This is a genomic window from Flavobacterium limi (assembly GCF_010645075.1).
Taxonomy (GTDB): Bacteria; Bacteroidota; Bacteroidia; order Flavobacteriales; family Flavobacteriaceae; genus Flavobacterium; species Flavobacterium limi.
Window position 1 is genome coordinate 173,015 of sequence record NZ_JAADZV010000005.1, and the last position, 57,671, is coordinate 230,685.

General features: G+C 40.3%; 54 protein-coding genes (2 of these 54 running past the window's edge). 18 read left to right on the plus strand and 36 right to left on the minus strand.

Annotation, left to right across the window (positions count from 1 at the left end):
• From GXM16_RS12170 to GXM16_RS12210, 9 genes are all read right to left on the minus strand, one after another.
• Positions 1 to 471, minus strand: partial view of a heavy metal-binding domain-containing protein gene (locus GXM16_RS12170; RefSeq protein WP_163394712.1) — the 5' end (the start) only. 870 nt of this gene lie to the left of the window's left edge; only the first 471 of its 1,341 coding nucleotides appear in the window; it begins with the start codon at positions 469 to 471; its stop codon lies off the left edge, out of view.
• Complete coding sequence (locus GXM16_RS12175; RefSeq protein WP_229684340.1) at positions 449 to 1,699, minus strand: TolC family protein; 1,251 nt, start codon at positions 1,697 to 1,699, stop codon at positions 449 to 451. The genes GXM16_RS12170 and GXM16_RS12175 overlap by 23 nt, the downstream gene beginning before the upstream one ends.
• Positions 1,683 to 3,632, minus strand: coding sequence for an efflux RND transporter permease subunit (locus tag GXM16_RS12180; protein WP_244307520.1), 1,950 nt, complete (start codon positions 3,630 to 3,632; stop codon positions 1,683 to 1,685). The genes GXM16_RS12175 and GXM16_RS12180 overlap by 17 nt, the downstream gene beginning before the upstream one ends.
• Positions 3,604 to 4,914: an efflux RND transporter permease subunit gene (locus GXM16_RS12185; protein ID WP_163394713.1), complete on the minus strand. Its 1,311-nt coding sequence runs from the start codon at positions 4,912 to 4,914 to the stop codon at positions 3,604 to 3,606. Before GXM16_RS12185 ends, GXM16_RS12180 begins: the two co-directional genes overlap by 29 nt.
• Before the next feature lie 4 nt (positions 4,915 to 4,918).
• Entirely contained in the window at positions 4,919 to 5,389 is a 471-nt protein-coding gene (locus GXM16_RS12190; RefSeq protein WP_163394714.1) for a heme-binding domain-containing protein, read from the minus strand.
• Between the two features lies 1 nt (position 5,390).
• Positions 5,391 to 6,080, minus strand: a complete 690-nt coding sequence (locus GXM16_RS12195; RefSeq protein ID WP_163394715.1) for a DUF3347 domain-containing protein — start codon at positions 6,078 to 6,080, stop codon at positions 5,391 to 5,393.
• Between the two features lie 29 nt (positions 6,081 to 6,109).
• Complete coding sequence (locus GXM16_RS12200) at positions 6,110 to 6,964, minus strand: DUF3347 domain-containing protein (RefSeq protein WP_163394716.1); 855 nt, start codon at positions 6,962 to 6,964, stop codon at positions 6,110 to 6,112.
• A 149-nt stretch (positions 6,965 to 7,113) separates the two neighbouring features.
• On the minus strand, positions 7,114 to 7,482 hold the full coding sequence (locus GXM16_RS12205; protein WP_163394717.1) for a hypothetical protein: 369 nt from the start codon (positions 7,480 to 7,482) through the stop codon (positions 7,114 to 7,116).
• Between the two features lie 223 nt (positions 7,483 to 7,705).
• Positions 7,706 to 7,924 (minus strand): hypothetical protein, encoded by a 219-nt coding sequence (locus tag GXM16_RS12210; protein WP_163394718.1) that lies wholly within the window; start codon positions 7,922 to 7,924, stop codon positions 7,706 to 7,708.
• 721 nt (positions 7,925 to 8,645) lie between these two features.
• On the opposite strand from GXM16_RS12210, the gene GXM16_RS12215 reads away from it, so the two are divergent.
• The 7 genes from GXM16_RS12215 to GXM16_RS12245 all read left to right on the plus strand — a co-directional run bounded on the left by GXM16_RS12215 (position 8,646) and on the right by GXM16_RS12245 (position 13,912).
• Positions 8,646 to 9,056, plus strand: coding sequence for a single-stranded DNA-binding protein (locus GXM16_RS12215; RefSeq protein ID WP_163394719.1), 411 nt, complete (start codon positions 8,646 to 8,648; stop codon positions 9,054 to 9,056).
• A gap of 65 nt (positions 9,057 to 9,121) precedes the next feature.
• Entirely contained in the window at positions 9,122 to 10,195 is a 1,074-nt protein-coding gene (locus GXM16_RS12220) for a DUF932 domain-containing protein (RefSeq protein WP_163394720.1), read from the plus strand.
• A 117-nt stretch (positions 10,196 to 10,312) separates the two neighbouring features.
• Positions 10,313 to 10,963, plus strand: a complete 651-nt coding sequence (locus GXM16_RS12225) for a PRTRC system protein E (RefSeq protein ID WP_163394721.1) — start codon at positions 10,313 to 10,315, stop codon at positions 10,961 to 10,963.
• Between the two features lie 17 nt (positions 10,964 to 10,980).
• Positions 10,981 to 11,199: a PRTRC system protein C gene (locus GXM16_RS12230; protein WP_163394722.1), complete on the plus strand. Its 219-nt coding sequence runs from the start codon at positions 10,981 to 10,983 to the stop codon at positions 11,197 to 11,199.
• A gap of 16 nt (positions 11,200 to 11,215) precedes the next feature.
• Positions 11,216 to 12,400, plus strand: a complete 1,185-nt coding sequence (locus GXM16_RS12235; protein WP_163394723.1) for a hypothetical protein — start codon at positions 11,216 to 11,218, stop codon at positions 12,398 to 12,400.
• Positions 12,384 to 13,112 carry a PRTRC system protein B gene (locus GXM16_RS12240; protein WP_163394724.1) on the plus strand — a complete coding sequence of 243 codons (729 nt, stop codon included), beginning with the start codon at positions 12,384 to 12,386 and terminating at the stop codon, positions 13,110 to 13,112. Before GXM16_RS12235 ends, GXM16_RS12240 begins: the two co-directional genes overlap by 17 nt.
• Complete coding sequence (locus GXM16_RS12245) at positions 13,109 to 13,912, plus strand: PRTRC system ThiF family protein (RefSeq protein WP_163394725.1); 804 nt, start codon at positions 13,109 to 13,111, stop codon at positions 13,910 to 13,912. The genes GXM16_RS12240 and GXM16_RS12245 overlap by 4 nt, the downstream gene beginning before the upstream one ends.
• A gap of 267 nt (positions 13,913 to 14,179) precedes the next feature.
• Here GXM16_RS12245 and GXM16_RS12250 read toward each other — a convergent pair whose 3' ends face one another.
• The 16 genes from GXM16_RS12250 to GXM16_RS12325 form a co-directional block, all read right to left on the minus strand.
• Positions 14,180 to 15,484, minus strand: coding sequence for a DUF6602 domain-containing protein (locus GXM16_RS12250; protein WP_163394726.1), 1,305 nt, complete (start codon positions 15,482 to 15,484; stop codon positions 14,180 to 14,182).
• Between the two features lie 149 nt (positions 15,485 to 15,633).
• Positions 15,634 to 16,062: a DUF3872 domain-containing protein gene (locus GXM16_RS12255; RefSeq protein ID WP_163394727.1), complete on the minus strand. Its 429-nt coding sequence runs from the start codon at positions 16,060 to 16,062 to the stop codon at positions 15,634 to 15,636.
• A 10-nt stretch (positions 16,063 to 16,072) separates the two neighbouring features.
• Entirely contained in the window at positions 16,073 to 16,633 is a 561-nt protein-coding gene (locus tag GXM16_RS12260) for a conjugal transfer protein TraO (protein WP_163394728.1), read from the minus strand.
• Positions 16,634 to 16,651: 18 nt separating this feature from the next.
• The gene (traN, locus tag GXM16_RS12265) at positions 16,652 to 17,545 is read right to left on the minus strand and encodes a conjugative transposon protein TraN (RefSeq protein WP_163394729.1); all 894 of its coding nucleotides are present in this window, start codon (positions 17,543 to 17,545) and stop codon (positions 16,652 to 16,654) included.
• A 22-nt stretch (positions 17,546 to 17,567) separates the two neighbouring features.
• Complete coding sequence (gene traM, locus GXM16_RS12270; protein WP_163394730.1) at positions 17,568 to 18,854, minus strand: conjugative transposon protein TraM; 1,287 nt, start codon at positions 18,852 to 18,854, stop codon at positions 17,568 to 17,570.
• A gap of 4 nt (positions 18,855 to 18,858) precedes the next feature.
• Complete coding sequence (locus GXM16_RS12275; RefSeq protein WP_163394731.1) at positions 18,859 to 19,128, minus strand: nitrogen regulatory IIA protein; 270 nt, start codon at positions 19,126 to 19,128, stop codon at positions 18,859 to 18,861.
• Positions 19,129 to 19,147: 19 nt separating this feature from the next.
• Positions 19,148 to 19,576 carry a hypothetical protein gene (locus GXM16_RS12280; RefSeq protein WP_163394732.1) on the minus strand — a complete coding sequence of 143 codons (429 nt, stop codon included), beginning with the start codon at positions 19,574 to 19,576 and terminating at the stop codon, positions 19,148 to 19,150.
• 12 nt (positions 19,577 to 19,588) lie between these two features.
• Positions 19,589 to 20,212 carry a conjugative transposon protein TraK gene (gene traK / locus GXM16_RS12285; protein WP_163394733.1) on the minus strand — a complete coding sequence of 208 codons (624 nt, stop codon included), beginning with the start codon at positions 20,210 to 20,212 and terminating at the stop codon, positions 19,589 to 19,591.
• An 18-nt stretch (positions 20,213 to 20,230) separates the two neighbouring features.
• Positions 20,231 to 21,226, minus strand: a complete 996-nt coding sequence (gene traJ / locus GXM16_RS12290) for a conjugative transposon protein TraJ (protein ID WP_163394734.1) — start codon at positions 21,224 to 21,226, stop codon at positions 20,231 to 20,233.
• 1 nt (position 21,227) lies between these two features.
• Positions 21,228 to 21,860: a DUF4141 domain-containing protein gene (locus tag GXM16_RS12295; RefSeq protein WP_095382658.1), complete on the minus strand. Its 633-nt coding sequence runs from the start codon at positions 21,858 to 21,860 to the stop codon at positions 21,228 to 21,230.
• A gap of 26 nt (positions 21,861 to 21,886) precedes the next feature.
• Entirely contained in the window at positions 21,887 to 24,391 is a 2,505-nt protein-coding gene (locus GXM16_RS12300) for a TraG family conjugative transposon ATPase (RefSeq protein ID WP_163394735.1), read from the minus strand.
• Positions 24,388 to 24,720, minus strand: coding sequence for a DUF4133 domain-containing protein (locus tag GXM16_RS12305; RefSeq protein ID WP_163394736.1), 333 nt, complete (start codon positions 24,718 to 24,720; stop codon positions 24,388 to 24,390). Before GXM16_RS12305 ends, GXM16_RS12300 begins: the two co-directional genes overlap by 4 nt.
• A gap of 9 nt (positions 24,721 to 24,729) precedes the next feature.
• The gene (locus GXM16_RS12310) at positions 24,730 to 25,035 is read right to left on the minus strand and encodes a DUF4134 domain-containing protein (protein ID WP_163394886.1); all 306 of its coding nucleotides are present in this window, start codon (positions 25,033 to 25,035) and stop codon (positions 24,730 to 24,732) included.
• Between the two features lie 279 nt (positions 25,036 to 25,314).
• Positions 25,315 to 25,950 carry a conjugal transfer protein TraD gene (locus GXM16_RS12315; protein WP_163394737.1) on the minus strand — a complete coding sequence of 212 codons (636 nt, stop codon included), beginning with the start codon at positions 25,948 to 25,950 and terminating at the stop codon, positions 25,315 to 25,317.
• Positions 25,951 to 25,952: 2 nt separating this feature from the next.
• Positions 25,953 to 26,369: a DUF3408 domain-containing protein gene (locus tag GXM16_RS12320; RefSeq protein WP_163394738.1), complete on the minus strand. Its 417-nt coding sequence runs from the start codon at positions 26,367 to 26,369 to the stop codon at positions 25,953 to 25,955.
• 4 nt (positions 26,370 to 26,373) lie between these two features.
• Positions 26,374 to 27,141 (minus strand): ParA family protein, encoded by a 768-nt coding sequence (locus GXM16_RS12325; RefSeq protein ID WP_163394739.1) that lies wholly within the window; start codon positions 27,139 to 27,141, stop codon positions 26,374 to 26,376.
• Positions 27,142 to 27,790: 649 nt separating this feature from the next.
• On the opposite strand from GXM16_RS12325, the gene mobA reads away from it, so the two are divergent.
• Entirely contained in the window at positions 27,791 to 28,234 is a 444-nt protein-coding gene (mobA, locus tag GXM16_RS12330; RefSeq protein ID WP_163394740.1) for a conjugal transfer protein MobA, read from the plus strand.
• On the opposite strand, the gene GXM16_RS12335 is transcribed toward mobA, so the two are convergent.
• Both GXM16_RS12335 and GXM16_RS12340 read right to left on the minus strand, forming a co-directional pair.
• Positions 28,226 to 30,652 carry a DEAD/DEAH box helicase gene (locus tag GXM16_RS12335; protein ID WP_163394741.1) on the minus strand — a complete coding sequence of 809 codons (2,427 nt, stop codon included), beginning with the start codon at positions 30,650 to 30,652 and terminating at the stop codon, positions 28,226 to 28,228. The genes mobA and GXM16_RS12335 overlap by 9 nt on opposite strands.
• Before the next feature lie 6 nt (positions 30,653 to 30,658).
• On the minus strand, positions 30,659 to 31,414 hold the full coding sequence (locus GXM16_RS12340; RefSeq protein WP_208797382.1) for a Hachiman antiphage defense system protein HamA: 756 nt from the start codon (positions 31,412 to 31,414) through the stop codon (positions 30,659 to 30,661).
• 358 nt (positions 31,415 to 31,772) lie between these two features.
• On the opposite strand from GXM16_RS12340, the gene mobB reads away from it, so the two are divergent.
• The gene (gene mobB / locus GXM16_RS12345; protein WP_163394742.1) at positions 31,773 to 33,071 is read left to right on the plus strand and encodes a conjugal transfer protein MobB; all 1,299 of its coding nucleotides are present in this window, start codon (positions 31,773 to 31,775) and stop codon (positions 33,069 to 33,071) included.
• Positions 33,072 to 33,097: 26 nt separating this feature from the next.
• Here the strand turns inward: mobB and GXM16_RS12350 are convergent, their stop codons facing one another.
• Positions 33,098 to 33,655: a hypothetical protein gene (locus GXM16_RS12350; protein ID WP_163394743.1), complete on the minus strand. Its 558-nt coding sequence runs from the start codon at positions 33,653 to 33,655 to the stop codon at positions 33,098 to 33,100.
• A gap of 209 nt (positions 33,656 to 33,864) precedes the next feature.
• Between GXM16_RS12350 and mobC the strand changes: the two genes are divergently transcribed.
• Positions 33,865 to 35,874, plus strand: a complete 2,010-nt coding sequence (mobC, locus tag GXM16_RS12355; RefSeq protein ID WP_163394744.1) for a conjugal transfer protein MobC — start codon at positions 33,865 to 33,867, stop codon at positions 35,872 to 35,874.
• A 66-nt stretch (positions 35,875 to 35,940) separates the two neighbouring features.
• On the opposite strand, the gene GXM16_RS12360 is transcribed toward mobC, so the two are convergent.
• From GXM16_RS12360 to GXM16_RS12380, 5 genes are all read right to left on the minus strand, one after another.
• Positions 35,941 to 38,004 (minus strand): type IA DNA topoisomerase, encoded by a 2,064-nt coding sequence (locus GXM16_RS12360; protein WP_163394745.1) that lies wholly within the window; start codon positions 38,002 to 38,004, stop codon positions 35,941 to 35,943.
• Positions 38,005 to 38,010: 6 nt separating this feature from the next.
• Complete coding sequence (locus GXM16_RS12365) at positions 38,011 to 39,435, minus strand: DUF3945 domain-containing protein (RefSeq protein ID WP_163394746.1); 1,425 nt, start codon at positions 39,433 to 39,435, stop codon at positions 38,011 to 38,013.
• An 81-nt stretch (positions 39,436 to 39,516) separates the two neighbouring features.
• The gene (locus tag GXM16_RS12370) at positions 39,517 to 39,825 is read right to left on the minus strand and encodes a helix-turn-helix domain-containing protein (protein WP_163394747.1); all 309 of its coding nucleotides are present in this window, start codon (positions 39,823 to 39,825) and stop codon (positions 39,517 to 39,519) included.
• Positions 39,826 to 40,053: 228 nt separating this feature from the next.
• Complete coding sequence (locus tag GXM16_RS12375) at positions 40,054 to 40,905, minus strand: RteC domain-containing protein (RefSeq protein ID WP_163394748.1); 852 nt, start codon at positions 40,903 to 40,905, stop codon at positions 40,054 to 40,056.
• Between the two features lie 90 nt (positions 40,906 to 40,995).
• Positions 40,996 to 43,431: an aminotransferase class I/II-fold pyridoxal phosphate-dependent enzyme gene (locus GXM16_RS12380; protein ID WP_163394749.1), complete on the minus strand. Its 2,436-nt coding sequence runs from the start codon at positions 43,429 to 43,431 to the stop codon at positions 40,996 to 40,998.
• Between the two features lie 242 nt (positions 43,432 to 43,673).
• On the opposite strand from GXM16_RS12380, the gene GXM16_RS12385 reads away from it, so the two are divergent.
• From GXM16_RS12385 to GXM16_RS12400, 4 genes are all read left to right on the plus strand, one after another.
• Entirely contained in the window at positions 43,674 to 44,057 is a 384-nt protein-coding gene (locus tag GXM16_RS12385) for a DUF7793 family protein (protein ID WP_163394750.1), read from the plus strand.
• Between the two features lie 46 nt (positions 44,058 to 44,103).
• A complete protein-coding gene (locus GXM16_RS12390) occupies positions 44,104 to 45,048 on the plus strand; it encodes a helix-turn-helix domain-containing protein (protein ID WP_163394751.1) in 945 nt (314 codons plus the stop codon).
• Positions 45,049 to 45,128: 80 nt separating this feature from the next.
• Entirely contained in the window at positions 45,129 to 46,646 is a 1,518-nt protein-coding gene (locus GXM16_RS12395; protein WP_163394752.1) for a DoxX family protein, read from the plus strand.
• A 98-nt stretch (positions 46,647 to 46,744) separates the two neighbouring features.
• On the plus strand, positions 46,745 to 47,038 hold the full coding sequence (locus GXM16_RS12400; protein WP_163394753.1) for a DUF6520 family protein: 294 nt from the start codon (positions 46,745 to 46,747) through the stop codon (positions 47,036 to 47,038).
• Positions 47,039 to 47,110: 72 nt separating this feature from the next.
• Here the strand turns inward: GXM16_RS12400 and GXM16_RS12405 are convergent, their stop codons facing one another.
• Genes GXM16_RS12405 through GXM16_RS12415 form a run of 3 tightly spaced genes read right to left on the minus strand, consistent with a single transcriptional unit; the run spans position 47,111 to position 54,193 of the window.
• Positions 47,111 to 49,762: an alpha/beta hydrolase family protein gene (locus GXM16_RS12405; protein WP_163394754.1), complete on the minus strand. Its 2,652-nt coding sequence runs from the start codon at positions 49,760 to 49,762 to the stop codon at positions 47,111 to 47,113.
• A gap of 11 nt (positions 49,763 to 49,773) precedes the next feature.
• Positions 49,774 to 51,159: a RagB/SusD family nutrient uptake outer membrane protein gene (locus tag GXM16_RS12410; RefSeq protein WP_163394755.1), complete on the minus strand. Its 1,386-nt coding sequence runs from the start codon at positions 51,157 to 51,159 to the stop codon at positions 49,774 to 49,776.
• 10 nt (positions 51,160 to 51,169) lie between these two features.
• Positions 51,170 to 54,193, minus strand: coding sequence for a SusC/RagA family TonB-linked outer membrane protein (locus GXM16_RS12415; RefSeq protein WP_163394756.1), 3,024 nt, complete (start codon positions 54,191 to 54,193; stop codon positions 51,170 to 51,172).
• A gap of 519 nt (positions 54,194 to 54,712) precedes the next feature.
• Here GXM16_RS12415 and GXM16_RS12420 point away from each other — a divergent pair.
• The 4 genes from GXM16_RS12420 to GXM16_RS12435 form a co-directional block, all read left to right on the plus strand.
• Positions 54,713 to 54,988: a helix-turn-helix domain-containing protein gene (locus GXM16_RS12420; protein ID WP_163394757.1), complete on the plus strand. Its 276-nt coding sequence runs from the start codon at positions 54,713 to 54,715 to the stop codon at positions 54,986 to 54,988.
• Positions 54,989 to 55,149: 161 nt separating this feature from the next.
• Positions 55,150 to 57,378 (plus strand): DEAD/DEAH box helicase family protein, encoded by a 2,229-nt coding sequence (locus tag GXM16_RS12425; protein ID WP_163394758.1) that lies wholly within the window; start codon positions 55,150 to 55,152, stop codon positions 57,376 to 57,378.
• A gap of 2 nt (positions 57,379 to 57,380) precedes the next feature.
• Positions 57,381 to 57,590 (plus strand): hypothetical protein, encoded by a 210-nt coding sequence (locus GXM16_RS12430; RefSeq protein ID WP_163394759.1) that lies wholly within the window; start codon positions 57,381 to 57,383, stop codon positions 57,588 to 57,590.
• Position 57,591: 1 nt separating this feature from the next.
• Positions 57,592 to 57,671, plus strand: the 5' portion of a protein-coding gene (locus tag GXM16_RS12435) for an AAA family ATPase (protein ID WP_163394760.1). The gene runs 2,101 nt beyond the window's last position; the window shows 80 of its 2,181 coding nt (coding positions 1–80); the start codon lies at positions 57,592 to 57,594; the stop codon falls past the right edge of the window.

The window sequence follows — 57,671 nt, forward strand, 5'->3', positions numbered from 1 at the left end:
ATAAATTTCCATAATTAGCTGCCCTTTTTTGACCGGCTGGTAATTGTACTTAACCAGCAGATGTTCGATCCTTCCGCTTATCCTGCTGGAAATGCTGGTCTGCTCACGGGTATCGTAGGTAATAACTCCTTGCACCTGTATGGAGAATATTTTAGTGCCACGCTCAGGTTTTATAACAGAGATATTAGAAATGACCTGCTGGTTGACGGGTTTTAAAAGGTGCTTCAGCCCGCTGTCTATGGCTGTTTCCGTGCCTGGGGTATGTTTTGGCACCAATTCCATCCCGCATATTGGACAGCTGCCGGGCTTATCCTTTACAACCTCGGGATGCATTGGGCAAGTATATTGCTGGCCTGCACCATGCTGATCTTCAGGTGTATGGTTGGGCTTGGTTGTCTTGTTGCAGGCATTCAGTAATAATATCGAAACGAATAACAATGCGAGTAACTTAGCGATAGAGTTCTTTTTCATAATCGACAATCATTTGATATAGTTTTAATTTTTCATCCAATAAGTCATTCTGCAGCATATTTAAAGCTTCCCAGGAGTCAATTACTACAGGAATCTGCAGTTTGTTTTCCTGATAGTTCAGAAAGTTTACATCCAGGGACTTTTGCATAGAAGGGATTATTTTTGTTTCGAGTCCCTGAATCCTTTTTTGCATGGTCAGTATTTCGTATTGCATACCATATAACATACCTTGGGTTTCCTGCAGCATGGCGGATTTCTCTTTCTTCATAGCCTGTACATTGTATTGCATTGCTTTGACATCTGATTTATACATTTTTGAAGACCAGGGTGCAATGGGAATAGACATCATGGCCATTACCGAATAGGCTTTGGGCATCATTTTATCAAAAGAATTCATATGATCAAACTGGATTTTAAAAGAGGGATTTTTCTCTGCTTTCATGGCCTCAATACTAAGCTGCATCGATTCAATTCCAGCATCCATCTTCTTGATATCTCCACGTACCCCTGCAAGGCTTGTGGTGTCGTGCCAAGCAGGGTTAAACACGGGGATAATACTCGTGTCTATGGCAAAATCAGCATTGCCGGGCTGGTTCATCAAGCTGTTGAGCCATGCTCTTGCTTTTGCAATTTCACCTTCCTGCATGCGGACCATATTTTTGTTTTCTTCAATCCTTGCGTCGATCTTGTATACATTACCCAATTGCGACTGGTTGTAGGGATAGCGCACTTCCTCAATCTTTTTCATGGTCAGCATTATCTTTTCGTTCTGATCCAAAACTTTCATTCGCTGTTCGGCCACCATCCAGCTGTAGTAGAGCTGTTTGGCCTTCGATTTATAGTCGTTAAGGGTAACGGCACGGGTAGCGTTCTCAATGTTTCCTTGGGACTGGATGAATTTTTTCTTCTTGTTTAGCTTTCCTACATTGGGGATGTCCTGTTCAATTCTGAACATTAAAGATCCTTTGTCGCGGTCATCCATAACTTCCTGAAAAGGATAAGGGGTCATAAAGGTTCCCACACCCACCATTGGTGCCATCCATGCTGTTGCGGCATCAGCACTGTATTTGTATCCTTCTGCCTTTAAACTATAGCTTTGCAGGAGCACATTTTTTTTATCAATCCTTTGAAGGATTGTATCGAGAGACAAGACCTGTTTGGTCTGGCTCCATAGCTGTATGGGCAGTAAAAGCAATAGTACTGCCAGTATTTTAATGTTTGACATCATGTACTTCGAGTTTGCCATATTTTCTTAGTTCATATTCTTTGGACATTAGGAAAATAAGCGGGGTTACTAATAAGATATGTACGGCAGAGGTAAATACTCCGCCAATCATAGGCAGTACAATTGGTTTCATTACATCCATTCCAACACCATTGGACCACAGGACAGGCACTAAGCCAAATAATGAGACGCAAACGGTCATTAGTTTTGGGCGCAATCGTTTTGCGGCGCCGTGTACCACATATTCCCTTAGATCCTCTTTAGTAATGGTTTCTCTTGAGTTTCCTTTGGCCTTGATAAGCTGCTCCATGGCATCATTGAGATAGATAACCATCACAATTCCGGTTTCCACGGCAATTCCAAAAAGGGCAATAAAACCTACTGCTACCGCCACCGATAGATTGACATCCCAGAAAAAAATTATATAGGCACCTCCAATTAAAGCAAAAGGAACTGTTATAAGACTTAAAAAGGCTTCCCTAAGGGAATTAAAGGCAAAATAGAGGGCGAAGAAAATAATAAGCAATACTAGCGGCGCAATGACTTTAAGGGTCTTTTCTCCGCTGATCAGGTTCTCATATTGTCCGCTCCATTCTATAAAGTACCCTTCAGGAAGTATGTTTTTGGCACTTTCTAATTTTTTCATGGCTTCCTGTACGGTTCCTCCCATATCACGATCACGTATATTGAACATGACTGCTCCGCGAAGGAGTGCATTTTCAGAACTGATCATTGGCGGTCCGTCTACGAATTTAATATCAGCAACGGCAGATAATGGCACTTCTCCAAAGGCAGGAGACTGTAAGGGAATGCGTTTAATGCGTTCCACGCTATTTCTATAATCCTGTGCCATACGCACACTTATTGAAAAACGTCTTCGTCCTTCAACAGTATTGCCAATGGATGCACCGCCTAAAGCAAATTCCACGGTTTGGTTTACATCATCTACTGTTAATCCATATCGGGCCAATTCCTGGCGATTAACATCAACATCAAGGTACTTGCCCCCGGTAATAGGATCCACAAATAAATCAGATACTCCCGGAGTTCCTTCCAGGGCCATTTTCACCCTTTCAGATACACGAGCGATGGTGTCGAGATTTTGTCCGTAGACTTTAATTCCTACATCGGTACGAATTCCTGTTGCCAGCATATTGATTCGGTTGATAATGGGCTGTGTCCAGCCGTTTACTACACCAGGGATCTGGAGTTTGGTATCGAGTTCCTTAATAATATCTTTTTTATCTATTCCTTCACGCCACTGTGATTTTGGTTTTAGCATGATAATGGTCTCAATCATGCTCATAGGGGAGTTATCGGTGGCAGTGCTGGCTCGCCCTGCCTTTCCCAAAACACTTTCCACTTCAGGAACCGATTTGATTATTTTATCCTGGACCTGCAAAATGCGTTTGATTTCTCCGTTAGATACATCAGGGAGGGTAACAGGCATAAATAAAATACTCTGCTCATCGAGCGGCGGCATGAATTCTGTTCCGAGCCGCATCAATAATGGAATGGAAATCAATAATGCCAAAATATTAACCGCAAGGGTTGTTTTTCTCCATTTCAGAACCCAGCGTATAATGGGCTCATAACCTCTTTCCAAAAAGCGATTTACCGGATGTGAATCGGTTGGACGGAATTTTCCTTTCATAAAAAAAGAAATCAGTACCGGAGCTAATGTAAGCACCAACAGGGCATCCACAATCAATATGAATGTTTTTGTATAGGCCAAAGGATGGAATAGTTTTCCTTCCTGTCCGGTAAGCATAAAGACGGGCAGGAAAGAAGTAATTATAATTACAGTGGCAAAGAATACGCCACGAGAAACCTGCTTGCTGCTTTTCTCAATTATTTTGAGCCTTTCCTCTTCGGATATCCACTGTGGTTTTTTGCGAAATATATTTTTAATTCTTTTCATCAGAGTTTGTTTCATTTTTTTGTTCAGATTCCCATTGTGCATACCGTTGTGAGAGATGCTGGTAGGCATTTTCACTCATAATAATACCGTTGTCAACTATTACCCCAATGGCAAGCGCTATACCAGTAAGGGACATGATATTGGAGGAGATGCCAAAGGCATTGAGCAGTATGAAACTTGCTGCAATTGTAATGGGTATCTGAATGATAATACTCAGTGCACTACGCCAGTGAAAAAGAAAAATAATAACGATAAGCGACACTACAAGCATTTCTTCAATTAAGGTACGCTTAACCGAATCAATAGATTCTTTAATCAGATGCCCCCGGTCATATACAATATTGAATTTTACCCCCTTAGGAAGCCCTTTGGCAACTTCCTTCATTTTTTCTTTCACATTATCAATTACAGCATCTGCGTTTTCACCATAACGCATCACTACTATACCTCCAACGACTTCGCCAGTCCCATTATGATCAAAGATTCCCAATCGGGTTTCCCCGCTCATCTGGACAGTTCCTATATCGCTGACTTTTATAGGAATGCCATTTTGGTTTTTCAGCGGAATATCCTCAATCTCTTTGATGGATTTCAGATAACCGGAGGTCTTAATGATATAGCCAATATCGCTCATGTCAAATTTTCTTCCGCCGCTTTCATTATTATTGGCACGTACAGCACTTATAACCTCTGGAACAGACAGTTTATAATAGAGCAGTTTGTTTGGATCGATAGTAACCTGATATTCTTTTTGAAATCCCCCAAAAGAGGCAATTTCACTCACTCCGGGAACATTTTGCAGCGCAAACTTGACATACCAGTCCTGCAGGGCCCTTTGTTCGCCAAGATCAATACCGGGCGCATCCAAAGTATACCACAGTATATGGCCAACCCCGGTTCCATCAGGCCCCAATTGCGGGGCAACTCCTTTGGGCAAAGTGCTGCTAATGGTACTGAGCCTTTCCAGCACTCGTGATCTGGCCCAGTATACATCAACATCATCTTCAAAAATGACATAGATAAAACTCATGCCAAACATCGATGCGGCCCGTACATATTTAATTTTGGGCAATCCCTGAAGGTTGGTAACCAAGGGATAGGTGATCTGATTTTCAACAAGCTGTGGGGCTCGTCCCATCCATTCTGTAAAAACGATTACCTGATTTTCAGATAAATCGGGAATAGCGTCAATAGGATTTTTCTCGATCGAGAGGATACCCCATATAAATATTGCTGCCGATAATAGTAAAACAATGAATCGGTTACGCAGGGACCATTCTATTAATTTGTGTACCATAGATTTAATTTATTTGTGCAGGACTATCGCTTACCTTTTCAATCCAATTTGTAAGCTGTTCTTTTTGAACTGCCGTCAATACTGCATCTTTATGGATCAAGGTGTAAGAAGACAATGGCATTTCGTTAGCTTTTATTTCCTTGAGAATCCGGTCTAATTTATTCTCTTGTTTTCTTTTGGAATAACTTCCCCACTGGCTGAAATTCAAATTTTCTTTTCCTTCCCTGATATGCCCCTCCATAAAGCTGCGCGCCGGCTGTATGTAGGAATACCATGGATATTGCGTGTTGTTGCTGTGACAATCATAACAAGAAGTCTGAAGAATCGTTTGTACATTCTTGGGAATGGAATATACCTTAGAGATATGAATTGGTAATACCTGCCCGTAATCGGAATTGCGGGCAGGCTGATACAATTGCATCAGTAGAAAAATAATTAACCCAATAAAAAGAATCTTTCTGATGAATCGTTTCATTTTACAACTGTTTTTTCATTGAACCGCAGCTTAGCATTTTTGAACCGTAATATGGGTTTTTAATCTCTTTTGTTTCACTGATCCAGATAGCCCCTTTCCCTGCATCATACATAGGGCAGAAATCCTGATACAATTTTTGTTCTGACTTGAAAGATTTTATCAAATCATTCATGTCTTTACTGAGCATGGCGAAATGCTCTCTTTGGTGTTCAATATTTCCATCATTAGCTCCAATATGTTGGGTATGTTCTTTAGCATCATCAGCAATATCAAGATATTCGGCTCTTAATTTGGAATCAATTGAATTGGGATTTACACTATTAAAAACGGTGAACAATGTATTTGCGGCATTCGCAGCTCCTTTTGTATCATCTTTGGTTAATGCATTTTTTAGAGACAGGTAATTATTAACGATTTCGTTAATAGAAAATGTTGCCTGAGCAGCCTGGGTTGTTTTTACTTCTGCGTTTTTTTCAGTAGTAGTTTGCTTTACTGGCTCGGTTAATTCCATTGCGCACTTGGAGCATTTGTCTCCTTTTTTTCCTGTAACTTCAGGATGCATGGAACAGGCATACAATTGTGATGCTGTTTCTGTTGCTTCAGAGGTAGTTGTTGCCGCTTCGGTGTTTTTTTGGTTACAGGAAACCATTACTAATGCCATTGCTATAGTGGAAAGAATTACATTTTTCATTTTTATTGTTTTTATTTTTTTTTGATTGATTATTTGATTGTTTCTATAGTTGATCCACAGCTTAACATCTGGGAGCCGTAATACGGATTCTTGATACCGCTTTCTTTGCTGAGCCAATTCGCATCAACCATTGGGCAATGGTTATAATAAACCGGTTGTGGCTGATTGGCAGTTTTTATAAGATCGTAAGTGCTTTTCGATAAGTTTTTGAAGGATTCTCTTTGTTTTTTAATATCCTGGGTCTCAGAAATATTTTTTGCATCCGTAGCTAAGCTTTTCATTACATTCATCCATGTAGTATGCTCTTTGGGCTTTAGCTTGTCCATTTCAACAGCATTGATCGCATTAAGAAGCTCTTTGGATTTCATTTTGGCAGTTGTAGCATCTGTTTTCACCAAAGCATCTTTTAGCTCAAAGTAGTTGTCGAAAATGGCTTTAAAGGGACTGTCTTGTTGTGCATCTGGAAGAACTGCGGTTGTATGCTGGGAATGATCCATTTTCTCCATATCCATTTTTGATTCTTTCATTGGGACAGCCATCTTATTTGTTCTTTCATATTGGCAGCATTTTGGAAGTTTTGCATAAGCATCACCAGGAGATAAGAATTGCTCGCTGTCGTATCCCGCTAAGGCGATTCGTTTTAGGATCTCATCTTGATTTGTTTTCTTCTGGTCGTAGGTAATTGCCGCAATTTTGGTGTTTTCATCCCAGTTTACCGATGCGATGTTTTTGATGTTTCCTGCTTTTTCAATAGCAGTTTTGCACATTAGACAATTACCATAAATTTTTGTGGTTACGGTTTTTGCATTTTTTATAGGTGCACCAAAACTTATGGCTGATAACAATATAGTAATTGCCATCAATGCTTTTTTGATTGTTTTCATTTTAAAATATTTGAAGTGGATAAAGCCTTTGAGAATTAAGCGTATAGGCGAAGTGCATAGACTACATTCTATAAAAGCAAAAAATAAAAAGTAATGAAGCGCAAAGGGCTTCCTTTTTTGACACACTTATGGCTGTCAAAAATGGTGTTTTAGCTTATTTTAGGAATAAGCCAGATGGAATAGAAACCCGATAAAGGTGAGGTTTGGGAATCGGAAAATTTTTGTTTTTGAGAAAAAACACTTATGACATTGTTTTTGAATTCCAGCTCGCTTGTAAAACAGATGCCTCCATTACAAACCGAAGCACAGCTGCACATCGAATGTCCGCATTTTCCACCGCAGCCATCATGTTCTTTGCTGCCTGAATGATTTGTTTTGGAACAGCAATTATCATTATCAGCATTAGGGCCTTTTTTGGTACAGGAATGATTTACCACAATTTTTTCACATGCAAAAGTCACTGCCGGCTTTAAAAATAAGCCCAGCATAACAATTAATATGAGGTGAAATCTGTTCATGTAAAAAATTTAATGAAAACAAAAATACTTATATTATCTTATATTTTAACAAAAAAAATGTTAAAAAGCGCAGTTCTGCAGCGGCAAAATTATACTGGATCGGTTAACCTGTTGTACTGCTCATACTCTTGCTAAGGCAATAAGAGGCGCTTTGCTATTTGGGTTAGGGTAAAGGCAATACGTTCAATGAATCTTTTATTGACTTATATGCCCCATATAAATATTATCCGTTTATTTTCTCCTTATGATATTCCTCGAGCCATTTTTCCATTTTTTGCAATAGCTGGATTTCTTTAGGGTTGCCAGCCGGATCTAAAAGGCCCGTTATGGTCCTTTTGTAATTGAATTTCTTGTCCTCAAAAAGGCAGGTGAACTTAGGGAATTCATTGTGGGAGACAAGCCATTTGTTCTGATCGGTATTTGTAATTGTAAATTTTTTCATTTCTAATAATCTCCCCAAAGCTGCCTGCAGGCAAGATTGCTTTTTTTTTAGGTTTTTGCTGCTGGATATAAGCGTAAAATTAGCGTATTTATTGCAGTGGTTCAAGTATCTGTTTCAGATCGGGATATTTTTTCATGCCCTTTAGTATTCGTTGATGCAGCCTGATTAATATTAAAGACGGCAGACTAATGTTAGGCCTTATGTTGCAAGTAGCATTTACTTGATAAGCCTATGGGTTTCATAAGAGTTAATTCACCCGGGTGCTTACTGCTTTTCTTCAGGGCTATCTTTATCCATACTATCCCAATTGCTTCCCTTTTCTTTTTACCCGAGACCCGGTATGCTTTTGTTTTATTTCAGGAGCAAAGGTAGTCCGTGTCCATAAGCCAAAGCAAGGCCGGGCCTTTCAGGTCTTACTGAAAAATCTCCACCCGTCCGGGTTGTATTTTTCAGCAGAGCCTTGCTTTTGCCGGACACTCACCTTTTTACGCTCATGAAACAAAACATAGCATACTCCGGCTCTTTAGACGAATAAAAAAAAATGTCAGAAATGAAAATTGAAATATTGAAAACAGCAATGATGAAACAAAACAGCGCCTCCTCTCATTGCCGAATAAATTTCAAAAAAAATTAAAAAAAAGCAACAGGTAAAAAGTAAAAGGCGGGCGGAAAAAAAAGGCAGGCGAAAAAAAAATAGTAAAAATTTTTAAAATTAGAAATCATGAACATTACAGCAAGAGTGACAAAAGATGCGCAGGTTCGCACATTGTCAGACAACAGACAGGTAGTCAATTTTTCAGTAGCCATCAACGACAGCTACAAAAACAGACAGGGCGACAAGGTAGAGCAGACCACCTTTTTTGAGTGCGCCTACTGGATCAGTCCCAAGGTAGCAACCATACTGACCAGAGGCACGGTGGTGGAACTCACAGGAAGGGTAAGCGCAAGGGCATGGACGGGAAATGACGGGGAACCCCGTGCAGGGCTTAATTTCAACGCATCGAACATCAAACTGCACGGGGGCGGGAAGAAATCCGAAGGCGCGCAGGTTGTAAAAACTGGGCAGACTTCCGAGCAGGGAGAAAATAAAAAGGTCACTGCAAAAGAGCCCGAGGACGACATGCCATTTTAGAGGCAAAACCCACGATAACTAAAAAGCTTTATCCAATCATATTATAAATTTTAAAATCAAATATCATGGCACATAATATCAATTACAACAGTCAAACAGGAAATTATTCTTTTTTCAGCGTGAAAGAGAAAGCATGGCACGGGCTTGGGCAGATCGTGGAGCAGTACCCGACAAGTGCCGAAGCCATAGCGCACGCTGGGCTTGATTACGAGGTGGCTAAAAGCCCGCTTTACACCAAGGCTTCGGGCATTGTCCCGCCTGCGGGCGGTATCGTACCGGAAAACAGCGAACTGGCAGTCCCTGACTGTTTTGCCACCGTGCGCACCGATAATAATGCGGTACTGGGCGTTGTAGGGAAAGACTACCATATCGTACAAAACCGTGAAGCGTTCCGTTTCTTTGATGCCATTGTAGGCGGTGGCGACGGCATACTGTATGAAACCGCGGGGGCGCTCGGGCAGGGAGAGCGCATTTTCATCACAGCCAAACTCCCTGACTATATCCGTGTGGGCAAAGGGGATGACGTGACCGAAAAATATATTTTTCTGACCACCTCCCACGACGGGAGCGGAAGCATCACAGCAGCTTTTACGCCCATCCGCATCGTATGCCAAAATACGCTGAACGCATCGCTTCGCTCCATGAGCAACGTGGTGCGCATCCGCCACACCTCAGGGGCAAAACAGCGCCTTGATGATGCCCACAAAGTCATGGGACTGGCGGACACGCTGACCACGCAGTTGGAAGGCATTTTCAATGAGTGGGCAAAAGTAAGGGTAAGCGATAGCGAGGTTAAAAAGCTTATCCAACTGGCACTATGCCCGAATAAGGAAACTTTGGATTTAATCAAAAAAGGGGCCGAGCAGGACGTTTCAACCGTCTTTAAAAATACCGTAGAGGATGCTTTTGCCTACGCAATGGCAAGCGAATCACAGCAGATGGAGACTACAAAAGGCACGCTTTTCGGGGCTTACAATGCCGTGACGGGCTACTATCAGAATGTACGAAAATATAAAGATGAGCAGGCCAAACTGCAGTCCATTGTCATGGGGGGCACAGCCCAGGAAAAAGCCCAAAAGGCATTTGATTTATGTACGGCTTTTGAAAAAAGCGGAACGGAAATCCTTAACCTTAACTAGAACCTTTCAGGCGGTCGCCTTACGGGGCGACTGCTTTAAAAACGACAGGGATATAAGCGCATTTATAGCCCTGCATATAGAAAGGATGCAACAAAAAACATTTTAACATTTACAGCAATGAACACCAATTTTTTTAATCAGGTAGCGCAGTTGCAGGTCACAGGTGATTTGCACATAACAATAGCTAAGGGCGCAGAAAACAGGCTTATCGTACTGGTCATGCTTCAAAACGAGAATTGCACCGACAGCGCCAAGCACAGCATACCGCCCCTGAACCTTACAGGAACAGCGGAAGAGCTTGACCACGGTTTTTTTGAAAATATAACCATTCCCATGCAGACCGCCTCAGGACTGATGGTTGATATGGAAGGCTATATGAAAAAGTTGGAAGCCACCAAAAAACAGTCGGCAATGCAGAAGGAAAAAGCCGACAGCCAAAAAAAGGAAACCGATGCCAAAGACAAAAAGTATACGGATGCCATGGCAAAAGCCGACGAACTGGAAAAAGACGGCAAATTCCGTGAGGCATGGATAAAAGTGCCTGAAATACACGAGTTCCCCTTTAAGGCGGAGGAGATACGCAGACGCAAATCCGAACTTTCGGCACAGTTTGCGCCCGACCTTTTCGGCAGTACAGCGCAGAAGTCCGCACCCGAACCGCCCCGAGAGGCACTTTTTCCACACTATCCCGATGAGGTCGAAGACCCCGAAACAGAAGGGGAAGAAACAGAATACTGGGAGGACGACCCCGAAGAGCAGGGATATTAATCTAAAAAACGGAAATCATGTTATTAGCGACACAATTACAGCGGGTATTTATACTCAAAGACAAGGGGCAGGAAATCAGGCTTTCAGACCCTGAACCGAGATGGAGTACCGAGGCGGTACTGCACTTTTATGCACCGACCTATCCGATTTTGACTACCGCCAAAGTCTCAGCCCCTGCCATCAGGGACGATGCGGTCGAATACCGATTTGAAACGATAATGGGGACAAAAGGCTAATCAAAATTTAAATGCCATGAATCATGCAAACGACAATTATTTCAGGGACAGTAAAACTGCCCGCGCAAAAAAGACAAAAACAGCTTCATGCACAGCTCAGCGGGTTTATGCATTGGATGCAAAGACCCAAAGACTTGGGAGAGGTGCAGAAAGACAAATGCCTCTCAGTTCCTGCGCAGATGCTACCGATGGTTTTCTAAAGGTTTCTTTCCTGCCTAAACTCTATCAGGGCGAAACGGCACGGGCTTGTCAGGAGTCTGTAAAAATGCAGTCTGATTTTTATGCCTCCCTTGACCGTCTTACGGCACATTATGGTGTTCCGCCAATGCCGACCCGTCATTTGGAATATCCCTATAATATGGCACTCGCTGTATGGGATTTGGAGCAGAAGCTGAAAAACAACTTTATTAACTTTCAGGAAATAAAGGTATTTCAGGACGACTTTAAAACGTATTTGGTCAGCGAGGAAAAATTCAATACAGGCACAACCCTGTATTATATCCCGACCCATCCGATTTATCAGATGCTCAAAGACCCTGAGCGCAAAAAAAATGCGCAACTGCTTCTCTCGGTCTGCTCTTATCTGTACCATATTGCAGGGATTCCATACTACAGGGAGCAGGGCAGTTACCTGTATTGGCTCTATGAAATGCACAGGGAATGGACGGAAGAGGAACAGGAAAGGGAAGAAAACGAGAGGTATATTCGGGAGTTTGACAAGGAGGAATTTATCGGGGACTGTATGGGAGGCAAGATTTTCAGCTCCATGAACCTGCATTTTTTTGAAAGACGTCTGAACGGTTTTAAAAGCCGTGATGCCTTTGATAAGCAGTGTTTGGATATTGCCAAAAAAGCTTCTGCTTTATACAGCGACTACCCGAACGAAAGCATTTTTCGGAATGCACTCATGTACGAAGAGGATGAGGATGAAGATACGGAAACCGAGAGCATTGGCATGGAAAAGTACATTTCCTTTATTTCCGATACCAAAGGATGGCTCTATGAAAGTATTGAAGAGAGCATCAACAATGAATTTAACGAGTACGGTTCTATGGATGAGCCAACAATTGTAAAAACCTTTGACGGGCAGGAACTGACCCAAAGCAGTCTTGATTTTGAAAGCCGGCTGTTTGCCCTTTTGGATGATCTCTGCGAATTATTGTATCACTACACACCACTGCAAGATGAACACTTTAACTGATATAACCCAAGTTTTCGGGACACTCTACCACCCGAAATCCGCCCTTGTTTTTTATGAATCACAAGGAGCGCAGAAAGATATTTACGTCGAGCATTTCGATATGGACAAAAACGGCACGCCCATCAATGCGCACCCGCTCACAGAGCGTGAAGCCGAAGCGCTTGCAAAGGCGCTTGTAACGGAAAAGCAAAAGCAGACCGCCTTTTTAAAATCGGGCGGGATTCTGCCGACAAAAATCCTGCACATCAATCCAAGCAGGGACAAAGGTGCCGTGATATGGTACACCAAATCCCAAAAAAGACCGCTTTATTTTATAGAATCTCTTGGCATTCCGTGCCGAGCAGCGTATGTTCCGCCCATGGTCTGGCAGGCTACCAAAAACAGCCTTAAGGTCTTTGCGCTTTCGGGCAATAAAAGACCCACCGAAAAAACACCGCTTTACTGCGCCCCGTTTTTCAATATCTACGAGGACGGCAGGGTCTGTATGGGTTCGGTCAATATCAGCATTGCCGAATCTGCCTGCGTGGAAGACTTCACAAAGGCGTGGGAAGATTATTTTTTCAACAGTTATTTCAGCCATTTAATGGGCGAGGTAAGTCCCGTAAAAGGAAACTGCGTGAGCCTTTGGAAAGACCTTGTTCTCTCAGTCAGACCCTTTCCGACAGCCCTTTTGAAAGCCAATAACAAAACACTTAAAAACCTATTGTCATGAAAACCGAAAAAAACAAAGTCCATTTTACAGACCCGTATCTGATTAGCCCTACCAATCCCATTACGGTCAACCTCATAGGGGCAGGCGGTACAGGCTCAAAAGTGCTGACCGCCCTGATGGAGATGAACCACAGCCTTGTATCGCTGGGGCATGCAGGGCTGTGTGTCCGCCTTTGGGATGATGATATTGTGACAAATGCCAACCTTGGCAGACAGCGTTTTGCGCTGAGTGAAGTTGGGCTTTACAAATCCGTGGCACTTGTCAACCGAGCCAACCGTTTTATTGGAACAAACTGGAAAGCGGAAACGGTAAAATTTGAAAAGGATAATTTGGGAAAACTGCCCGCCAATGCGAGGGCAGCGATTTATATCACCTGCACGGACAGCGCAGGCTCGCGTTTTGAGATTGCCGATATTTTAAAATACAGCAATCAGAGGCATCACAGGGACGACCCCAAATACTGGATGGATTTTGGCAATAGTCAATATACGGGTCAGGTCGTCTTGTCCACTATTGGCGATATTCTACAACCCAAGTCTGAGATTTTTGAAACGGTGGAGCGCCTGCCATTTGTGACAGATGAATTTGACGAATTGCTAAAGCAGTCGGAAGCGGTAGACGACACCCCAAGCTGTTCGCTTGCCGAGGCGCTTGACAAACAGGACTTGTACATTAATTCTGCCTTGGCGCAGTTGGGGTGCTCGCTTTTATGGAATTTGTTCCGTGAGGGGATGACAGCCAACAGGGGATTTTTCCTGAACTTGAAAGATTTCCGAACACAGCCCATTGCGGTTGGATAAGCCCGAAATCGGGCGGCAAAAAGACACTCCCTTCCTTCGGGCGGGACAGTCTTTTTGCATTTAAAACGGTGGAGCGGCTTTGCCAAAATGCAGTGCCCGCTATTTTACCAAACCCGTTGCGGTTTTTTTAAGGAATGTCCGGCATCCCTTTTTTCGTTTGGACGGGCTTCTTTTCTTTCTGCATTAGCGGCCAAAGAAAAGAAGCAAAAGAAGACCGCCGGAACGGGTCATATTCACAGTTTTTATTTTGGCAGTTTATCGGCAGGATCATTTTTTTTGCTGTTGTAATTTTGCAATTTCCTTATTAAACCACCTTGTAAATCGTCCGCTTTTATTTTCCCCGGCTACAAATTTCCCATTGGGCAGCATCCCGCACTGGCAATTATCAGTAAGCAGTTTTAATTTACCGCCTTCAACAAATACGAGCTCTGTACTTTTAAGTTTTTCTAAAAAGTCATTCAGGGATTTGTATGCACCATTACGTGTTACAAAAAACTCAAGCTGCTGATCCGCTTCAAGATCAATTTCTTGTCCCATGCATAATTCTCCAATAATGGCATGCTGTATGATATCCAGTTCTGCAGGCTCCCAGCTTAGTGCTTCTGTATGCTGTTTTAAAGAACTCTTACTCAATTCAAAGTAACTATACTGCCATCCATAATTTCCTTCAATTCCCTGTAGCCTGCAGTCCAGAAACCGGTTTACGGGTTCCATTGTAAGGTCTTCCCCAAATATTTTCATGGGAAGGTGTTCGAACTTATAGGATAATCTTGTCCAGATTGTTTCAAGAAAAAGTTTTGTTGTATTATAGGAGGTTGAACTATAAAACGGCCACCAGTTTTCGTCTTTTATTGTACTTCCAAACGGCATCCCATTGTGCTTTATCATGGAGTACTGTCCGCTGAAAATTAGACTCGGGAAATTATGGGGGCCAAATCCGGGAATGATATTGTTCAGGTCCGTTGTGACATTTGCCTCTAAGTATGTAGAAAATGATTCCCTAAAGCTAAATTCGTTTGCGAATCCGTTATATCCCCAAATTATTCTAACTGGCAGTACTGCTTCAATTTTCAAAGTAGTAAAAACTGAATGTTCATGTTTTGTAAGTTCACCTGCTTCATATGATGTGATATCTTTCCTGCAGACCGTTTTAAAGGCATCCCTAAACAGCCTTCCAATAAAATTTTCTGAAGTTACGGGGTCATAATTATCTACAAGAAATTGTAAATTGCTGAAACCTTCTTTTATATCTTTTGAATATAAATTTTTTTTAACCTGAATAACTGCAATAACCTGTTCAGGCCTGTATATATAACGCTCGGTATAGGGGATTCGCTCACCATCGCCTTCAACCAGCATCACATCAAATTGCGTTGCACAGCCCGTGATAAAGCTGTTTTTGATTACTCTTAGATTCAGTCCCTCAAAAAGTGATCTTTTCAGTACCGTTTCTGTGAGTCCTTCATACATTGCACCTATGGTAGTGGGGTGTTTAATATCCTGCTTATTGAGAATTTCTCTTTCAGCTGAAACAAATTCATCAAGGAGATCTGCAATTGTACTTATATCCATAGTGTTGATGTTTTTCTATGTTAACTGGATCTGAATGTAAAGGATAATGAAGTTAAATTAAATATTTAAAGTACTAAAAAAAACATTGTAAAAAAATGACCTGCTAATTATTAGCAGGTCATTACATATACACTGGTAGTCTTTAGGCACTAATCAGAGCTGTTAAACTCAAAACTCAGTTGTTTTTCGTTCCCGAAATTATCAGAAATCCACACGTCAAATGACTGCGAGACGGCAGACTGTGAGGTGTAATAAAGTCTGAACTCTCTTGATTTCAGCGGGTATAGGTCATTGGGAAGGTAATGCGGCTGGTCGTAATACTGCAGTGTTCCGTTCCCGTCGAACTGAAAGAAACGGATAAAATAGCCGGCTCCCGTATAGCTGTTATTTTGCGCTATTCTGATCCTCATCTCTACCGTACTGCCCCTGGCAATTTCTTTGGGCACCGGCATGACCTCTACTTCGAAAGGAAAGTCCTGCTGTATTTCCAGTTTATCCTGATCGCAGGACACCAAGGTAAATGAGCACATCAGCACTGCCAATACCGCTCTTTTGCTTCTTTTAAAAATTGCTTTCATCTTGTCGTTTTTAAAAATTAAACCTTAATCCCAGCCCAGCTGACGGACGGAATTGCTGCAGATCAGTGCCCCACACTGCTTTGATGCGTCCCTGCAGCAGCAGGACAAAATGGTCGGACAGGTAGGTTTCAAGGGACAGCCGTCCACCAGCCCCATAAAGGAAATTGTCCTCACTTATTATTTTTGCCCCGTCCTGAAGCAGTGCTTCACCACGGTTGATGCTCTCATAACCCAGAACGGCAGCAAGTGATCCATTCAGGGCAAAGTTCCTGCGGGCATCACCAAGCAGGAAAAAACTGTAACCGCCTTCCGCTGTAAAGGTTTCCAGTGGCAGTCGAAGGGCCTTGTACTTCGAATACTGGTGGCTGTATTCCAGTGCCCATAACTGGTAATTGCCGTTTTTTCCATTTAGAGTCATGCCCAGGTTCAGGTAGTAATTACGCCATGGCATATCGCCGGACAGGGTTCCGGTAGTAACTTCGAATCCTTTTTGTCCCGGGATCATGCGCTGTGCGTAGGTCATAATAATACCGGTCATTACCAGCATCACTGCATAGATATATTTTTTCATTTCTCTACTTTTAGATTGTTACAATTTCAGGTGCATGTCATTGATCAGCCTTGCTTTTACCAGATCTGCATTTTCCAGCTCCAGTGTCTGGTGCCTTCCTCCGTTTTTCTCGAAAATCTCAACAAGCAGCAGCTTGTCATCCGCGATGGTAAACTGGTCCAATAGGAACACATTCTGGTCTGTGCTCTTTCCCGGAATCTCCGTAAGGGGCTTGAACATGCGAAGCGGTACCAGCGTTACCAGTTGTGCGGCAGTGCGTCTGGCTGTTTTTTTGTCTATCACCTTGAAGCTAATAAAATCAATGCCGAAAGAAACATTGGTTCGGTTTTCAAGCTGCGTATGAAAATAATACCTGCCGTTGTGGATGTAGATTCCCTTTAAGCTGAATTGTACGCCGAAACTCTCCGACGCAATGTGCTTTACGATTCGTTTGTTGTTTTTGTAAATGGTTTGCAGAATTAGTGCTGCCAGTGAGGGCGGGGTTTTCCCGAGCTCGTCAAAGAGTACATCGTTTCCTCTTGCTTTGTCCATTGACTTCTGTAGGTTGACAAGGTCATAGCTGAGGGTGGGCGGGCTGGAGTTGTACTGCACAGTAAAACTATAAAAACGGCCGTCATCGGTAATTACTGAAAAGTTCGTTTCTTCTTCAAAATTCTTGACCGATGACTTGACGCGCAATACGTTTTCCGCATCCTCGGCCTTTGAGGCAATCAGGTGTTCGCTTCCCAGATCCACATATCGGATAGCCGAGGGGAAAATAAGATGCGAAGTTTTGTCATAGGTAACTTGCATATTGTAGGGTTCTATCTTTCCGAAATCAAGGTTTTCAGTTTGGTTTTCCTGCGCCGATGAGGGCAGTGAAAAGGCTATTAAAAGGGCTGTTGCCCAAAATGTTTTGAAATGATTTTTCATAATAATTTATTTAGGATTGCTGTTATTTTTTAGACACCAGAAATACCTGATGTCCCGCTTTCAGGGTCACTTTGGGTGTCCTTACTTTTTTGGAGAAATATCCCGAGACGCCCTGGACAACGCCCCGGCTCAAATCAGCGGCCATCTGCTGTCCCGCTGACTGCGTCATCATAAGGCTCGTGCCAGACTGCTGGCTCATATTGCCCGCCATTTCTGTAAGGGCATTCCTTTCAGCTGAATAGGGAACAGCTACTCCCTGCTGCCCGTCCAGGTCATAAATGGTGATATCAACCGGTATAATAATACCGTCCAGTTCGATTGAGGTGGCTTTGAGCTGCAGGCGTCCTGCCCGTATCTTGGCATTCGCCGTAACAATTGTACCTGTTGCCAGGGTCAGACCTGAAATCCGGGCAGGTTCCAGTAAACGAAGGGAAACGCCCGCTTCCCCGATAATGGTCTGGGTCTGGTGTATGCAAGCCTTCACGCTGTTTTTTGGCTGTTGCAGCTCTTCTGATTTACCTGCGGTATAAAATCCATGGTTTCCCTTTTTATCCCAGTCCGCCAGAAAAGCGCTGTCGGACGCTTGGCGGTACAATGAGGACACCCTGTTTTTTTTTGCGGGAATCAAAGCTTCAAAAGTCTCGTTCTGTAATTCAGGAGTGGGAGTAGCAATATTTTTGCCTGCAGGCTCTATGGGGCTGGCCCCTGAGGGAAGATATTTGGCGGCCATCTGATAGGATTTTTCCATTAGCGCCAGCTGATCATCAACCGTAGCAGGGGCGGGAACCTCCTTTTGCGCGAGTTCCTCTTTGAGCTCCTCGAGCTGCCTGCGGAGTTCTTTTGTTTCGCCGTTGTCTTGCTGATAAAAAGATCCGAGCGTACTTCGGGCACTACGGTAGCTGTTCAGCGCCGGATTGTTTGGCTCTTCCGCCTGATCAGGCAAGGCTTCTTTCTGCTTGTCGTTGTCCTCATTCCAGTAATCGGACAGCGTTGTTAAGGCGTTCTTTTTTTGCTCTTCTTTGTCTTCGAGCATTTCCTGCTCATACGCTTTCTCCTTATCTGCCTGCAGTACCGATTCGCTTGCCTGCGGCACGCTGTCGTTTAGCCCGCGGTTTTCGATCCGCTTTTTATCCGTCGACGGCTTAAAGATCAGGTACATACAGCCGATGCATACAATGCCCATCAGGGTGAAAATCAGCGGCTTTTTAAAACGCTCTACTTCCGTCTTTTTTTCATCAGGCAAAAACGAGGTACTGCTCTGGCCAGTCCCCTCTGAGAGAAGGCTGACCTTTTTCTTAGTGTCTTTCATAATCTTATTGTTTTAAAATAGGCTTTAGGGAATCCTGCAAAGGCGCCGGCCTTTGTTTTCCTGACCGGGCGGGGTTTTCGATATGGTCTACAGCCATGCTATTTCGGGCAGCTGCAGTATCACGGCAGACATTGAAAATGACAACTCCGGTAAGCAACACGTACGCTGCAAAAAAGTACCGTATCACCAGGTGCTGCCTTTTTACAGGCATACCTTCCCAGTCCTTGTCAAGCTTTTCCAGCCACTGGTCTATTTTTGTTCTTAAATTTTTCATAACGTTATTATTTCTTTTTTCATAGCTTGAAACGTTTAGCGGACTTATCTGCTTTTTGCTCGTGTTCTTCACTTACCAAAGCGACTGCCTGAGCTGCACTCGGCGCCGATAGCACAGACAGGCCTTTCAGTTCCGATTTTTTCAGCAGCTGTCCAAATTGGTCTTTCCTTGCAACCTCCATTGCGCTTAGGGAAAATTTGCCTTCAAGGTATTTTACCAGCATAATGCATCGTACATTGGGCTTGTCCGCGCCAGACCATTGCAGGTAGCCTGTCAGCAGCAAGTCTTCTTTGGGTAAACAGTCTGTTTCTTTTCGGCAGCTTTCAAGGTATTCCCCGATGCTGTCTTTGAGCTTTCCGGCGTGCGCACCCTGCGTATGGAAATAGCCGTTATATCCTTTTTCATTCAGGATTCTCGCAAATGCGTCTAAATCTAATAATGCTTCCATGAGACTTTTTTTTTAGCGTTCAATGACTTCTATGTCCCTGTTTTCAACCACCGCAAACTTTTCAATAGTAAAGCCCTGCGGGTTATTGTCCGAGCGCACCGAGTTGACCAGTAGGCAGGATGTAACCAGACTGCGCCTGGTTACATTGCTCGAGCGTATGATAATCTGCCTTGCATAGCTCCGCACCGCATACGGGTATGTCTCGAAATTGCAGACCACACTGTCCATCTCGATACGCTGCTGTACATTGCCCGATATGATACGGCTGTAATAGCCTTTCTCCAAAAGGTCCTTGTAATAGTCAAAGGCGCTTTTATCGGCAAGGTTAAATGCCCTTTTCATGTTGCTTTCAATGGCGTTTTTGTCAGGTGCCAGGGTAAAGAACAGCTCGTGAAAGCGCCTTACGTGCTCGCGGGCTTCAACCGGACGGTTGATCGAGGCGTCCTGGGCAAGTGCCAGCATGAGCGATTTGCCATTGTCCAGTACATAGATTTTCTGGCGCTGTAGCTCGGCAAAACCGTACGATTTCCAGAGGGCGTATCCGGTCACCGCTGCACAGAGCCCGGCAAACACGATGGCGTAGAGCCTGATCTGCCGGAAACTGTTTTCTATATTTCTCAGTGTTTTAAATTCCATTTTATCGAATATTTATAGTTATTTATTGATCAGCCTTCCGGCAATGTTGCCTGCGGCCGAACCTGCTCCGGCGCCTGCGATATTTCCGGACTTCATGGCAGTCTGGTGGATGTTTCGTGAAAAGTTTCCTGCGCCTCCTGCCTGTATAATCCAGCCTGTCACCGTCGGGATGGTAAAATAGCCCACGATACCGATGATCATAAAAATGATGTGCACCGTGTTTGACGTGTCAGGAATGAAAGAAGGATCGGCAAGCATTTCAATGTCCTTTTCAATGATCAGTGACTGGATCCTGGCCAGCATTGAGCTGAAGAGGTCCGCTACGGGAAGCCAGAGATAAACGCTGACGTACCGGGTAATCCACTGGGTGAGTGTTGACTCAAAGCCGTCCCAGACTGATATGGCAAATGCAATAGGGCCAAGGATCGAGAGAACGATCAGAAAGAAAGTCCGTATGGTATCGATCACAAGCGCCGCAGCCTGAAACAGTATTTCAAGCAGGTTGCGAAACCATTCTTTTATTATTTTCTCTATCTGATAGGTCTGCCTGTCCATATACATTCCGGCCATAGTCCCGATATCCGAAGGAGACCAGCCCAGCTCGTCGAGTTTTTTGTCGAACTCCGCGTCCGATACCATATAGGCTGTCTCGGGATTGCGGATCATCGCTTCATGCTCCAGCTGGTCTTTTTTTGCCTGCAGATCGTTCAGGTCCAATACCTGATCTTCCAGAATGCTGTGCGTTCCCTGGACTATCGGGCTTAATACGGCATTGATCGTGCCCAGTACGATGCTCGGGAAAAACATGATGCAGAGCCCAAGTGCAAAAGGGCGCAGCAGCGGGTAGACATCAATAGGTTCTGCCCGGCTGAGCGCCTGCCAGACTTTCATTGCCACAAAAAACAGTGCCCCGAGCCCTGCCAGTCCTTTGGCCACCGCCGCCATATCGGCGGAGAGTGGCAGCATCTCATCATAAAGTGAGCGGAGGACCTGGTGAAGATTATTAAATTCCATATCACCAGTATTTTTGGTCAGGAGTGCCGTAAAGCTCAAGCACCCTTTTGGTGCTGTTCTGCTTTTTAGCGCGCAGGATACTGACCGATATATTCTTGTTGGTATAGTAGCGCACCAAGCTGTGGTATTCTTTAACCTCCTTGTATACGCGGTCAACAATGTCCATGCGTTCCTTATCACTGAGCGACAAGCTTGATGAGGTTACAATCTGCTTGAGTTCTTTTAAAAGCTCGGTACTCTCTCCCAGCAGCGCCGAATACCCCTTGGCAATAGCGGTTAGTTCCCTTGCCGAAAAGTTAGGGTCACTGAGCATCCTGCCGAAATTCTGTACATACATCTCCGATACATCCCCCACCAAGAGTACTGTCTGCTGTACCTTGCGGGCGTCTTTTACCAGATTATTGATGGCCTGCAGCTTGTCATAATATTCCTTGCCCTGCTTGTACACCTTTTCGACTTCCTTGAAATTTTTAACAACATTGCTGACTGTTGAAGAAGTCTGTATGATCTCGTTTGCGCTGTTGAGAATCCCTGAGGCCAGGTTGGCCGGGTCGGTAACCACGAACTGCGCTTTTGCTGATGGTGCAGCGGCAAGCATAATTGCCGCAGACACCATAAATAATATTTTTTTCATTTTTATAGATTTAGAATTATTAGTAGTTATGGATTTTCCTGCTCGCGCCTCCTTATGGCTATCTGTTTGATGGCGAGCTCTACATTTCCCCCAAGTTCCGAGGCAAGCTGCATCACTTCCAGTTTTTCGGTTTCTTCGGTTGTGTAGGCATAATATTCTTCTAGGCTGACTTCTGTGGCATAAACCGCGGAGTGCGTTCCTCCAAGTCCGATCCATACTTCCTTGTAAAGCCGTGATGCATCATTGTTCATATTAATGGAAAGCACCTGCGCCTTTTCCTTATCGGTCAGCCCCAACATGGCCTGGATGTCATCAAACTTGTTCATGTATTTGCGCTGGTCAAGCAGGATCTTGCAGTCCGAATTGTTGATGATGCTTTCCTTGACAATAGGGGACTTAATAATATCATCCACTTCCTGGGTGACCACAATGGCCTCTCCAAAGAATTTGCGGACAGTCTTGAAAAGATACTTGAGGTATTCGGCCATTCCTTCCTTGGCAATGGCTTTCCATGCCTCTTCAATAAGGATCAGTTTACGGATGCCCTTGAGCCTGCGCATCTTATTGATGAAAACCTCCATGATGATTATCGTCACAATGGGAAAAAGGATTTTGTGGTCCTTGATCGCATCAATTTCAAACACTATAAAACGTTTGGACAGCAGGTCGAGCTGTTTATCGGAATTCAGCAGGTAATCGTATTCGCCTCCTTGGTAATAAGGCTCCAGCACATTTAGGAAATTGGCGAGGTCAAAGTCTTTTTCCCTTACCTGCTTTGCTTCCAATACCTGACGGAAATCCTCCTTTACGTAACGGTAAAAACCATTAAAAGAAGGAAATGCATCAAGTTGTCTGATCCTTTCAATATAGCCGCTCACCGCATTGGAGAGAGCCACTTCCTCGGAGCGCGTAGGCGGCTCGTCATCACGTTTCCATAAGGTCAGTATGAGGGTTTTGATGCTTTCCCTCTTTTCAATATCGAAAACCCCGTCATCGGTATAAAAAGGATTAAAGGCAATGGGATTGTCCTCGGTATAGGTAAAATATACCCCGTCTTCGCCTTTTGTCTTCGCTTTGATAAGTTCGCACAAACCCTGATACGAGTTGCCGGTATCCACAAGCAATACATGGGACCCTTGTTCATAATACTGCCGCACCATATGGTTGGTGAAAAATGACTTGCCGCTTCCCGAGGGGCCGAGTATGAACTTGTTGCGGTTGGTAATAATACCGCGTTTCATCGGCAGGTCCGAAATGTCCAGATGGATCGGTTTCCCTGTAAGCCTGTCCGCCATCTTGATGCCGAAGGGAGATGGTGAATTATGGTAATTGGTTTCCTCTGTGAAGAAACACAAAGCAGGCTCGATAAAAGTGTAAAAGCTTTCCTCGCTAGGGAAATCTCCCGCATTTCCTGGCATTCCCGCCCAATACAGTGTAGCGGTATCAGTCGTGTTATGCCTTGGCTTGCATTCCATAAGGGCCAGTGCGCTCCCGCAGTCGTTCTTCAGCTGTTTGAGCTCGGATGGGTCGTCCGACCATGCCATGATATTGAAATGCGCGCGGATGGAAGACAGCCCAAAAGAATGTGCCTCATTGAGATAGCGTTCGATCCATTCTTTGTTGATCTGGTTCGCGCGGCTGTAGCGTGCCAGCGAGTGCATGTTTCGGGCTGACTTTTCAAACTTCAGCAGGTTCTCCTCGCTGTTGTCCAGAAACAGGTACTGGTTGTAAATGTGGTTGCAGTTCAGCAGCAGTCCCACAGGCGCGGCAAAAGAAAGACGGCAGTCACTGCGGTCGGTGGAAAGTTTTTCATATCGCGTATCAGCTGATACAAATGAGGGCAGGTTGTCGGTGTCAGAAAGCGTATGCAGGCACAGCCTTTTATTTCCCACACGGACCTCTTCGCTGCCCAGCGCAATATCCTGCAGCGGGCTTCCGGTTTCCCTTGAAAGGGTCAGGTACTGTTCCAGCAGTCCCTGTCTGTCTTCAGATCCAATAATGTCTTCTTCGCTCATCCGGCTGATTTTGACAAATCCGCAGTCGTTTATAATGCGCTCAAACTGCGATACGGCTTCCATAAAACGATGTATGGCTTCTTTATCCCTGATTTCTTTTGGTATCAATGCACCTTTGCACAGCGAGGAGAAATTGCTCTGCATCCTCATGCGCTCTTTGGTGGTCTTGGTCAGAAACAGGTAGCAGTAATGGTTCAGGAACGGACGCTCATTAAAGTGCCGCTGATAAGACCTGGCCAGAAAACTGTGGTCATCCTTATCTAATTCAGGATCATAATTTTCCCTGATGTACCAGTCCTGTTTATGGACGACCGTGAAATCAGGCAGGGTCTTAATGGCCTTATGCCAGGCAGAATGAATAGCCTCATACTCGGCGGAGGCCACCGTAAAAAGCTCCGGCAGCCTGACTTCAAAGCAGGCAGTAATATCGGCATCCTTGGAAAGGATGCAGTTGTTCTCTACTGCCAGCAGTGGAAACCTGCTTTCCAGTGTTGTGGTCTTGGCTGTATTTCTCATACCGTAGTGGGTTTAGAAGTTGACCTTAAGCAGCGACGTACCGGTTTGCGGCAGATGATGTAACGGGGATGCCTTTTTTTTGCTCCGATTTTCATCAGTCCGTGTTCACCGTACTTTCTGTTGAGCGAGAAGGTCTGCCACACAATCAGCGAAGCACCGCCTGCCCCAAGAAAAAGACAGATATAGGAACTGGTTCCGGCCATATACAGGATCATGACCAGGATAAGTATTCCCAGCAGCCCGCCTGCGAAAATGAAAAGGTACTGTGCCTTCAGCCCCCTGAATTCAACTGTCCTTCCAATACCTTTGTTGATGTTGTACGTATCCATAGTGCAGGGTTAAAGGAAGAAGGAGCGTAGTATTGTAGCCGCCACAATAAGAAAGATACAGGCTCCGAACCAGCTTGCCGCGGTTTTTGAGGTGTCGGGATCACCGCTGCTGAATTTGTTATACACTTTAACCCCGCCAATTAACCCTACTACTGCGCCTATCGCATAGATAAGCTGAGTGGCCGGGTCAAAATAGGAGGTGACCATCTGGGTGGCTTCCGTAATACCTGCCGTACCATTTCCCTGCGCAGATAACTGAAAGGATGACAGCACAACGATTGCTGCCTGCAGGATTTTTTTTCTTTGTTTTTTCATCATTAAACACTTTAGATTGTTACTGTATTCCCGCACTATGCGGGTTCTGACGACAAAAGTGTGATGAAAATTAAGTGCGTGATGTAAAGTGGCTTTCTGTGGAACTAATTGGCAGCCAGATGTAGGGAATCTAATTTTCAGGCCAAAAAAACGTCGAAACGCGGTAGTTTCGACGTTTAAATTTTTTCATTAAAAGCAAGTGATAAGCTAGGATTTGTGTTCTTTAGTACTTAATTCCCCTAATAAATCAATCATTAAATAATAAAGGGGATTTTGTCCTCAGACAAAATCCCCAATATCAAAATCATTGAAATCATTTTTCCGCAGATAAGAAGAACCGGAATCCTTTTCAGAGGAAAGGCTGCCGTCCAGCAGCTCTGCTATTTTTCGGGAAGCACTTTCCATGGAATTTTCCAGCAGGCTGAATAATTCGGTTCCTTGTATTTTTTGAACTAATGCAATGGCTGTTTCCTTTTGGGATGGCTCTAGCTTGTCCTTTGTTAGCAGCATCCCTACAGCGCTTAATTCCTCGAAGGTAACCCCTTGGGCAAAACCGTCATTCCATGCCGACATTCCATAGCCGATCCATTCTTCTTCTTCTTCTTCTTCCAAATCGGGCTGATTTCTGAAAACATCGTCCAGTTCTTCCTGCGGAATTTCTATATCAAAATCTTCTTTGTCGATTTCAATATCAAAATTAACGGTTTGTTGTTTCTTATTGCTGCGTGGGCGCTCAGCGGCACTCTTTGGCGTCGAAAGGCGTTGTACCATTTTAGGCTGTCCCATAACATTGGGCAGTTTATGACTGGGCTCCCCCCGAACAGGCTTCTCCTTTTTCCGTATCTGAATACTAATTTTATCATGCAGAAGCAAGGCTATTACAACCAAAAGGCATATCAAAATCAACGTTTCCATAATTAAAATATAGGTTTATACTTATCATTAAAACTTGAGATAATCTGCTCACCAAACTCCTGAAAATGATATTCGAGCAGATTGTCCAGATACGCGTAAATGCTGACCTTATCCTCTCCAATAACCTGTACGATACGGGTGAGCTTCTCATGAAAATCCGGCCGGATATATACTGTTTTTCCTTCACGGGCGTTGGTTCCGGACTTTTTGAAAAATAGGCTTTCGTAATTTTCTTCGCCCAGTTTTTTGATTTTGCTGCGCTCTTTCGGAAAATATTTGTCCTTAGATTTTTTTATAACGTCTTTAGGTTGCTCGGAAGGAAGCTGTAAACCTTCTTTTTTTACCCCCTCTACCATCAGGTTCATCATCATCTCTTCGTTAATTTCAGGAATGGCTTTTTTGTTATTGTATTTTTCCATGATCCTATAATTGGGTGATTCGTAAAAATTCTGTCATAAACTGGTCAAGACGGCACGTGCTCATCAGCCGCTCATCAGGAGGCATCAGGGTGGAACGAAAAACAGTTCTGGCATCTGCTTCGCTTTCTTTGCGAAAACGGGTGCTGTTCATGATCTGGCAATCCATTAGGCTTAGGCCTAGCTCATCAATAAGTTTGTTATAGAGCTTGTACAGAGGGGAGCGTTCACGGCCGTCCACCTGATTCCAAAACAGGTTGATTGTTTTTATTGACGTATCTCCCTTTTTCATAATAACATCCTTCATTAGCTGGGTAAATATAAGGGTGCTTTCCATCACAACGCGATCCGCTGTGATCGGCGTAAAAATGTGATGCATACCAGCAAGGGCTTTCAAAATGCCCGGCGTGTTTACTGTTCCCGGAAGATCAAAAAAGATATAATCAACAGGAGTAGACAGAGAATCTAAAAAGTCATGTGCCGCCTGAAGCACTCCTTCGGCTTTATGCTGAAAGATCGGATACGCTTTCTTGTTGATTGCTGTAAACTGCCTGAAGGCAGCCTTTTTTAAAAACTCATTTTCCATGACCATTGATAAATCCCGGTCTTTCATTTTCATGAGACTGTGTTGCGGGAAGTCGGCATCGAATACCGCCACATTGTAACCAAGGCGGTAATGCAGGGTACTGGCGGCAAGCGCAGTAAAGGTGCTTTTGCCCACACCCCCCTTTTGGGAGGAAAAGGCAACGAATACGGGTTGATTTTCTGTTTTCATTTTTATGTTATTTAATATTTACTTATATCTGTACGCGCAGTTGTAAGTATCCAGGTGGACCTTTCAGTGTGCACTTATGCACTTGACCATATACTTACATGATGTGGTATTGATGTATTTACAAGAGTAGATGCATTTTTATCGGGTTATATGCATTGATATGTATTTGTGATCCTATTTATATACAAACCCAAATCTGTAAATCTGGCCCTGTACAGGTGTATGCATAATTGATAAATTACGTCCCAACATACTTACATCCCTGCGCCTTTTTGCACACACAAAGAAATGCAGGTATATATGTGCTTCATTTTAGCTGGCATTAATTGGCGTTCAAAGACTTTTTTTGGTACTCTTCTGACTTATAGTACTTTGATAGAGAGTGCTTTCTTTTGTACTGTGATATTTACTAACGGACTTATGCAAAAACAAATAAACATTTCTGGCAATAAAGAGGACAGCTTAAGGCTATCTTTCCTTCTATATTTAATCCGTCCCGAAGGGCGGATTTTTGTGTTCGCCAGAACACGGCAAGTTGTGTTTTGAGGCACTCGAAACGGAGTTCGTGCCCCAAAACAACTTGCCCTACCGGGGGCTGGAAAAACCTTCCGAAGTCAGGTTTTATTGCAGAAGTTATAATCGATTTAAGATGAAAGAAGAAAATAAAAGAAGAGGCGGCAAAGGGGGCAGGAATCCGAAAATTGATCCCAGCATACACAGACATGTTTTTCGTTTGACTGAAAAGGAAAATGCGAAACTGTTATCGCTATATGAATCGTCAGGAATGCACAATAAGGCAAAATTTATCATATCCCTTTTATTTGGAAAAGAAGTGAAGACAGTTAGAATAGACAAGGGAACAGTTGATTTTTATATGCGGCTGACCACATTGCACAGTCAGTTCCGGTCAGTAGGAGTAAATTATAATCAGGTCGTGAAACTTTTGTACCGTAATTTTTCGGAGAAAAAGGCGGCAGCATACTTGTACAAGCTGGAAAAACAGACTGCCGAATTTGCCGCATTGTGCCAAAAAATTATCCTGATTGTACAGGAATTTGAGGAAAAACATTTTAAAAACGATAAATTAATTTAAAAAGCGTTCAATTTCAAATCTGTAGAAGTCATTAACTGAGTTTTTATACGCTTCAAATTCTGGACGTGAACGCAGATTATTGTATTCGTCAAAATATAAATATTGCAGCTGGCTGTCATTCTCAAGTCTGGAAATCAGACTGACACTAAGGCCTATTTTTGATAGATCGATTTTAGTCTGGTCCGTTGTACCGTAGATATAGGTATTGTAGTCATCCACGGAAATAAGTTTATAGTCATATAACATGATTATAAATTTGTTCAGTTTGAAACTAATAAAATCATCCTCCATCTTCAGTTTTATAATGGCTAAATTAATCAGTTCCACATCCGTTTTTGTCCCTAGGTTAATGTAAAGTTTTGCTTCTTGCTGGCTTTCGGTCCTGCCGACTTCGCCGTACGTTTTCCCAAAAAAGGTCAGGGGATTCCTTTCAGCAATACGTGTCTTAAAATAGGTAAACATACTGTTGACGTTTTCCTTGAGCGCCTTTTTCTGACTGATTGTAATATGATAATCATAGTATCTGCGTGCCTGCGGATATTGAAGCCGCTTAAATTCCGCATCTTTGACATCGGCATTATTTATGAATATGTAGTTGATCTTGCCCATCATGTCAAGCAGTGTCCAGCCCGGGCTGCTTCTAACCATTCCCAGAAGCTGGTCGAGCCTTCGGCAAATAGTATCAAGATCATCGTAAAAATTAGAAATTCCGGACTCTATGAGATACTGCTTAACGCTTTCAAAAGAGTTCTCAGGCGTTTTTGTAAGGAATGTTTCATCCTCCTGCACCTGGACGAAATGATCTTTTTTCCGGTCTCTTTCGCTTTTGGTCAGTTTGTCCAAATTAAAGGTATCAAGAGTTGGGTTGTGTACAGCATCCTTGAAAATACGGCTGCGAAGCAGTCCGATTTTTGCAGCCATCTTTCCGTCTTTCCTGTTGAAAAGCGTACTGTTAACAAAGTGAACCGTTGGAAGCAGCTTTGTAAGGTCATTGGAAGCGGATGAAAAAATAGTATTTAAACGATTGACCCTGCCGATTAGGTTTGTCAGTTCCTTTCCTCCAAGTGAATAGGTGTTTAATATATAAAGATTGTCGATCGGCAGGTTCATTCCTTCCAGGATCACAGAGTTTGCAATGATGTATTTAATTTCCGGGAGATCTTTAAACTTGCTTTCCAAATATTCTTTGATAAGGTCCGGCAGCTTGCCGTGAAGGTAAATAATCCCGTGCTGCAGATGGTTTACCGCGTAGAATTTTTCATGAACCTCCTGCTTTAGGATTTTTATAAGTTCGTACACAGGCCCCGAGCTGTCAATTACCGGAAGGTGGCGCGTCAGTTCTTTGGCAGCCAGTTCTATGCTAACGGGCCGATAATTATACAGGAAATTTTTCTTGGTAGAAGTGGCGCTGATGTAGGCAAACATATCTTTAAAATGTCCCACGCCGTACTGTTCATTAACGAACCTGTTATATACCGTTACATTTCCATTCACGTTAAATTCATATATCTCAGGCTCTTTTATGTTGAAAGGAATTTTATGCTGGCTGATACTTTGCTCCTGTGCAACCTTAAGGCTGTGCGCATCCTCAATCAGCGGGGAAAGGTAGACCACATTCTGATCGGGGTTTAGTGCGCGGTTTTTTGCCAGCAGCCGTGAAAGTAGAATACTGCGAGGGTCATCCTTTAAAATATTATGTGCCTCATCAATAAATAGCACATTAAAAAAGATGGCATTTTTGCTTAATAGGCGTAATGCACGCTCTTGGGTAAAGACTGCGATAAAAGAATCCTGGCCCTGGAACATTTCATCATGAATGATAATTTTTTTACCAAGACCTGCATTTCGGACCATCTTATAGGTCTGCATAAGAAGTGACTTGGTAGGTACAATGATGGCGATCCTGCTTTTTACTGATGCATATTTTTTGATATAATCTACAATAACGGAACTTTTACCGAATGAAGTTGGGGCTACATAGCTGACTTCTAAAGTTTTGTCGGAAAGCAGCTTTCGCTTACTGTTGTATTGATGTACGGTTTCTATATATTCCTCGTGCCTGTAACGCTCCAGTTCAATGCCGATGCAGTGGTCTTCCAGAGATTCCTGTTCCAGCAGTCCGTCGTTCAAAATTGCTTTGGCAACCGGATAATAGCCGAAGTTGGCTGAGAAATCATAAAGAGGGGCGTAGTCCTTGTAGCGGGTACTGTACTTTAGTATGATATAGTAGGCGAACTCCGCATAGCTTGTTAACCTGTTGTCGAGTTCGTAATTTTTCAGAAATATGATAGCGCAGCCTAAAATATATACAATTTCCTGATGGGTCAATTCAGCACCAATGGTCAGTTTTTCCATTGTTGTCCTGAATGATTCAATTTTATTTATATCCGTAAGTGCTGCTTTTTCTGTCTGGTTCATAAATAATTAAGGTGTTGTCAAGTACTGCCAAAAAAGCTGCAAGGATTTTTTAGTCACGCAGACAATCTTGATTTTTTTAAAGTCAAATTTTGAAATCGTATTCTCAATCTCAGTTTCTAATGCGGCAGTATCAGTTGCGGTCCATGTGCCGTTTAGAAAAATTGTCGAGCCCGGAATTATGTTGAAGTCGTTAATCTTATGATATACTTTGGTGTCAAACTCTACAGTAAATTTTTTGATGTTTGCCCTTACATTTGAATTAGCCCCCACATCAATATGAGATGCATGGTTATAAGCCTCCCGCCAGGGATTATTCGGGGTATTTCCGGCTAATTTCTCCTTTAGGTCATTGTATGATTCTTTTACTTTTGAACCATGTGAAACTCCTGCGGTGGTACTCATACCGGATTTGCTTTCCAAAATCCACTCTTCCTTATCATGAAAATAATAACCGTCAAAGCCCTTTTTAATAGAATTTTCCTCCAGATTAAAAAATAGAAATTGTGGTTCAAAACCTTCTTCATTTAAATACAGGTGTATAAAAAATTCAGCTATTGCTCCCATTTCTAAAGTCCTGCCTTTCTTTGGCGTAAGGTAATTTACAACGCGCTGCTTGACTCCGTTTAAATCGACAGTTACATTTCCCTCACAAATTTTAATGAATTTATTATCCAGCGAAGTTTTTAGCGCCGTATCGATATTTTCAATGTCTATAATACATAAATCATTGCCACACTTCAATTTTTTAATAGTTGCATTCAATGTTTTTCAAAATTAGACATGTTAGATAATCGGATAGTTGGTAGGTAAAAATATTAATAAATTATAAGATTATCCTTTAAGTTTTAATAAAAGAAATATGAACATCGTTTTTTATTAGCAAATATGCTGGAGATTATCCACGATATGTGCTGGGGCTTTCTGGTTTATAGTTATGATGAAGTGAATGCTTTTCAGTATAAGACGCAGACAACTGAAGCCATTGGCGACCACTGTTAAAACTTGAAACTCCTTGGGCTTACATTTGAGATAACGCCGGAAGTGCCGGGATCTCACTATTTGAATTGTTTAGTTAAAAATGCTGGATCGCCATCAGCGGTTCTTTATAAATAGAAATGGAATGATAGCGAAAATAGGAAGAGGAAGCAATTTGTATGGTACGCTGGAATATAACCTGCTCAAAGTCCAAAAAGATGAAGCGTCTGTTGTCTTTACAAGTAAAATAATTGAGACAGTAACCGGTCAGTATTCCGCGGCCCAGCTGGCCAGATCGTTTCAGACTTTGCTGGCATTAAACCGAAATACTGAAAAACCTGTAATACACATTTCACTCAATCCAGATCCAAAGGATATCGTAGACGATGACAGATTCAGGGAAATGGCAGCAGAATATATGGTAAAAATGGGATACGGGCAGCAACCTTTTGCAGTATTCAAACACACCGATATTGAGCGTGAACATATCCATATAGTAACAATCTGCGTAGATGAAGAAGGCAAGAAGATTTCGGATAAGTTTGAGAAGAGAAGATCTATGGCCGTTTGTCGCGAACTGGAAAGAAAGTATGGACTGATTTCCGCGCAGGACAAAGCTCATGGGCAGCAGGGCAAAATATTCAATCCGGTGGATTACAGGGCAGCAGATGTTAAAAGTCAGATAGCAGCGGTAATTAGGTATCTTCCCAAATACTATCAATTTCAGACTTTGGGCGAATACAATGCCCTTCTTTCGCTGTTTAATATTACTACGGAAAAAGTGGAAAGCCACTTACACGGAAAAATTAGGCAGGGCTTACTATATCTTTCATTAAACGAAAATGGAGAGCGGGCAGGACATCCGCTGAAAGCTTCTTTATTTGGAAAGAATCTAGGACTTCCCGCTTTAGATATCCATTTTGGCAGTTGCAAAAAAGCTTTAAAAGAAAATTCAGGCACAATAAAACTTAAAGATACAATAAGGGTTGCATTACACTCAACTGATAACGAAATGGATTTTAAAAATAAGCTACTCCATCAGGATATAAATACAGTGGTTCGCAGAAACGAAACGGGGCGTATTTATGGTATCACTTTTATAGACCATAATTTCAAGACAGTATGGAACGGTTCGCGTTTAGGGGCTGAATTTTCAGCCAATATTTTTAATAAGCAGTGGAGTAACGACATAATACAGAATACAAAAGAATCGCTGGCCGTCAATTCAAAAATAGTCATACATAATTTAGATGATCTTCCGGATGATAATCCACACGAACTTTTTAAGTTTTTAAATAATGAAAATGGTGCTATAAGCCAGGAAAACAATTTTTCATTAGGAGCTTTTGGAGGACTGCTGCCTGAAGCGAACGGGGAAGATTATGCGGAGGATGCTTTTGCTGCTAAAATGAAGAAGAAAAGAAAACATAATAGGGATAAATAAATTTTAAGGTAATAGTAACCATGCAACTATAAAGAGACTCTCAATCCCAAAGCATAACTCCAATACAGGATCCTCGGCGCGGCATGTGTCTTAAACTGGTATATGCCGTACATGTATAAGGAGCAAAGTATAAATGCTCCCCAGGTAAGCCCAAAGTAAAAAGCACCCTGCTGTTCTCCATAATCAAACATTGATGATACAACTGCTTTTACTACTATTGCGGGAATAATACAGCATATCATTACACAGAATGCCCAAGGCAATATCCAAAGCTTCCTGCTCTTTGCGCGCAGGCCTATGACAGTTCCTTTAAAGAAATAAATGATGCAGAAAATGACGTAGGTAAATAATAGAGCCAAACCCAAAATTCTAGTTTGGCGGGTTTCTTCCCCTAACAGATTTTGGGACAATATAAATCCGGCATAAAAGTAAATGCCGAATATAGCGCACATTTTTAATGCAAAAAAAAGTAAGGAAGCTATCCCAAACATTAATCCCATGGCAGCTTGGCTTTCTTCCATTTTCCGATTTTCATAATCTGTTTCGCTTTCGCCTGGAAAAGCATCAGGATAATTAGCATACATATTATTTTATGAATTGGCGATGATTATTTAAATTATTGTAAGTTGCTGATTTTTAGTTGTATAAAATTAATAAAAAAAACAATAAGTATTCTCGATTTCATTTTACAGCATAAAGCCAAAAACTGTCAAGCAACTCCAATATGTGCCTCAATAATAATGCGGCACGGTCCAGGATGTAAATTCACGCCGAACGTTAAACATTTTTAAAAATGCAGGGTGATGATGATTTAAGAGGGCTTGCCAAGATAATGGCATTTATGAGAGCAGTAAGTATCCTGATAGTACTGATGCATTTATACTGGTACTGTTATGGCTTTTTTATGGAAAGGGGATGGACAATGGAAACCATTAATAAGATTTTAGGCAGTTTCGACCGTAAAGCAGCTTTGTTTGCTAACGCACTTTATACGAAAATTTTTGCCGTATTGTTATTGGCTTTAAGCTGTCTGGGAACAAAGGGAGTAAAGAATTCGAAAATTACATGGCTGAAGATCTTTAGTGCTTTTAGCATTGGCTTTGTCTTTTTCTTTTTTAATAACTCGTTATTAAGGTTGCCAAAGGAAATAGCATTTTTCTTTTATATCCTGACCACGGGATTGGGCTACGTAGCTTTAATGCTGGCCGGAGTCTGGAGCAGTCGTCTTTTAAAAACGAATTTAATGGATGATGTTTTCAATAACGAGAACGAGAGTTTTCAGCAGGAGACCCAACTCATGCAAAATGAATTTTCGGTCAATCTTCCTACAAGATTTTATTATAAAAACAAATGGAATGACGGCTGGATTAATATCGTAAATCCATTTAGGGCAACAATTGTCCTGGGTACGCCGGGATCTGGTAAATCATATGCAATAATTAACAATTATATCAAGCAGCAGATTGAAAAAGGCTTTTCAATGTATATTTATGACTTCAAGTTTGATGATCTTTCCACAATTGCCTACAATCATTTATTAAAGCATCATCACAAGTACAAGGTCAAACCGACATTCTATATAATTAACTTTGATGATCCAAGAAAAAGCCATCGCTGCAATCCGCTTAATCCTGATTTCATGACCGATATTTCGGATGCCTATGAGGCGGCATATACCATAATGCTGAACCTGAACAGGAGCTGGATACAGAAACAGGGTGATTTCTTTGTGGAAAGCCCGATTATACTTTTGGCCGCCATTATATGGTTCCTTAAAATCTATGCAAATGGAAGGTATTGCACATTTCCGCACGCTATTGAATTATTGAATAAGAGATATGCGGACGTGTTTACAATCCTTACGTCCTATTCGGAGCTGGAGAACTATTTATCACCGTTTATGGACGCCTGGCAGGGAGGTGCACAGGACCAGCTGCAGGGACAGATTGCATCGGCTAAAATACCATTGTCCCGTATGATTTCACCAAGTCTTTATTGGGTTATGACGGGAGATGATTTTTCATTGGATATCAATAATCCAAAAGAGCCAAAGATATTATGCGTGGGTAATAATCCCGACCGTCAGAACATCTACTCAGCTGCGCTGGGCCTGTACAATTCACGCATCGTAAAACTTATCAATAAAAAAGGACAATTAAAAAGTTCGGTTATTATAGACGAGCTGCCAACTATTTATTTTCGCGGGCTCGATAATCTTATTGCTACTGCCCGTAGTAATAAAGTTGCTGTCTGTTTAGGATTTCAGGATTTTTCACAATTGAACAGGGATTACGGGGACAAGGAAAGCAAGGTTATCCAAAATACGGTAGGCAACATTTTCAGCGGTCAGGTGGTAGGTGAGACAGCAAAGAGCCTTTCGGAACGTTTCGGGAAAGTATTGCAGAAAAGACAAAGCATGAGCATCAATCGAAGTGATACATCTACCTCTATATCTACTCAGTTAGACAGCCTTATACCGGCCTCTAAAATTTCTACATTAACACAAGGGTTCTTTGTCGGGGCTGTGTCGGACAATTTTGACCAGCGAATTGAGCAGAAAATTTTCCATGCTGAAATTGTTGTAGATAATGCACTAATTGCCAATGAATCCAAATCCTGTCAAGAGATACCACAGATTTTATCCTTTATCGATGAAACTGGGGCAGATAATATGAAAAAAGAAATTGATGCCAATTATAAGCATATAAAACGAGATATAATCATGATTATTGAAATTGAACTGCAACGTATTAAAAATGACCCCGACTTGCAGCATTTAGTGCAAAAGGAGCAAAAAAAATGACCATCAATAATTTGATGGTCATTCCTGCGTACATACTTTTATAATTGAAAATCATTATAAATCTTTTTATTTACTAAAATCAAAAAAGCTTCCCGCTTGTTCATTTAATGCGATGCAGGCATTGAATTTCTTTCCGGCTTTGCTTTTCATTTCCTTTATTAAAGATGTTTTGCCTTTTGTGACAAGATTGTCAATTTCCGATAAAGGTAAATAAAAACCACAAATATTTCTGAACTGTATCCAGTTGCATACTTCATCTCGGCATTTAACAAACTTATCACTAATAATAAGTTGGTGGATTTTGCATTTTGGACAGATAAGTTGAGGGACGGTGCTCTCCGCAATCGAAGTTTGCAGTAATTCAGAAGTGATTAATGCCGTGTATGTTTCGATATCATTTTGAAAAGCTGCTGCATCATTCTGGTTATTCTCAATTTTCTCTAAGGCAGCTTCCCATTCTACAGTCATTCCTACATCGGCAATTTTCTTGTCTTTTACCAGTTCATAAACTTTTAGTCCTTTCGGAGTAGGTACCAGTGATTTTCCTTCCCTTTGTATGTAATTACGAGAAAAGAGTGTCTCTATAATGCCAGATCTCGTTGCCGCCGTACCAATACCCATATTTTGTAAGGCACTGTATTGTTCCTTGTTCTCGACTTCTTTTCCGGCAGTTTCCATTACAGATAAAACTCCCGCCTCAGTATAGAGAACCGGAGGTGTCGTTTGCTTTTCCACAACATTCACACTTTTAATTTTAATTTCATCACCGATTTTCAATGCGGGAAGTTCCTGCGGTGGATCATTGTCATAAAAACTGCCCCTGATCGCACGCCATCCTGACTCTATTATTTTGCTTTCTCTCAGGCTGTAATCATAATGTAAAACCTGTAATGCAATATGGGTCACTTCCCTGATGCATGGCTGCGAAATTGCTTCCAGAAGTCTAAAAGCAATCATTTTATAAACTGCGTTTTCCTTTGCTGGCAGGGCAGAAGGTATTCTCTCGGTAATCAGCAGTCCATGATGATCGGTTACACGCAGGTCATTCACTATGCGTTTGTTGAATTGGCCCCATTTAATTTTGGACACTGCCTGCCTGAATGCATCGCAATCCTGCAAAACTCTGATTAGTCCGGGAACTTCTGTCCACATATCTTCAGGAAGGAATCTGCTTCCGGTGCGTGGGTAGGTAATAAATTTCTTTTCATAGAGGCTTTGTGCAATACTTAGCGTTTCCTCAGCCGAAAGATTCAGTTTTGTATTGGCTTCTTTTTGCAGGCCAGTCAAATCAAAAAGTAATGGTGGATGTTCAGCCATGTTTTTGGTTTCTGCAGCTGTGACAAAAGCGGTATTTCCACTCCTTGTAATTGATTTTAACACGTTGTCTGCCGATTTTTTATCTTCCCATTTGTTTTGTGACAGGCTTTTAAAGTCAGTGAATTCTTTGGAATGTAATAATTCTAACTGCCAGTATTTCTTTATTGAGAAGTTTTTATTTTCAAGATAACGCCTGCATATCAAACCGAGTACAGGAGTCTGTACCCTTCCAAGTGAATAGATTCCATCACCTGCGGCAATACTCAATGCCTGCGACGCATTGATCCCTAATAGCCAGTCAGCCTGGCTTCTCACTTGTGCACATTTATACAGCGCGTCAAAATCACTGCCAGGCTTTAGATTGTCAAATCCCCGCTTAAGAGCTTTTTCAGTAAGTGAGCTAATCCATAGTCGCTCAAATGGCTTACTGCATTTGAGGAACTCGTAGATGTTTCGGAATATTAATTCACCCTCACGTCCGGCATCAGTTGCGGCAATAATCTTTTCACTCAGGCCAATAACACGTTCTATTATTCTTAACTGCTTTTCCGCTCCTGGATCAACAGTATGGCCTTTGTCATTTTTTATTTTACGGATCGTCAACAAAAAAGGGTTTGGCATTATGGGGAGTGCGGATTTCTTAAATCCTGAAATTCCGTAATCTTTCGGCATACCCAGTTCTAATAAATGTCCGAATGCCCATGTAACAAAATAGCCGTTACCGGTCAGGTAGCCATCTTTTTTTTCGGTGGCTCCGAGCAGTACGGCTATTTCCCTTGCTACACTAGGCTTTTCTGCAATAATTGTTATCATATGTTATTACATTTTACGCCCTTTTGATTTAGCAGGTGCATCGGACTCTTCTTGATGTTCCTGCTGTTTTTTTTCATCAGGAACTGTTTGCCCTGATTTTAAAGGTTCCTTGATGTTCTTAGTTGCTTCGTTCGTTTTGCCTTCGGAATTGACTGCGGTTTGTGTTTTATGCGCTTCCGAAGGTTTTATCTGTTCTTTGATTTTATCTGGATTTTGGAATGAAAATTCTGTTTTATTGGTTTCTTTGTTGTAAGTGATATATCCATTGTATTCCTTGCCTTTTTTATCCACGAGGCCGCTGATATAAACCGTGTGACCCTCTTTGAGCTTTTGATATTGTTCATTATCGAGTTCTTTGTCCCTAAAGTTTTTTGGTGCTCCCTCTATTTGGTTCTGCTGGTTGTTAGGAGTATTTCTGTCAAAGAGAAATTCTACAAAGCGTTTATCTGCATTGAACTGAACCGATGCATCAAACGTTTTTCCTTTATTGGAGACCATACCTTCTATTGGAAGCGGTTTCCCTTCCAGCAATGTTTGCTTTTGCTCTTCGTTAAGCTTTACTCCTTTAATTTCATCAGGGATTTTAATGAAATCCGTGCGCAGGGCCACCACCTCATTGGTTAGTCTGTCTATACTGATAATGGAGGGGCTGATTTCATTGTTTTTCGGATTGGTGAGATTTACTATTCGTCCCATATTGCCAGTTTGCAGTAGATTGTCTTTATCTTCCTTGCTGAACTCGTGACCGAAAAAAGGAAAATTCAGATTGGGTGATTTTCGGATGCCGTGAATGGCCAGCACGACCTGTCCTTCGTCGTTTTGTTTAAGGGATAGGCGTGCATCCATTCGGGTTATGGCAGTACCCAGGTTAAGGCTTACCGGTACAAGCTCATTTGTTTTGTATCCCTTTAGTAAAGGATCAAGCAAATTTAGTTTTTCAAGTTTCTCTTTGCTTAAGCCAAGATTGTTTAATGTCTCCCAGTCGATCTGTTCCGGTTTATATTTATATTCACTGGTTTCCGGATTTGTCTGTGTTGTTTCCATATTGTTTTTATTTTCTTGTTTATATTTCTTTTTTACTTCGTACTGTTTCATTAATTGTTCACCTTCAGGTGTGGGATGATCTAAGTGTTTCTGCATATCTTTTGAAGTATCAACAGCCAGCAGCGCCGGGATTTTGAAAAACGAAAAATTAGTTGGGTTTTTCAGCTGGCTAAAAAAATTCGAAAAGAAATTCGAAAACAAATCACCCTGTTTATCAACCCGCATAAACTGATTCTCATTTTTCCGGGTAGGGTCAACGGTTTCCAGATTGCCATTTTGATCAATGCCTTTTACGGCCAGGATTTTCTTTTTCTCCTTATCAAATACCAGCAGTATATCCGATAATTCTTCCTGAGTGTTAAGTATCTCTTTAATTTGTTCGCTCATAATTTTAAATTTTAAATTCATTTGCGAAATTAAAGAGTGAAAAAGTGCTGACTAGAAGCTGGAATCTTTTGGCATTATTTTTCACTCCCTGTCGTATGCTTTCGGCATTCGGACATTAAAACTTTCTCTGATGAACTGGTGTACATCAGATAGCTTATAATATATTTTACCGCTGATCGTATAATAGGGGAGCCTTCCAGAAGATCGGTAACGCTGCAATGATCGGGAACTAATCTTAAGCATCTGCAATATATCCTGGTTGTCCAAAAGCTCTTCGCCGTCAACACTTCCGCGCTTTTTTTCAAGTTCACTGATATGTGAGCTCATAAGATCGAATCGTTCTATGATTCGTTCCATCCAGGAAATGAATTCCATTCTGTCTATATTCATGGCCGTGTGTTTTGCATTATTGAAGCAAAGTTGCTACGTGCAAAATTTTTTCATTGCCAATGCCAGCCAATGTAAAATGCTGTTTTGTGAAAATTTTAACGGTTACACTAATTATACAACTATGTTGATTTTGTTAGGACAGATGAACATGCCGAAGCGATTATATATTATTGGCCACTCAATGCCAATTGCATCACATTGGTGGAGGATTGCAAGTTTCAAAATGCGCTAAAGCTCTTTTTCCATGTGCTGTTTAAGCGATGATTTGAGCTGATCCAGAAAAATGCTTTTGCTGTCGGTCCTGTCTTTCATCCTATGGAAGGCATGATGGACATCACCGAGCTGTATCCTGAATAGCAACTGAAAGACCATACTAATTTTACGAATTCCCGCTTTTCCGTGAGAAATGCTGCCCGATGCATGAAGTGCATAAATTAATTCAATCAGAGCATTCTTTGAATCTGTCCAGAAAAAATCTCTGTTAGCTGTGTTTCCATCTGAAAAAAAACTGGTTTGCTGCGTGTCAGGCTCAATTTTGGAGATCAGGTAGCTGTAGAGAAGTTCGTTGGCAATTATTCGCGCTACCTTATAATCGTAATAGGTAGAAAATTGAGTGTCAATTTCAAACACAAAACTATTAACTCCTTCATGAAGGTCTATCTTGCCCAGACAAAAAAAATGATGGTCCCATTCCGTTCTTCCTGAACGATAGTATCGATAGAAGTCTGTGGTATAAAAGTGGTCTTTATATTCTTGTTTTAGCAAATTAAGCTCGTTTGAAAAATATTTGTGATGCATTTTGCCGCTTACAACAGGACAGGATGCTTCAATGCGGAAGACTTTATTATAGAATATGAGTTTTCCGAGTATTTGGGGTTTAATACTTTTAAAAAAATTAATCTCTTCACTTTCATCAGAGAATCCTTTTTCTAAAACATTTTTTTTTACCGTACTAAGCAAGTTTCGAAGTACGGTAGTCATATGGTAGGATTTTTCAATTATATGTTCAGGATCTAAGCTGAATTGCTGTTCTGCTTTTCGAATAACCTGAAGTGCGTTCTCACATGTAGATCTTATCATGACAACAGAATTTAGATTTATTTGAACAAGGAAAAGCTGGGGCATTGCTGCCCGGAAATTTATGAAGTCACTTTTCGCTGGAATTATAATTTAGCTGGATAAGCGCGGAATATTGGTTTCATTCTGCAGTGTCTGCATAAGTTCCATAGCGTAGTTATCCCTGGCTTGCACGTAAGCCACTTTAGGTTTTATAGAAGCACCAAGTTTTTTCTTCTCAAAGTTTGCAGATATGCCAAAATCGATTCGCGGAATTTGAAGCTCTCGTGCTCTTTTGATCGTTTGGTATAAAAGCTGTCTGTACAAGTTGAAGCCCTCGCCAGCATTGTAGTCCATACCGATAAGTTCAGGAACATACACAATTCCTGAATTTTTATAGCAGAACATTATCCCGATGAAATCTTTTTCAGCTGAATTGTTTAGGGTCAAAATGATGAACTCCCAGTTTGGACAGCTGTTCATATTTTCAAATACTTCCCTGCTGTACGAAAAGGTATTTATGGCCAGGTTGCGGTCCTTTACATTGCAATATAACTCGTAAGCCCTTTCTAGCTCTGCTTGATTGAGGCAATCTTTTATTTGCACATCGTAGAATTTTTCATACGGTACTATTTCCCTATTGAAATGCTGACGGGAACGGGTTGAAAGCAGGGAACCGTAATTGTCAATTGATGGCCAGTTTTTATTTTCAATAACACATGATTCTGGCATATCAATTCTAAAATACCCTTGGTTTCTTATCATTTCATCCCAGTGGAATCCGGGCTCAAAATCACGCAGAATGAGCATATCCGCCCCTAAAGAGTTGTATGATTCTTCCAGCTTATTCAGTAGCAATCTCAGTGATTGCTCTGCCAGTGAATGACTCTCGTCAATGTAGCAGTGCTGCCCCTCGGTAAATAGCGATCCTATACTTAGTACTTTGGAAGTCATGTGCATAGCATCGGTTTTCCGAATTTCTTCAAGGTGTCTAGATACCGATTCAGTGGACAGCATATCATCTTTCCAGATTCCGAATGTGCAGAAAGTCATTAGGACAACCTGCATTTTTTGGTCACGGATTATATAATAAAAGAAATCCCATTTATTGGTCTGATCCTGGCTATTGGAGAACGTTTTCTCTAGATACAGCATTCCCCCCCAATCAAGGATATTATGAGTTCCCAAATGCTTGTTCCACTCCTGTTTATTGATGTTCTTAATACTTGTTTGCTTTTCAATATTGAGCAGTTCTGATTGCTGTTTTTTAGATGTACGTTTTGTACTGATATCCATTCTAAATGCCTGGCGTATTTTTTCATTACTGCTTCCTGTTTCTTCCACTGCTTTTTGGAAGTGGTAATCCATCGCACGGGCAAGTTCTGTTATATCTTTAATTTGATTATGTGCCGATATCGTGATACGGATTCCCGTATTTTTTATAGGCACAGCGGGATAAATACCAAGGTTAAGATAAAAGCCCTCCGAAAAAAGACGCTTGGTAAAATTATAAGCAGTAGCTGGAGTACCCATTCCTAGAAAGAAAACGGGGGAATCGTTTTCAGAGACTAAGGGCAGGCTGCTGTTTGAAAGAAGGGTACTGAAATGTGCTGTTTTTTTTGCAAGTTCAGCCTGGTGCTCATATATTTCCTCCGATAGATGTATGTCACAGGATGCGATTGCAGCGGCAACTGATGCCGGTTCAAGCTGCGCAGAGAAGGTTAGGGGGCCGCCAAAAGTCTTAATTTTTTCACGTAATTTACGATCGCTGCAGAAAAATGTAGCGCCGCTTGCACCAAAAGTCTTACTCAGCGTACTGACAACGACAATGTTTTCTTCCAGTGTTCCAATAGCATCAAAGATGAAACCAGTACCATTTTTACCCTTCCAGCTCATGCCATGAACATCATCAAAATAGAGGTGGAACTGCGGATACTTTCGGGAAAGGTTCAAAAGATCCTGTACTGGTGCATAGTCTCCGTACATGGAATAAACGCCATCGGCCATGTACCAGATTTTGCCGGATTTGCCACTGAGCATGCGAATTTTGTCTTCAAGCATTTCGAGATTATTATGGCGTATCATTTCTACCGGTATTCCTCTAAGCTTAAGGATCTGACAGGCATTTTGCACACTCCAGTGCGCCTGATGGTCTAGAATTACTGCATCTTCATCCCGTATCAGGGTAGGTATGATCGCCATATGGCCCAGGGTACTGTTCTTAGTTATGATTGGCTGTATATTATACATCAATTCAATCTTGCTTTCAAGTTCTGCATACAATGGATGTGAAAGATAAGTTTTAGATAGCGGAAACTGTGTTCCATAATTATTGATAGCGTTTATTGCAGCTTCTTTTAGCCTTTTATCCTGTTCAAGACCCAGATATCCGGTAGTGCCGAAATGGAGCATTTCGCTTCCTTTAATTTTTATGGTTCGCCCATTTAGATATGTACCTTCTGCATGAAGATGTAACAGGCCTTGATCCTTGGCACTGGAAAAAACAGTATCTACTGTGTCGATAAAATTGTTGTGTTTTATTTTTGCCATTTCTATAAATTTTTTGGTTTAGATTTGTGTTTTTGTAAATGTCTGAAAATTAGATATCTAAAATTCATTATAAAAATTGAAAGCGCTTTTACTTACAGATATTTTATTCCCAATTTGGCAAGGGTAATTCCCGATTTGACAACAAATCACGATGTTTTGCAAGAAATAATCCACATTTGACAATGATAATGTTTCTAAATCTTTATATTTTTGTTAAATTTCAAGTTTAAATAAAACAGGTCATGATCGCCTCACATGAATCTTTTGAAAATCAAAATGCACGTTTTTGGATTGAAAGGGGAATCCTCTTTTTCGAATATAAAGCTAATACAGCAATAGATTTACAAGTCGCCGTGCGTGTAGTTGCAGACAGGATTGCATTTCAAAATGAAAGGCAATTTCCTGTATTTTGTGATACAAGGGGAATAACCTCAATTGACAAGGCAGCCAGGGACTATCTGGCTAAATCAGGTTCATTGCTTGCAAAAGCAGTCGCTCTCATTGGTAGTGAAAACGTTTCTATGACTATGAGCACTTTTTATCTGGAAATCAGCAAGCCATCCGTGCCTACACGAATTTTTACCGTTGAGCAGGAGGCTTTGGATTATCTGACGGATTTCGTTTAGTAATAGCACTAACAGTTTACACAGCATTATATAATAATTTGTAAAAATGAAAAGCCCTCACAACCGCCAGAGGATGGTATCGATGCACAAGATGTTATTTGAAATGGCAAGGGGCAATTTCAATAACCAAATCCCTTTGAGTAGCTATGACGACGAAATTGAAACCTTGGTAGTGCTAGTCAATATGGTAGCTGAAGAACTTAAAGAGTCCGCTTTTCATTCAGGTTTTGTCAACCCCTATATTACCCATAGAATGATTACACCTGCAACTTTTATCCTAGATGAGAACCATTCCATAAAAGATGTAAATCAAGGTGCGTTGAAAATTTTGGGTTATGATTCGATAGAAATGCTCAGCAGGCCAATACAGGAATTCTTGTTGGATGATTTCTCCGATATGTCAGATCGTGAGAGAAAAGAGTTGGAGGAAATACTTCTATCAGGTGAAATCATTACGCTAAATTTCATAACATATAAAAAGCTGATAGTAAGCGCCGAATGCTCGGTTTCAAGATTGTCAGAAGGTAAGTTTACAGTACTAAGCTTCATAGCTCCCTTTCTCCAGCTTGATGACGCTGTTCCGGAATCATACGAAACAAAAGAACAAAAGCAGCATAATTTTAGAAAAGCCGATGCGCGGTTGATGCAGGGTGTCTATGATTACGTACTCGCGAATTTGGCAGAGCCATTACCGTCAATAAAGGAATTGGCAAGACTTTTTGGAACAAATGATTTTAAGCTCAAAGATGGATTCCGGTATTTTTTTCATACAAGTATTTATCAGTTTTATACAGAAGAGAGACTCAAAAGAGCATATCTTATGATAGAGCAGACAGATATTCCATTGAAAAATATTTCTTTTATGAACGGCTTCAATAGTTATCCTAATTTTTCTAAATCATTTAAGAAGCGATTTGGCTTTTCTCCAAAAGAACTCGGTCGGAATAAAACAGGTGGCTTTTTTTCAGCGATTGATTTTAATCCTTCTTAATTAATTATCGCTCCCGATTGTATAAGTGTTATTGATTTGTAATTCAGAATTTTACATTGTTGAATTCAAATCGACTAGTTATGAAACTGAATATGAATACGGGATTTAAAAAGTATGTAGTAGAGGTAATTTGCCTGCTGTATATACTGCTGTTTGTGTATGCGGCTGTAAGTAAACTTTTTGATTTTGAAAGATTTCAAGTGCAGTTAGGGCAGTCTCCCCTATTGAGCGTATATGCAGATTGGGTATCTTGGAGTGTTATTGCTGCTGAACTATTAACAGCATCATTTCTTGCCATTCCGAGATATAGAACAACAGCTTTACTAGCCTCGCTGGGCATTATGACAATGTTTTCGGTCTATATATTTATTATTTTAAATTTCAGTTCTTTTGTTCCCTGCAGCTGCGGAGGAATATTAGAGAAAATGAGTTGGAATGTCCATCTTATTTTTAATCTCTTTTTTATAGCTCTCGCTGCTCTAGGCGCATTTGTAAATATTCAGCTAAAGTGTTACGTGCAGTATCACATTACAATACCTCAAATAATCTTGCTGCAGGCAGGTATTATAACGATGAGTAGTTTAGTTGTTTTGGGACTGTATCTTACATCGGAGAGTATGATACATGAAAACAATCCCTTTTTAAGAAGATATCCGCAGCATCCTGTGGAATTTGTTAATTCGATGGATTTAAAATACACTTCACAGTACATTGCAGGCATCTCAAAAGATAAAATATATATAGGTAATTACGAATATCCAACCTATATCCTTTCAATAAACAAAAATTTAAGTCACAAAAAATTAGAGAAAATACACTTTGATGTGGCTAAATTCCCTTTTCAAATGATTACAGTAACAGTACAGGAACCTTACTTTTACCTGTCTGACGGCGTAGTTCCGGTACTGCTTAGAGGTGATGTAAAAAGCTGGAAAGTTACAAAAGAATTGCTGGGAGTTCCGCATTTTACAAGAATAGTTCCCATTGACAGTACAAAAGCAGTCTTTAGGTCCAATAATTCAAAAAATCTGGCCAATGTATTAGGTGTTTATAAGTCAGATTCCGTCACTAAAATAGTGTACAGAAGAGAACTACTGCAGACTCAAAGCGACGGTATTTTTGATACAGACGGAATACTTTTATACAGCAGAGAAACTGGAAAAATAATTTACCTCTATTATTACCGCAACGAATTTTTAACTGCGGATAAAAACGGATACTTGCTCAACAGAAGCCATACGATAGATACTATCAGTACTGTGAAATTTAAAATTTCAAAATTAGATAAAGGCAGACAATATTTAGTTTCTTCTCCGACTCTTGTTGTAAATGCTAATGCAGCTGTTTATAAAAATCTGCTATTTGTTCATTCCACAGTTAAAGGAAGATACGAAAATGAAAAATTATGGGAGAAGTCTTTTATAATTGATGTTTATGACTTAAATACAAATACATATCGTTTAAGTTTTCCTGTTTATCGCACCACAAGTAATGAGCTTACTAATTTTAGAGTAGACGGTGGAAATTTGTATGTGGTTATGAGGAACAATCTTGCAGTTTATAAGCTGAATACTATTCTAAAGAAAGAGTTTAAATAAAATTATTTTAAACCTAAAAATATACCGGCCGGTTTCAGGAAGCAGATCGAACACCTGTAGAAAAAAGTAGATCAGATTATTATTTAAATTTAATTATTATGAAAACCTTATTTGTTAAAAACGTGATGCCTGCTGCTGTTGCAGTTCTGGCAATTGCAGGAGCTTTTGCAACCACATCGATGCAGAGCACGGCAAAGAATAAAACTGTCGCCATACAACAGGGATATTATCCTGATGCTTCCAACAAATGTACCCAGGGTCCTGTAAATTGTTCGGATATTGAAAAAGAGCAGTTGTGTCGCCTCAATGTTACTTCGGGACCAACTGTATTTGAAACGGATGATCAGAATAATTGTGTTCAGCCATTATACCGTATAGTGAATGGACAGTAAGTTCTTTTTAAAAGCAGGACAATGCAGTTCCAGTGATGGAACTGCATTTTTATGTTAATTTTTTACATGAAATTAATTTGTACTCTCCGTTATCCAGCTGGGCGAGTGATCGTCTTTTAAATAATAATTAAACCATTCCATAGTTCTGACAGTAATGTCTTTTTGATTTTCAGGATTTAGCAGTAAATGACCTTCATCGGGATAGAGAATCATATTGCTTCTTTTCTTTAGTCTTCGCAATGCGAGGTAAAATTCCAAACTCTGGCGATGATCAACTTGTTTGTCATTTTTACCAGACCAGATGAGTACAGGTTTTTTAATTTTTGATACATGCCTGATTGGGGAATTTGCATCATATCGGTCAGGATAGTCAGAAGGAGAACCTCCCATATTTGTCTGTTCTTTTTCAAACCTCCACATTTCCGGCTTACCTTCTCTGCCGACAGAATAATATCGACTAACTAGATCAATAGGAGCACCACTAGCAACAGAAGCTGCAAAAAGTGCAGTCTGTGTAACTATAAAGGCAGATTCATAACCTCCATATGAATGGCCAATAAGCCCAACTTTCTCTGGAAGAATAAGATTTTTACTAATTACTTTTGCTACTGCAGCTGTTACGCAGTCTAAGGCCGATATCCCAGCATTGTGATCCTTTGATATGATATCAGGAAGAAGCACAAAGTAGCCGTTCAAAGTCATTAATGTAGCATTAAATCCTGCGGCATTATAGAAAGTCGGATTCTCATATATGTGTAGTTCATATGCTTTTTCCTGATATATATTTACAATCATTGGGTATTTTTTTTCTGGATCGTAATTGGCTGGATACAACAGCACTCCCTTCAGTGTATCGCCCTTGGAGTTCTGAAATTCTAACAGCTCTGATCTTCCCCAAAAGTATTTTTCTTGTTGGGGATTGCTTTTAAAAAAAACAGTTTGAGCAGATGAGGAGACATCTATGGATAGAAGTCTTGGTGACTGGTCAAAGTTTTGTTCCCTGAATATAATACTTTTTTTATTTTCTGTAAACTGAAACTGGTCTGTACTTCTGTCCGTAAAGTAAAGCTGATTCTCGCCGACGTTTTTTTTCCATAAAAAGCATCCTGTTTTTCCGTCGTGGCCTTTTGCAAGTAGGAATAAAGTTTTAGTAAGATCAATGGTTTCGAGAAGCGGACCATTATAGATCACTTTTTGATGTCTGCTGTCAGGATTTATAATGCGGTAGATGATTTTTTTCTCTCTACCTTTTGTTAATCTTTTTGCTTTTTTTCCGTCTGGATTTATGATCCAGATGTCATATTGGTCATACAGTATAATTTCTTTATCTCCGTTTGTCCATCCTGGATTTCCGTAAACAGATTCAGGGACAAGCTCCTGCTTTTTTCCTTTGAATTTGACACCAAGTCCCGATGTGATATTGGTGTGCGTATCACTGGAGGGGCTATATAACCACCAGTTATCGTCTTTAAAATACGCAAAGTATTTGCCGGCCGGCGATGGGTTCAGTGCCTCAGAATCCCATGCATGTTTTTTTAAGAATATTTTCTTCTCAAAAGTCTTTAAATTTAACGTATAGAAATCTCTGGGACCTTCATACTCGAACTGTGGCTCGTATGCTTTTCGGTTTGAAAGGTATGAATACTTCATCGCGCCGTCCATCATAATGGCAGGCAGTTCGTCTGAAGTAATTACATTTGTCTTTCCGGAAACAGGATTCCATACTGCCGACTTTGAAGTGCCTTGAAAGACCTGTTGTGATTTTTCATAAGGATAGATCCATTTATCATTTGTACTCCACACTTCTGCCTTTATTTTTTTCTGTTCTATTACACCAGCTGTATTTTTTTTAACGGCAAAAAAAATGCTTTGTAGATCGTCGGATATCATAATTTTCAGCTGTCGACTAACTGTGACACTCCAGTTTTTGAAAAATAAAGAATCAGTTTTTGGGCCAAGCTCATATATTTTATTGTTTTTAATGTTATAGAAGTAAAGAATATTCCTGCCCGGATCACTATATTCTTTTATAAATGCAACAGCCTGACCATGTTTTTGCCAGACGGGAGAGGTAAATTTTTCTGGAGATTTCTTTTGAATCCAGTTAATCAGAGCAGGGTTTTTAAGGCTGATGACTGCAGTACTGTAGCCGTCTGTCCGTGAAGCAGTAAACCAAAGTTTTTGCTGTGTCGGACTAAGCAGATAATCACTAACATCAGGAATCTTTTTAATCCTTCCAGTCTTAAGTGAAAAAATTTCAAGGAAGCTATTTTGAGATGCTGTATCAATCTGATAAATCAGCTGCGACTCTTTATCACTGAAGGAATAAGATTTTACTTCTTTAATAATTTTCTCTTCTAGTCTTTTTAAGTCAAGGATATGAAGTTCTTTATTGATCATGCATACAAAGATATCCTGCATGAATCTACCATTTTCACCATGTGGAAAAGCAAATGAAGTCTTTTTAAAAATATTTCGCACAAATAGGGTATCTGCGCCTTTTTCATATTCAATTTTATAAGATGCCCATTTTTCATCTGGGCTTATTTTTTGCAATACAGTTTCTCCCCATTTGTGATACTCTTCGGGAGTAAGTATTTTTTTTTGCACTGCCTGTCCCCACAAAGGACAGGCTACTAATGGCAAAATAAATAAAAAAAATGGACATTGCATCCTGCGGAACTGAATGGTTCTGCGGTGCTTCTTTATTATATTCAATAACATAATTTAAAATTTTAATAGCCTGGATTCTGAGGCATAAGATTTTTATTCAGAGTAAGTTCACTTTGGGGGATTGGCATTAAATTATCAGTTGAATTCCAACCTGATTTACTATCTCCAAGCACACTGTCGAGCATCCCGGTACGTTTGAGATCAAAAAAACGGTGTCCCTGTTCGGTAAATAATTCATGTCTTCTTTCTATGATTAAAGCAGTAATGATTTCCTGTTGCGTTACAGCTGAAGTATCATTAAGCCCTGCACGGTTTCTGACTTTATTCAGATCTTCTTTGGCACCTATCAGATCACCTTGATAGACCCTTGCTTCTGCCCGAATTAAATACTGTTCTGCCGTTCTGAAAATTATTGAGTATTCCTTTGATACAGTGGTGGCGTTATTTTCTTTGTATTTAAAAGGATGATAAAAGACTGCGGTATTTTTTGAGACTGTTTTTATCCAGCCGGATCGGCGTAGATCTCCAGGCTCAAATGAGTTTACAAGACTTCCTGTAAGAGATACCTGCGGAGGTGGAACGGTAGTAAAAGTAAAATAAGTGGCTTCTGCTGTATTTCTTCCAGCTACTCCCGCTTGAAGCTGCCAGATGGTTTCTCGGGATGTAACAAGGAAAACTTTGTCTGTAGTTTCAAGCGTGTAGATCTCTTGCTGATTTAAAACCGAAGATGCCATGTTCGATGCAGATTCATATAATTTGGCATATAGGTAGATTCTGGACAGAAGAGCTTTAGCGGTAATAGAATTTGGGCGCACACGGTTCTGATCAAGATACTGTAAAGGAAGGAGTTCTGAGGCATTTTTCAGATCAGAGCTTATTTTTTCATACAGAACGGCAACGGAAGTTTTTGAGACCGAGCTGTTTTTCTTGTAATCAGTATCCGTAATATAAGGAATATCTCCAAACAGTTGTGCAAGATAGAAATGGAGTAGTGATCTAATAAAGAGGGCTTCACCTTGAAGCTGTTTTTTCTGTTCTAACGTAAGATTCTGAGACTTCTCTGTACCTTCAATGATTGCATTTGCAGCATAAATCTGATTGTAAGATGCATTCCAAAACCCGTTGACAGTTGTGTTTGATGGAAGCAGAGAATTTTTGTAAAAATTCACGCTGAAATTATTAGGTGTCTCACTACTGACCAGTTCGTCAGTATAATTGCCTAGAGTATTTGAGATTCCCTGACCTGTACCTGTTAAAATGCCTTTATCCCTAATATTAGAATAAATATTAAGAAGTGCTGCTTCAGCAGTGTTATAATCCTCAAATACTGCTGATGAGGCAAGCTGTGATTTTGGAAGATCCACTTCCAGAAAAGACTCACATGACGAAATGATAACAGTCGTTGTAAGGAACAATGCATACAATGTTATTCTATAAAATGCCTTCATAATAATTTGTTTAAAAAATTAGCTGTATGCCTGCGGTGATTACTTTAAGAGGCGGCAGAAATCCGTAACTAAGGAATTCAGGATCACCGTCAGGGTACTTAGTAAATGTTAAAAGATTTTGACCCTGAATCATAATTTTAAGCTGTGTTTCATTATGTTTCAAAGGGACATTATAGGATAGAGAAATATTCTTAAGCCTGATAAAAGAAGCATCAGTAATTGAAGCTGTACTTTCGTCCAGTAAATAATTTCCCGTGAGCGCATCATCGTTGTAGCCTGTAGTGTAGATTTGGTAAGGAGTAGAGTTTCCAGGCTGATTCCAGCTATTTACAATTCTTTGTTGCTGGTTGGACATCATTCCAGCAGGACCCATTGGATAAGTTTTGTTTTTCTGTTTTACAAACTGAAATAGAAAATCTAATGAAAGACGTTTATATATTAGCTGATTTTGAATTCCTCCGTAGTATTTTGGACTAAAATCCGCAACTGTCTGTTTGTCTTCAGGAAAAGTTATTAAACCGTCTCCATTTTTATCTTCAAATTCGTAAATGCCGTTCTGCTGATTTACGCCTTTGAAATTGTACTGCAGTTCAATATTAATTGGACTTCCTATTCTGTATTTTTCGCTATATGGCGATGTTTCAAGATCTGGAAAAGAAACCAGCTTGTTTTTTGCAAAGGTCAGATTTATGTTAGTGGTCCAGGAAAAATTTTTAAGTGCAAAATTTGCAGTTCGTAGGGTAAGTTCAAGCCCGCTGTTTTCAACCACTGCATTTAGATTTGCCTGTATGGAATTAAAACCTGTTGTTCCAGGCAACGGCAATCCTACAAGCTGATTTGATGATCTGTTCTGATACCATGCTATCGTTGTAAAAATGCGATCTTGATGAAAACCCAGTTCAGCCGCGACTTCAAATTTTTTATTTATCTCCCATCTAAAATCTGCATTATACAAACGGGAAGGGGCAAGCCCTGTAATGCCATTATAAATTGCGCTCGAAGTAGTATAGGTGTCCAGAAACTGGTAATCGCCAATCTGGTCGCTACCAGTCGTACCGTAACTTGTTCTGATTTTTCCGAAACTAAGCCATTTACTATTCTTAAAAAAACTTTCTTTAGAAAAGAGCCATGCAAAACCTCCTGCACCAAAATTGGCATACTGGTTTCTTGGCCCGAAACGGCTTGATCCGTCTCTTCTCGCCGTTAGATTCAAAATGTAACGTTGGTAAAGATTATAATTTATGCGTCCAAAGAAAGCCTGGTATTTATATAAAGTTTCATCATTGCTAAGTACACGGATAACCCTTGCAGCAGCCATATTGTACATTAGGCTATTTGAATTAAAGCCCGTTCCTGACTGTACATTTCTGTTGTTTCTCTGGCTCTGAAAAGTTGAACCAACCAGAATATCCAGACTACTTGATTCAAAGTCCTTTTTCCAGTTTATCTGCGGCTCTACAATCCATGAGGACCTCCCTGTATTATTAACAAACAGGATTGAACTTGCACTGGTTACGTTGAGCGAAGGATTATAAATCGTGGATGGCACAACACGTGTTTCATCATTAAAAAGGCTAGTGTACCCTAGATTGGTCTTAAATGATAACGCGCTGGAAATTTCATAAGAGATAATTGTATTTGCTGTGAGATCATTTGTTTTGGACTTAAATTCTGTATTAAGATTTGCAAGCGGATTAATCCATGTTCCATTTTCCCAATTTAATTCTCCGCCAGGATTGAATAGTGCAGGTGCATTTGGAGGGAGCGATCTGGCATCATATGTTAGATCAAATGACGGCTGATTATTTGACTGAATATTATATCCAGTTGAAAAAGAGAATTTAAATTTGGAATCATTGGACTGATGATTAATACTTATTTGTCCGCTTCCTTTGCTGTAAAGAAAGTCGCCCGGGAAAACAGTGCTCTGTGTATGATAAGAGCCTCCTGCCAGAAACTGAGTATTTTCAGAACCCCCGGATATTGTAGCATTAAGATCAGTAATTTGTGCTGTTCCTCCCAGGAATTCTTTCTGCCAGTTTGTGTAACGGTTTTGGTCCCATGTTCCATTGACATCATAATCAAGGGGACTATATTCAGCTAGTCCGTCATTTATAAAGGCCTGCTTTCGCATTTTTAGGTATTGTTCTGTATTCATCAGTTTGAGAAAATGTGTTACCCTTCCTGCTCCTGTGGAGGTGTTGATGCTAAATTTTGTCCGGCCTTGTTTTCCTTTTTTGGTAGTAATTAACACTACCCCATTTGCTCCCCTGGAACCGTATATAGACGTTGCGTCTGCATCTTTTAAGATTTCAATGCTTTCAATTGTGTCTGGATTAATTCCGTTGAGCGGACTGGTGCGAGTTGGAAAAGATGTGCTAGTCTGTGCGGATCCTATAGATTCAGAAGAAAAAGGTACACCGTCAATGATATAAAGCGGAGTATTTCCTTCTGAACGAAGACTGTTCTGTCCTCTGATTTTTATATCAAAGCCTCCGCCAGGAACTCCTGTGGTCTGTGTAATGGAAACACCGGCCATACGTCCCTGCATGGTAGCTAGAACATTTGTTACAGGCTGTGTCTCAATATCTTTAGAAGTAATACGAGCAATACTTCCAGTTCGTTCACTTTCTTTTACAGAATAGTATCCTGCGTTAACTCGAACTTCCTGCAGAGTGGTTGTATCATATATCAGTTGGACATCGACTTTTGTACGACCTTTTACAAGTATTAGTGCGGTTTTAAAACCAATAAATGATACTATTAAAGTATCCTGTGGGGAGGCTGAAAGGCTGTATTGACCATTATAATCTGAAATAGCTGTAGAATTAGTTTTATTCTTTACAGTAATAGTAACTCCGGGCAATGGATTGCTGCCATCGCTTATAGTTCCTTGAATTTGATGCTGTTGAATAAAGAAGAAATTATTCCGATAAAAATTTTTGGCGCAAACGGACGAAAAAGACAAGAGCATACCCATAAAAATTAGGCAATAAAGAGCTTTCCCATCCTTGTAGAATGAATAATTATTCATAATATTGGAATTGGTTAGTTAAACGAAGATTTGATTAGCTATGGTCCTCTGCGCTAGTTTGGTCGCTGCAGCAGAGGGCCATTTTTTATGCATTAAGTAAACGGCTTAATGATCATAAGGAGTATAAATTTATTTCACAGACAAAGCGTTTAGTTCGACTTCATAATGCGAATCTTAAAACAAAAACAGGAGAAATATCGCCAAGAATAACAGTGAGTTTTGAGCATAAAAAAGCGTGGTACTCATCTTAAACGTCTCTGGTACTTGGCATGACCTCCCACGAATAAGCGAGCCCACGCCAATAGACGTGAGCATCTTACTTATCATCTCGTGGATTAAACTGCCAAGTTTTGAGCCGAGATTCTAAGCGAATGCTTCAATTTTTTTTACTTGAAGAATCGCAAAAATACATTTTCTGTATGTATTTGAAATACAAATATATAAAATTATTCAAAACATGGTCGAATTCGACCATAAAATTTTTCTTAAAAAAAATCAAATTAGTACAAAAATTATATAATGGATAGTAAGGAGGTTAATTTACAACTACGTAAAAAAGTTGGAGACAAAATACAACTTATCAGAAAGGATGAGTCATATGAAAAAATCGCTTCACGATGTAATTTAGATGCAAGTAAAATCAGCAAAATTGAAAAAGGACGGGTAGATTTTAGAATTAATACAATATTTGAAATCGCAAAAGGTCTCAGAGTTCATCCAAAGGAATTGCTAGATATAGAATTTAGCTTTGAAGATTACTACAAAGAAATTGATCATACATATAGAAGTACTTAACAATTATTAAGTTCAAATTGATTACTAATAAAATTGGAATTTTGAATGATTATTCGTATTGCTAATTATAATAATAGAATTATTCTTTATAATAATAGTCTAAAAATAAGTAAAAAATCTAATATCAATATTTCTGAAGTAATAAATAATACTAAAAAAAATTGAGTTTAAAAAAAATAGAATTTCCAGTTACTTTAAAAATTTCTTCGTCTGGAGATATGATACCATTACAATTTTTTGGTGAGGTTATTCCTTTGTCTAAGAGGATCCAATTTAAGTTAGGTTATTTTAGTTCATCTTCAATAAGCACTTTGTCTTATGGTTTTGCTCAATTTATTTATAATGGGGGTAAAATAGATTTTCTAATAAATCATTTTGTTTCTGAAAATGATTATAAATTAATTAATAATGAATTTGTTTTGGAACCTGATTTTTATAATTCAATTCAGCAAAATATCCTTAATGATATTGAGCGCCTTAACGATGTTCTAACAAAAAAACAGATTAAACATTTTTATAATTGTTTGCGATATTTGATTGACCATGATAGAATAAATATTATTCCAGTAACTACAAAAAACGGCGAAATTTCGCACTACAAAGAAGCTTTATTTTGGGATGATGAAGACAACCTAATTAATATTGTTGGTAGTTGTAATTTTACTTATAAAGGTATAGTTTGTAATGGGGAAAGCTTTGTAATTAATCGTTCGTGGGGAGAAGCTTCTGAAAGAGCCAATATTAAAAATGAAATCAAGGATTATGAAAAAATATTTAAAAAAGAATCAAAGGATTTTATTTATTTAAACCCTGAGAACCTTATCAATGTAATAAAACAAAAATCTATTTCACTTGATGAAAAGCAACTTTTAGATGAAGAGCTAAATCTTGTTGAATTGAATAGTGAAGTACATACAGAAGAAGAGCATAAAATTAAAAAAGTTACAGATGCTCTAAGAGAGAAATTTAACAAAACCGTTTTTAAAATTGTCAATGAACCACGATTTCCACCTCCTTATAAGCCTAGAGATTATCAAATGAATGCGTATAATAATTGGGTTGATAATCATTTCACTGGTGTTTTTGGTATGGCAACGGGAACTGGAAAAACAAAAACTTCACTCAATTGTGTGTTAAATGAATATAAAAAAACAAATACATATTTCACTATTATTTTAGTGCCTTCAATAGCGCTTCTTAATCAATGGGAAGAAGAAGTTTTATCTTTCAATTTTCTGAATATTATTAAAATTGGTGGAGGGAATAACTGGGAGAAGGAATTCTCAAATTACGTCAGTAATTTTTGCGGTGGTATCAAAAAGAACTTAGTGATTATATCTACCTATGCCAGTTTCACAACTTCCAGATTTCAAAAATATTTTAAAAAAATTGAAGAGGAATTTCTTTTAATTGCTGACGAAGCACATAATATGGGGGCGAATGATATCAAAAAATCCATAGCAAGTTCAAAAATTAAAAAAAAGATTGGTCTTTCAGCAACACCAAAACGAGTTTATGATCCTGAAGGAACTGAATTTATTGATCAATTCTTTAATGATAAAGAACCTTATACTTACAGTTTTTCTATGAGAGAAGCAATGTCTGAAGGGTTTTTAACAGATTACAAATACTATCCCATGATTGTTGAATTAAATGAGGATGAGCTTGAAGAATATATTGAAATTTCTAAAAAACTACTTCGTTATTTTGATTTTGAAAAAGGAGAATTCAAGAAAGACCCGATGGTTGAACGCCTTCTGCTAAAACGAAAAAACATTATTCATAAAGCAAATAATAAAATAGAAAGCTTTAAAAATATTCTTCTAGAACTTAAACATTTAAACAAAGTAAAATATATTTTCACCTATATTCCTGAAGGCTACATTTATGAAGAGGATGGTACTGCAGAAAGAATGCTTGATAAATTTCTAATTGCTGGTAATGAAGTAATTACGACGCTAAAGATGAATTCGTACATTGCCGATGGGCAAAACTTAAATGACATATTAAAAGGCTTTTCAGAAGGTAGGATTGATATGCTTTTTGCAATGAAAATGCTTGATGAGGGAGTTGACGTTCCGAGGGCTGAAATCGGTATTTTTGCAAGTTCTACCGGAAATCCTAGACAATTTATTCAAAGAAGAGGTCGCCTTTTAAGAACACATAAAGATAAAGCATATGCAACCATTTTCGACATGGTTGTTATTCCAAAGCTCAACGATAATAATGCAGAGCTTTATACTATGGAAAGAAATTTAGTAAAGAATGAATTGAGAAGGGTTGGTTATTTTGCAAGTTTAGCAATGAACTTTTACGACTCTAAAACTGCATTAGAAAATGTATGTTTTAAATACGATTTGGATTTGGACACAATAATTAACGAACTGTAAAAATGGATAGGAATCAAGTTTTAAGGGAGATATTGTCGGATGAGGAGCTTTGCAAAAAGTATAATATTAAAGATGTTGAAAAACTTACAACAAATGCGCCCTACTTTAATAAAACTATTGAGGTGTTGTCTGTTATTATTAATGAAAATGACAATAATTTAAGTGACTCTCAGATTTATAAGAAAATTAAAAACATTCATAACATAGGGTAAGATGGCATCAATTATAAATAGCATATCGTTTAAGAATTTTTTTAATTATTATGGTGACTATTATGACACGCGTTATGAATT

Excerpts from the sequence above, each read along its gene's own strand:
- GXM16_RS12365 (WP_163394746.1), bottom strand. The coding sequence starts at position 39,435 with ATGAGCGAACAAATTAAAGAGATACTTAACACTCAGGAAGAATTATCG.
- GXM16_RS12215 (WP_163394719.1), top strand. The coding sequence starts at position 8,646 with ATGAACATTACAGCAAGAGTGACAAAAGATGCGCAGGTTCGCACATTG.
- GXM16_RS12195 (WP_163394715.1), bottom strand. The coding sequence starts at position 6,080 with ATGAAAAATGTAATTCTTTCCACTATAGCAATGGCATTAGTAATGGTT.
- GXM16_RS12220 (WP_163394720.1), top strand. The coding sequence starts at position 9,122 with ATGGCACATAATATCAATTACAACAGTCAAACAGGAAATTATTCTTTT.
- GXM16_RS12260 (WP_163394728.1), bottom strand. The coding sequence starts at position 16,633 with ATGAAAAAATATATCTATGCAGTGATGCTGGTAATGACCGGTATTATT.
- GXM16_RS12225 (WP_163394721.1), top strand. The coding sequence starts at position 10,313 with ATGAACACCAATTTTTTTAATCAGGTAGCGCAGTTGCAGGTCACAGGT.
- GXM16_RS12370 (WP_163394747.1), bottom strand. The coding sequence starts at position 39,825 with ATGAATATAGACAGAATGGAATTCATTTCCTGGATGGAACGAATCATA.
- mobB (WP_163394742.1), top strand. The coding sequence starts at position 31,773 with ATGATAGCGAAAATAGGAAGAGGAAGCAATTTGTATGGTACGCTGGAA.
- GXM16_RS12210 (WP_163394718.1), bottom strand. The coding sequence starts at position 7,924 with ATGAAAAAATTTACAATTACAAATACCGATCAGAACAAATGGCTTGTC.
- GXM16_RS12320 (WP_163394738.1), bottom strand. The coding sequence starts at position 26,369 with ATGGAAAAATACAATAACAAAAAAGCCATTCCTGAAATTAACGAAGAG.
- GXM16_RS12235 (WP_163394723.1), top strand. The coding sequence starts at position 11,216 with ATGAATCATGCAAACGACAATTATTTCAGGGACAGTAAAACTGCCCGC.
- GXM16_RS12415 (WP_163394756.1), bottom strand. The coding sequence starts at position 54,193 with ATGAATAATTATTCATTCTACAAGGATGGGAAAGCTCTTTATTGCCTA.
- GXM16_RS12175 (WP_229684340.1), bottom strand. The coding sequence starts at position 1,699 with ATGATGTCAAACATTAAAATACTGGCAGTACTATTGCTTTTACTGCCC.
- GXM16_RS12360 (WP_163394745.1), bottom strand. The coding sequence starts at position 38,004 with ATGATAACAATTATTGCAGAAAAGCCTAGTGTAGCAAGGGAAATAGCC.
- GXM16_RS12400 (WP_163394753.1), top strand. The coding sequence starts at position 46,745 with ATGAAAACCTTATTTGTTAAAAACGTGATGCCTGCTGCTGTTGCAGTT.
- GXM16_RS12420 (WP_163394757.1), top strand. The coding sequence starts at position 54,713 with ATGGATAGTAAGGAGGTTAATTTACAACTACGTAAAAAAGTTGGAGAC.
- GXM16_RS12350 (WP_163394743.1), bottom strand. The coding sequence starts at position 33,655 with ATGTATGCTAATTATCCTGATGCTTTTCCAGGCGAAAGCGAAACAGAT.
- GXM16_RS12205 (WP_163394717.1), bottom strand. The coding sequence starts at position 7,482 with ATGAACAGATTTCACCTCATATTAATTGTTATGCTGGGCTTATTTTTA.
- GXM16_RS12200 (WP_163394716.1), bottom strand. The coding sequence starts at position 6,964 with ATGAAAACAATCAAAAAAGCATTGATGGCAATTACTATATTGTTATCA.
- GXM16_RS12305 (WP_163394736.1), bottom strand. The coding sequence starts at position 24,720 with ATGGATACGTACAACATCAACAAAGGTATTGGAAGGACAGTTGAATTC.
- GXM16_RS12395 (WP_163394752.1), top strand. The coding sequence starts at position 45,129 with ATGAAACTGAATATGAATACGGGATTTAAAAAGTATGTAGTAGAGGTA.
- GXM16_RS12375 (WP_163394748.1), bottom strand. The coding sequence starts at position 40,905 with ATGATAAGATCTACATGTGAGAACGCACTTCAGGTTATTCGAAAAGCA.
- GXM16_RS12250 (WP_163394726.1), bottom strand. The coding sequence starts at position 15,484 with ATGGATATAAGTACAATTGCAGATCTCCTTGATGAATTTGTTTCAGCT.
- GXM16_RS12280 (WP_163394732.1), bottom strand. The coding sequence starts at position 19,576 with ATGGAAGCATTATTAGATTTAGACGCATTTGCGAGAATCCTGAATGAA.
- GXM16_RS12385 (WP_163394750.1), top strand. The coding sequence starts at position 43,674 with ATGATCGCCTCACATGAATCTTTTGAAAATCAAAATGCACGTTTTTGG.
- GXM16_RS12430 (WP_163394759.1), top strand. The coding sequence starts at position 57,381 with ATGGATAGGAATCAAGTTTTAAGGGAGATATTGTCGGATGAGGAGCTT.
- GXM16_RS12380 (WP_163394749.1), bottom strand. The coding sequence starts at position 43,431 with ATGGCAAAAATAAAACACAACAATTTTATCGACACAGTAGATACTGTT.
- GXM16_RS12255 (WP_163394727.1), bottom strand. The coding sequence starts at position 16,062 with ATGAAAGCAATTTTTAAAAGAAGCAAAAGAGCGGTATTGGCAGTGCTG.
- GXM16_RS12310 (WP_163394886.1), bottom strand. The coding sequence starts at position 25,035 with ATGAAAAAACAAAGAAAAAAAATCCTGCAGGCAGCAATCGTTGTGCTG.
- GXM16_RS12405 (WP_163394754.1), bottom strand. The coding sequence starts at position 49,762 with ATGTTATTGAATATAATAAAGAAGCACCGCAGAACCATTCAGTTCCGC.
- GXM16_RS12300 (WP_163394735.1), bottom strand. The coding sequence starts at position 24,391 with ATGAGAAATACAGCCAAGACCACAACACTGGAAAGCAGGTTTCCACTG.
- GXM16_RS12185 (WP_163394713.1), bottom strand. The coding sequence starts at position 4,914 with ATGGTACACAAATTAATAGAATGGTCCCTGCGTAACCGATTCATTGTT.
- GXM16_RS12180 (WP_244307520.1), bottom strand. The coding sequence starts at position 3,632 with ATGAAACAAACTCTGATGAAAAGAATTAAAAATATATTTCGCAAAAAA.
- GXM16_RS12245 (WP_163394725.1), top strand. The coding sequence starts at position 13,109 with ATGAAAACCGAAAAAAACAAAGTCCATTTTACAGACCCGTATCTGATT.
- GXM16_RS12295 (WP_095382658.1), bottom strand. The coding sequence starts at position 21,860 with ATGAAAAAAATATTATTTATGGTGTCTGCGGCAATTATGCTTGCCGCT.
- traJ (WP_163394734.1), bottom strand. The coding sequence starts at position 21,226 with ATGGAATTTAATAATCTTCACCAGGTCCTCCGCTCACTTTATGATGAG.
- GXM16_RS12240 (WP_163394724.1), top strand. The coding sequence starts at position 12,384 with ATGAACACTTTAACTGATATAACCCAAGTTTTCGGGACACTCTACCAC.
- GXM16_RS12275 (WP_163394731.1), bottom strand. The coding sequence starts at position 19,128 with ATGAAAAATTTAAGAACAAAAATAGACCAGTGGCTGGAAAAGCTTGAC.
- GXM16_RS12190 (WP_163394714.1), bottom strand. The coding sequence starts at position 5,389 with ATGAAACGATTCATCAGAAAGATTCTTTTTATTGGGTTAATTATTTTT.
- GXM16_RS12325 (WP_163394739.1), bottom strand. The coding sequence starts at position 27,141 with ATGAAAACAGAAAATCAACCCGTATTCGTTGCCTTTTCCTCCCAAAAG.
- traK (WP_163394733.1), bottom strand. The coding sequence starts at position 20,212 with ATGGAATTTAAAACACTGAGAAATATAGAAAACAGTTTCCGGCAGATC.
- traM (WP_163394730.1), bottom strand. The coding sequence starts at position 18,854 with ATGAAAGACACTAAGAAAAAGGTCAGCCTTCTCTCAGAGGGGACTGGC.
- mobA (WP_163394740.1), top strand. The coding sequence starts at position 27,791 with ATGAAAGAAGAAAATAAAAGAAGAGGCGGCAAAGGGGGCAGGAATCCG.
- GXM16_RS12410 (WP_163394755.1), bottom strand. The coding sequence starts at position 51,159 with ATGAAGGCATTTTATAGAATAACATTGTATGCATTGTTCCTTACAACG.
- GXM16_RS12230 (WP_163394722.1), top strand. The coding sequence starts at position 10,981 with ATGTTATTAGCGACACAATTACAGCGGGTATTTATACTCAAAGACAAG.
- GXM16_RS12315 (WP_163394737.1), bottom strand. The coding sequence starts at position 25,950 with ATGGAAACGTTGATTTTGATATGCCTTTTGGTTGTAATAGCCTTGCTT.
- GXM16_RS12390 (WP_163394751.1), top strand. The coding sequence starts at position 44,104 with ATGAAAAGCCCTCACAACCGCCAGAGGATGGTATCGATGCACAAGATG.
- traN (WP_163394729.1), bottom strand. The coding sequence starts at position 17,545 with ATGAAAAATCATTTCAAAACATTTTGGGCAACAGCCCTTTTAATAGCC.
- mobC (WP_163394744.1), top strand. The coding sequence starts at position 33,865 with ATGCAGGGTGATGATGATTTAAGAGGGCTTGCCAAGATAATGGCATTT.
- GXM16_RS12335 (WP_163394741.1), bottom strand. The coding sequence starts at position 30,652 with ATGAACCAGACAGAAAAAGCAGCACTTACGGATATAAATAAAATTGAA.